Below are 57671 nucleotides of genomic sequence, written 5' to 3' on the forward strand. Positions count from 1 at the left end.
CGGGATATTCAAAATAATGCAGGTGGCTTGTTGTGAAATAAGCTCATGTATAGAAGCTTGAATATTTTCTAAGCAGGGAGTGTTTACGACAGAAAAGACAGTACCATAGCCCATATCGTGCGCTTGTAATCGAATACCGTTAGCGATTAAGGCAGCCCCATGGAGTGACATTTCTAGAGTGATTAGGCCGATCACATTTGATTTTGAGCGGCTTAACATTTGAGCGCTTTTGTTGGGGATATACCCAAGTTGTTTAATTGCTTTATTTACTTTTATACGTGTGTTTTCGGAAACATTTATTGACCCATTTGTGACTCGTGATACGGTTTGAGTCGAAACTCCCGCCAATTTAGCAACATCTTTAAAGGTGACTGTCATTTATCTCTTCTTGTTTTCGTTATTATAATAGGAAGATAACACAAGGCTCTCATTAAAGTTGTGCTGTAATTCAAATAATTGTCGTGATAACAAAAAATGTTGTTTTCGAGAACAATAAGATCGAGCGCACATTTGGTCGGTTATTAGTGTCTTTAGGATCACATTAATCGCAGATATAGCTAGAAAAAAGCCATTAAAAGAACACAATGCACCCATAGTTTGTTTACGAAAACAATTTGGAAGTAATATGGATAAGTTGATTCATTTAAGCAGTAAAAATCACAGCATTATTATTAAAGTAGATTTGATCCCTGAGATCATTCACTGGGGCGGTAAAATAAATGAGATTGATAGCGATTTATTGTTTGCGATAGAACGACCAATTTCACAAGCTCGCCTTGATATCGATGTGCCTCTATCTCTTTGTCCTGAACTAGGTCGTGGGCATTTTAATGCTCCGGGTATTGAAGGGCATCGACATGGCTCTGATTGGGCTCCCGTTTTCCATATTGTTGATCAACAAGCGGATGGCCAATCGGTTAAAATTACCTTGCGTGATGAGGTTGCTCAGCTTGAATTGTTGGTTGAACTGCATATTGATCACGATTCAGATGTCGTGAAAAAGCGTATCACTGTTACCAATAAAGGCGAATCAGAGTATTACTTAGGTAAGCTATCTTCAACGCTGCCATTGCCAAATCATGCCAATGAATTAATGACGTTTCACGGTCGTTGGTGTCAAGAGTTTCAAACTCAGCGACAATCTCTTGAACATGGCGGATTTATGCAGCAGAACCGCCGCGGTCGTACGTCTCATGAAAACTTTCCGGGTCTGCTTGTCGGGGAGAATGGCTTTAGCGAGCAATTGGGGCAAGTATGGGGCTTCCACTTAGGTTGGAGTGGAAACCATGAGTTACGTGCAGATGTGCGTAGTGATGGTCGTCGTTTTGTTCAGGCGGGTGAATTACTGTTTTCAGGTGAGTGTATTTTAGGCACAAATGAAACCTATCAATCGCCTTGGTTGTATGGCTGTTATAGCAGCAATGGATTAAATGGCATCTCTGAGCGTTTCCATCATTATGTTCGTCAGCACATTATTTCATTCCCAACGGATAAACCTCGACCTGTACACTTGAATACATGGGAAGGGATTTATTTTGATCATAAACCAGAATACATCATGCAAATGGCAACAGAAGCCGCTGAGATGGGCGTTGAGCGTTTTATTATAGATGATGGCTGGTTTGTTGGTCGTCATGATGATAAAGCCGCGTTAGGGGATTGGTATTTAGACGAAGAGAAATACCCAGAAGGCCTAGAACCTGTGATTGCTCATGTCAATGATAAAGGTATGGAGTTTGGTCTATGGGTTGAGCCAGAAATGGTCAGCAAAGATTCTAATTTATATCGTAATCACCCTGAATGGATGCTTGGTTTAGAAGGGTATCATCAACCTTCTGGTCGTTGGCAGCATGTGTTGGATTTACAGAACCCTGAGTGTTTCCAATACTTATTTGACCGTTTAAATGACTTATTAACACGCTATAACATCACCTATTTAAAATGGGATATGAACCGTGAATTAGTTCAGCCTGGTCACCATGGTCGCCCTGCTGTTCATGGTCAAACTAAGGCGCTTTATGCGTTAGTCGATCAATTATTATCACAGCACCCAAGCGTTGAAATCGAATCATGCTCTTCAGGTGGTGGTCGTATTGATTTTGAAATATTAAAGCGTACCCACCGTTTTTGGGCATCGGATTGTAATGACGCGTTAGAGCGACAAACGATCCAACGTGGCATGAGTTATTTCTTCCCACCAGAGGTTATGGGGGCACACATTGGCCCAGCGGAATGCCACTCAACCAATCGTCAGCATCACATTAATCTGCGTGGTGTAACAGCATTGAGTGGGCACATGGGCGTAGAGCTTGACCCAGTAAAAGAGTCTACTGAAGAGAAAGCCGCATTTTCTCACTATATTGCACTGCATAAAAAATACCGTCATTTACTGCATTCAGGCCGTAGTTTCCGTATGGATGTTGCTGATAAGAATCAATACGTTTATGGCGTTCAAGGTGAAGATGAAACCATTGTTACGGTATGCCAATTAGCGATGCCTAGCTATGCATTACCATCACCACTTCGAATGACTTGTGTTGATGCAAATGCAAAATATGCAGTCAAATTAGTTGAAATGCCAAAAGCCAGCTTTCAATTAATGAAACAAGCACCAAAATGGTTAGATCAAACATTAACGCTAACGGGTAATAACTTACAAGAAATCGGTTTGATATTACCAATCCTTGATCCTGAATCTGCGCTTATTGTTTCGTTAAAGAAAATATAAGCGAGAACCATACATAATGAGTGGCTGCATTGGCTGTCACTTATTAATACTATGAACTAAGGAAGCAAAAAAATGTCCATCACAGTATTTCTATCATTTCTTCTCTTTACCGGTTTTGTTGGGTTTTATACCTATAACAAAGTAAAAAACACGCAAAATAACTCACAAGACGGATATTTCTTAGGCGGGCGAAGTTTAACTGGTGGGTTAATTGCCAGTTCGCTAATCTTAACTAATTTAAGTGCAACCAGTTTTGTGGGCATGAGTGCTCAAGCATATACGCATAACATGAGTGTTATGGGCTGGGAAGTAGCGTCAGGCGTCACGCTTGTCATTATCGCTTTATTGTTGGTTCCGCGTTATTTAAAGCAAGGGATCACCACCATTCCTGATTTCTTAGAAAGCCGTTATGACATGTCGGTAAAGAAATTTGTTACGTTATTATTCTTGTGCCAGTATGTGATTAATATTCTGCCTACCACCTTATATGCGGGTGCAGTAGTGCTGGGTGAAATCTTTGATGTTCAAGGTTTATTGGGCGTATCTGAATTTACAGCGATTGCGATCATTTCTACAACTATAGGCTTATTAGGCTTCTTCTATGCTATTTATGGTGGTTTAAAAGCAGTAGTAATTGCAGATACCATTAACGGTATTGGTTTGATCATTGGTGGTTTGATGATACCTGTTTTTGGGTTAATGGTATTGGGTGATGGCAGCTTTATGTCAGGCTTGGATACGATTTTAACGGCAGCACCAGAGAAACTTCAATCAGTAGGTAAACCAAGCGATCCGCTACCATTTTCTACGCTATTTACGGGTCTATTATTGGTGAACTTATATTATTGGGGTACAGACCAATCGATCATTCAACGTGCGTTAGGTGCGAAGAACTTAAAAGAAGGGCAAAAAGGCGTAATCATGGCGGGGGCAATCAAAGTTATTTCACCGCTATTTCTGATTATCCCAGGAATTATTGCTTATCATATGTTTGGTGCGGAAGCGGGCAACCCAGATACGATGTACACCCGTTTAGTGAATGAAGTATTACCAAAGCCTTTGGTTGGTTTCTTTGTTGCTGTTATGTTCGGTGCCATTTTAAGTACGTTTAATGGTGTATTAAATAGCTCGACAACGTTATTCGCACTTAATGTATATAAGCCTCTTTTTGGTAAAAATGCAACGGATGAAGAGTTAGTCGGTAAAGGTCGTATTTTTGGTGTGTTTATTGCCATTATTTCAGTATGTATCTCACCGTTTATTATGTTTGCACCAGAAGGGCTATTCCAATACTTACAAATGGTTGCTGGCTTCTTTAGTGTTCCTATTTTTACTATTGTATTTGTTGGTTATATTTCAAAGCGTGTACCAGCCATTGCAGCAAAAGTCGCCTTGGTGGTGTTTGTAAGCTCTTATGCGGCAATGCAACTCATCTTTAAAACACCGATTCATTTCTTACATCAATTGGCGATTTTGTTTGTTGTATGTACGGCATTGATGTTCTTGATTGGTATGTTTATGCCGCGTGATACTGATTATATTATGCCTGTGAATGAAAGTATGGACATCACACCGTGGGAATTTAGATTTGAAGCATCTGCTATTGTGCTTTATATGGTTCTGGGTGCGTACATTATGTTCTCGAACGTGGGCTTTATTTCGGATGATCCTTTCTTTATGCAAGTATATGGCGTATGTGGTTTGGTGATGTTTGTTGGTATCTTTGGCCGCATATTTAAGCAACGTAAGAAAGTGGCATTGCAAGCAGAGTAACTTAATTCTCACACGACGGTATTTCCCCTAAATATCGTACTCCTAAGTTAAAGAGGCCCTAAGCAATTACGGCTTCTTTTTTTGTGTATTGGTTTTAGATATGCCAGCGCTAAGTTATACCAATCGTAGTAAATAACTGATCATCCTAGCTAGTTAAAATGCTCGATAACTGCGTTAAAATTTTTGATTGTAGAATAACTACTTATCGAAAAACTTTGCCTTGTTCTCAAGCATTTTTCCTTCGCTATTATTGCTCATTTACTTACTGTGATTGGTATTACTTGAATTGTAAATATAAACGACGATTGAAAATTAGTGTAAACGTTTACATTATTTGAAAGTGATCACGATATCACTTTAAATTCACTGATAAACTGCCTGAAAATTCAGTAGGAAGAAGAGTTAATCATGAAAGTATTAGTAACAGGTGGAATGGGCTATATCGGTAGCCACACATGTATTCAAATGATTGAAGCAGGCATTGAACCTATCATTTTGGATAACTTGGGAAACAGCAAAGTCGCAGTGCTTGATCGTATCGAAGCGTTAACTCAAGTTCGTCCTGTCTTTTATCAGGGAGACATTCGTGATGAAGCCTTTTTAGATAGTATTTTTGCTGAACACACTATTTCATCTGTGATCCACTTTGCGGGATTAAAAGCCGTCGGTGAGTCTGTTGCTAAACCTCTAGAGTATTACGACAACAACGTTAACGGCTCATTGGTTTTAGCTCGTTCAATGCGAAAAGTGAATGTAAAAAGCATCGTATTTAGCTCATCGGCAACCGTCTATGGCGATCCTGCTATTGTTCCTATTACTGAGAACTCACCAACTGGCGCAACCACAAATCCTTATGGTCGCAGTAAATACATGGTTGAAGAGTGTTTCTCTGATCTGTTTGATGCAGAGAACGATTGGAGCATTACTTTACTTCGTTATTTCAACCCAGTCGGCGCGCATCCATCAGGCACTATGGGGGAAGATCCTCAAGGCATTCCAAATAATTTAATGCCATTTATCGCACAAGTTGCTGTTGGCCGTCGTGAATCACTGTCTGTATTTGGTAATGATTACCCAACACCAGATGGCACAGGCGTTCGTGATTACATTCATGTGATGGATTTAGCGGATGGGCACATTGCCGCATTAAAAGCAGTAGGTGAAAAATCAGGCCTTCATATTTACAACTTAGGCACTGGTAAAGGCTCAAGTGTTTTAGAAATGGTTGAGGCGTTTGCAGAAGCTTCAGGAAAGCCGGTTCCTTATACCTTGTGTCCACGTCGTGCGGGTGACATTGCTGAATGCTGGGCAAGCACAGAAAAAGCAGAGAAAGAATTAGGCTGGAAAGCGACTCGCAATGTAATGGAAATGAGTGCGGATACATGGCGCTGGCAGTCGAATAATCCTGAAGGTTATTAAAAGAGCTAAGGTTTCAGGTTTCAGGCTTCAGGGAGGAGATTTATAAGATAGCCCTTCCTTGAATTAGCTAATCACTTTTAAAGAATTGAGTATAAAAATTATGTCAAATGTTGAGTTTAACCCAGTAGATCATCCGCATCGCCGTTATAACCCATTAACGGGTCAGTGGATTTTAGTGTCACCACATCGTGCGAAACGTCCGTGGAGTGGTCAAGATGAAAAACCATCAACGGCTGAATTACCACAATACGACAAAGGCTGTTTCTTATGCCCAACCAATGACCGTATCTCTGGTGATACCAACCCAAACTATAAAGGCACTTACGTATTCAGTAATGACTTTGCCGCACTAATGACGGATTCACCAGAAGCGCCACAATCGTCTAATCCGCTATTTAAAACACAAGGGGTTCGAGGATTAAGCCGAGTGATTTGCTTCTCGCCAGATCACAGCAAAACTTTGCCTGAATTACCTGTAGGTCAAATTCGTAATGTGATTGATACATGGAATGATCAAATTGAAGAGTTAGGAAAAGAGTACGTTTGGGTACAAGCATTTGAGAATAAAGGCGAGACAATGGGGTGTTCTCAACCGCACCCACACGGTCAAATCTGGGCAAACAGCTTCCTACCCAATGAGATTGAGCGCAAAGAAAAACATCTTAAAGAGTATTACCAAGAACACGGTTCAAACTTGTTGGTTGATTATGTTGAATCAGAACTAAAAGATGGAGAACGTACGGTAGTAGAAACGGAACATTGGATTGCAGTTGTCCCTTATTGGGCTGCATGGCCGTTTGAAACCATGCTACTACCAAAAACACACATTCGTCGCATGAGTGAATTAACGGACGAGCAACGTGATGATTTGGCGTTAGCAATCAAAAAACTAACCAGCCGTTACGACAACTTGTTCCAGTGTTCATTCCCATACTCAATGGGTTGGCATTATGCGCCTTTCTTTGAAGAGGGCACTGATATTGAACATTGGCAATTACACGCACTGTTTTATCCGCCACTGCTTCGTTCTGCATCGGTTCGTAAATTCATGGTGGGTTATGAAATGTTAGCCGAAAGCCAACGAGATTTAACCGCAGAGCAAGCCGCGCAAAAACTGCGTGATGTGAGCGATGTGCATTATAAAGATTAAAAGCAGGGCGCTTTGCTTAAGGACGCTTCGCTAAAGGATTCAGGGGTATTTGTTGTGACTATGGTGGTTTAATGAATGTAAGCCTGAAACCAGCAAGGGAGCTTGCGACCGACCTGAAACCTAAAGATAGAATTCCCTACAAAATTTTGAGAACAAGATTATGACAAACTTAATTAAAAACGTAAAAGACGCATTCAATTCAGTACTTTCTTACGCTCCAACACATATTGTTCAAGCGCCGGGCCGTGTGAACTTAATTGGTGAACACACTGATTACAACGACGGTTTCGTATTGCCTTGTGCGATTAATTACCAAACCGTAGTGGCAGCTGCAAAGCGTGATGACAATATCGTTCGTGTCGTATCGGTAGATTATGGTAATGAAACCGACGAGTTTGATATTACTCAAGAGATCACATTCCAAGAAAATAAAATGTGGTCGAACTACATTCGTGGCGTGGTGAAGTGTTTAATTGGTCGTGGTTTTGAATTCAAAGGGGCAGATATTTCCGTCTCGGGTAACGTTCCTCAAGGTGCAGGTCTTAGCTCATCAGCCGCATTAGAAGTGGTTATCGGACAAACCTTCAAAGAGCTGTATAGCTTAAACATCAGCCAAGCAGAAATCGCACTAAATGGTCAACAAGCAGAGAACGAATTTGTTGGTTGTAACTGCGGCATTATGGATCAAATGGTCTCAGCGGAAGGTAACGAAAACCACGCAATGTTACTTGATTGTCGCTCACTAGAAACCACAGCGGTATCAATGCCAGAAAACATGTCAGTAGTGATTATTAACTCAAACAAAAAACGTGGTTTAGTTGATTCAGAATACAACACTCGCCGCGAGCAATGTGAAGAAGCCGCACGCATCTTTGGTGTAAAAGCACTGCGTGATGTAAGCATTGAAGAGTTCAACGCAAAAGCACATGAATTGGATGAAATGGTCGCAAAACGTGCGCGTCACGTGATTACAGAAAATGATCGTACCGAAGAAGCGGCAAAAGTGTTAGCGTCAGGGGATATGAAACGCATGGCTGTTCTTATGGCTGAATCTCATGCCTCAATGCGTGATGATTTTGAAATCACAGTAAACGAAGTCGATACCTTAGTTGATATCGTTAAAAACGTGATTGGTACAGAAGGCGGCGTTCGTATGACAGGTGGTGGTTTTGGTGGCTGTATCGTGGCTTTGGTTCCGCCAGTATTAGTGGACGAAGTTAAAGCAGCGGTTGAAGAGCTATACGAAACCGCAACAGGCCTAAAAGCATCAATTTATGTGTGCCAAGCAAAAAATGGCGCAGGTTTAGTAGAAGTGCTGTAAGGAATACACATGACAGAACAATCAACATTGTTCGAAACCATGACACAGGAGGCGGCCAGCGATGGTCGCCTTGCTCAGTTATTCGAACTCAAAAATGAAAACGGAATGCGCGCTGTGTTTATGGACATCGGCGCAACCTGGTTAAGTTGCAAAGTGCCAGTAAAAGGTAAACTACGTGAAGTCTTGCTGGGTCAGTCAACAATGGCAGGCTTTAAAAAGCAAGCAAGTTATATGGGTGTTACTGTAGGTCGCTATGCCAATCGAATTGCGAATGGTCAGTTTAAAATTGATGGGACTAAATACCAAGTAGATACCAACCAAGCAGGCAATACTTTACACGGTGGTTCAGAAGGGTTTGATAAGCGTCGTTGGTCAGTCGTAAAAGAAACGACAAACAGCATTGAATTTAGCTTAATTTCACCTGATGGCGACCAAGGGTTTCCGGGGGAGCTAACGGTTTCTGTTACCTACCAACTGACTGATGATAATCAAATCGTGATCAGTTATAACGGACAAACGACTAAATCAACCCCGGTTAATTTGACCAATCATGCTTATTTCAATTTACTTGGTGCAGATACTGAACATCTGAGTTTAGATCATATCTTAAGCGTTAACGCCAATGAGTACGTACCAACGACTGACGTAGGCATTCCAAAAGGCGCATGGAAAAAAGTAAAAGACACTAACTTCGATTTCACCGATCCAAAAGTGATCTCACAAGATTTTATGCTAGACAAAGACCAAGATAACGCCAAAGGTTATGACCACTCATTTGTGCTAGATAAAGCGTGTGCAAAAGGGGAGTGTGCAGCAAGCCTAACCTCTCCTGATAGCTTAGTTACAATGCATGTGGTGACCACAAAACCAGCAATACAGCTGTATACTGGAAACTGGTTAGCAGGCACACCAAATCGTATCGATGGTGAGTATCAAGACTATTCAGGCGTGGCATTAGAAACGCAATTCTTGCCAGATGCGCCAAATCACCCTGAATGGCCTCAGCCAAGCACTATTCTGTCACCGAGTGATACCTATCAGCATGAGACTCGATATCAATTTATTGTCTAGATAGCGTGTGGTTAGTAGCATAATAATAGAATCCCTACTAATTCATTGGTTAGGGATTTTTTGTTTTAGAAATTAATGCGGAGTAGATCATAAATTAATATGACTTCTCAGCTAAATCTACCTATGCTGATTATAGTTAATTAATAAATCAAGAAGATAAGTGGCTAGGTTCTGTATGGCGAATAACATGTCTCTCAAGAAAAAAAGCATGCTTGCATTGGGATGCTACGTTTGTTTCTTAATTACTATTATCGGTAGTGTTACTTATTATGTTGTTCAATCTCCTATTCGCGCAAATCTAGAAAACAATCTTGATTTAAGAACTCAGCTTTTATCACGAGAAATCGATGCTCCCCTGAATCATTCCCTTTCTACATTGCATGCGTTGGTAGGTGTTGCTGTTAGTGGCAATACGCCAGAGAACATTCAAAACATGCTTTCTTCCGTTCTCAAAGAAAGCGATGACATTATTATTAGTGGTGGTATATGGCCAGAGCCAAACACTTTTATCCCATCTAAGACTCTCGCTAGTTTGTTTTTCTCTCGTGATGAAGAGGGCAAAATTGCACTGATCAATGATTACAACATTCCAAGTGAAGCGCCTTATCAAAACGAGTCTTGGTATGTCTCTGTAGCCCATGAAAATAGCACTAATCATATTTCATGGTCTGATGTTTATATTGACCCCTTCACGAAACAAAAAATGATCACCGCTTCTCAACCCTATTTTAATCAAGGGCAGTTCGTTGGGGTGGCAACCATAGACATTTCTTTAAAAGGGCTAATCAGTGTCATTGAAGCGCAAGCAGAAAAGAATAAATTAGGCATCGTCATTAACAATGGCGACACCATGATTGCGGATTATAAGTTTAATGTACAAGAAGACATGTATGTTGTGACGCATCAGATGGAAGCCTTTAACTGGCAGATAAAAGTAATTAATTCTTATCGCACCGTGTCAGATGAAATCTACGCTCAAATTATCAATATAGAATTAGGGATAGTTCCTATTTTATTATTGTGTGTAATTATAGCTTATTACTTTATTAACCGAAGTTTGATTAATCCTATCGTATTGATTTCAAAACAAATTGATGAGAGTGCGTCTAACAGAAAAATAGACATCAATTACGAATACAATGACGAGATAGGGTATTTGATCTCGTCATTTAATAAGAAAACAGAATCTCTTGAAATCGAGAAAGTTAAAGCGGAATCATCCACTAAAGCCAAAAGCTCTTTCTTAGCGAACATGTCCCATGAGATCCGAACACCGCTAAACGGCATCATAGGTATGTCTGATATTTTAGCCGAAACAGATCTAAACCCAGTTCAATCCGAATATTTGAGTACCATAGAAACGTCTTCTCAGGCGTTGCTCTTACTTATCAATGACATTCTTGATTTATCTAAAATAGAATCAGGTAATCTTGTGTTAGTACCACAGCAATCTCATGTAGCAGAAGTTGCTTACGACACATTAACCGTCGTATTAAGTAAAGCCTCTGATAAAGGGCTGGCTTTGCAAATAGAACTGGCCCCAAACCTTCCAGATACGGTAATGCTAGATGAGCACCGCTTACGCCAAGTATTGATGAATCTAATGTCTAATGCCGTTAAGTTTACTCAAAATGGGGCGGTTATTTTATCAATCAATTATGAAGAAGAAACGAAGACTAGAGGTAAATTACTCTTCTCGGTAAAAGATACTGGCATCGGTATTCATAAAGATAAACTCCAGCAGATATTTGAACCATTTACTCAAGAAGATAGCTCAATTACTCGTCAGTTTGGTGGTACCGGGCTAGGGCTTGCAATTTGCCACCAGTTAGTGAAATTACTTGGCGGTGAGATTAAGGTAGATTCACAAAAAGACTTTGGTAGTAAATTTTATTTTATGCTGGATGTTGACGTGCTGGGATCAGCCGCGTCAAAAGTTACTAAATACAACGGAACTCAGTGTTTAATCATTAGCAACAATAAAGCGTATGCGTCTCAATTAAATACGGAATGTAATCAGCTAGGCCTGTCGACGACAATACGTGAGAATAGCGATGAGCTTGAATCTCAAGCATTAAATTATGATGTGATCATATATTGTCAGCACTCATTGGTTCTAACGCATAATGATATCAATAGAATTAATGCCTTATCTCAGAAACCGGGATTGGTTATTTGTCGAAAACACGGAGATGAAAAAGCCGATTTTAATCATACTATTGATGGGCTCGTGATTTACCCTCTGTTAGGTAATCGTTTCTGTAATGCAATAAATCAGGCTCTAAAATCAAATAAGAACAAGCATGAAGCGGTATTACCTCTCGACTCCCCTGATGATGTGCCTATGAGCACTCAAGAGGAAAATGCAGAAACCAAAACCATTCTGATTGTTGAAGATAATTTAGTGAATCAAAAAGTGGCTTCTTTGCTATTAAAAAAAGAAGGGTTTAATGTCGATTTAGCTAATGATGGTCAAGAAGCTGTCAATATGGTGACAGCGAAAACCACAGTATATTCATTGATTTTGATGGATTGTATGATGCCAGTGATGGATGGGTTTGCTGCAACAGAAGCAATAAGAGCATGGGAGCAAGATCAAATGGCTACACGTTTGCCAATCATAGCTTTAACTGCGAGTGTTTTTGTTGAAGATATCGATAAGTGTTATCAATCAGGTATGGATGACTATGTGGCAAAACCGTTTAAGAAAGAGTTGATGCGAGAAAAATTGGAAGCGTACACATAAGCAACTTACTGCGATGAAACACGCTTAAGCAATCAGCGTTAGGCAGTAAGTTTATTGGGAAGGGAGTGAGATTAAGAATCTGGACTCTCTTGCTTTATTACCGATGAACGCTCGATTAAAGAGGCTTGGAAAATCGTACCTTTTGTGACGCTTGAATTACCAGCAACTAATGCTAATGAAAGTTCTGCTGCTTGTTTTGCCATGGTTTGGATAGGGTAATCAATTGTACTGAGCTTTGGATGTAAATATTTAGCAATTAAACCATTATCAAACCCCATTAAAGAGATGTCTTTAGGAACCGCAATCTCTTGTTTCTCAAGCGCAGATAACGCCCCTGCGGCCATATAATCGTTATAACAAACCACCGCCGTGATAGGTAAATTACGAGATAATAGGTCAATCATTGCTTGCTCACCACCTTCATCCGTTGGCTGTGCTTCGGCGTAATACTCTTCATCAAAATTGATCCCATGAGCGTGCAATGCTTGCTGGTAGCCGGCTTTACGGTGATGGCTATCATCAATATCATGTTCAGAATTAATGTAAGCAACTTTCGTATGACCCTGAATTATCAAATGCTCTGTCGCTAAGTTTGCACCGTGTTGGTTATCTAATGAGATACAGCGATCGGCTATTTCAGGGATATGGCGATTAATAATAACCAGCCCTGGGACCTCTTTCGCAAATTGCAGCAGCTCTTTATTGCTTAACCCTTTTGAGTGGATCACCAGAGACTCACAACGGTTATTAATTAAAAGATCGATGGCTTCTTTCTCAGTGGTAGCATCGTGATAGCCGTTGCCAATCAGTAAGTGTTTTTGATGCGCTTGAGCAACGGTATCAACCGCTTTAAGCAGTGATCCAAAAAAGGGATCCGACACATCACCCACCATTACGCCAATCGTATTGGTACTCTTACTGACCAATGCTCGAGCGTTCGCATTTGGGCGATATCCCAGTTTTTGCATCGCCGCATTAACTGATTCGATAGCTACTGTGCTTGCTTTTGGTGATTTATTTACCACTCTAGAAACCGTGGCAACCGATACCCCTGCTTCTTTTGCAACGTCTTTAATGGTTGCCATAATAAGTTCAATCCTGTGATGTGGTCGAGATAAAATAGTTGATCGAGTTAAAATTTTAGTAAATATTTAATTGCTGTTTACTTGTTCTATAGCGTATTGTTGACAATGTAAACGTTAACACTAACTTAGAGCTAAGGATAAAGTAAAATGGAAACAATTGCATACGGTGATTTCGCAAAATTAGATATTCGTGTTGGTAAAATCACAGAAGTTAAACGCCATGAAAATGCAGACAAACTTTACATTGTTCAAATCAATGTAGGAGAGCAGAGCCTTCAAACCGTTACGAGTCTTGTTCCTTATTACACTGAAGATGAGCTTTTGGGTAAGCAAGTAGTTGTGCTGTGTAACTTAGCAAAAGCAAAAATGCGCGGTGAAACCTCAGAATGCATGTTGCTGTGTGCAGAAACAGAAGATGAAAGCGAAAGCGTATTATTGACACCAGAGCGCTTGATGCCAGCTGGAGTTAAAATCGTCTAATTGGTTTAATGACCAAATATATAAGCCAAGTTTATTCCCCCCAATAAGCTTGGTTTTTTATGAATGGAAATTTAATCAATTGAAATACCATATAGAATACAAGATAAAAAGTGGATTAATTGACTATACTTTACTATGTTAGTTAATGGTTACTTAATAATATTAAAAGTTGGTTATATATGGATTTTAAAAATAGTTCTTCAAAGGAAGTGAGATACCCACAAAGTTATAATTTACTCTCTGTCACCAAACCGAGCAGCCACATCACTTACGCTAGCAAAGAGTTTTGTGAAGTGGCAGGTTATACTCAAGAAGAGCTGGTAGGGAAGCCTCATAATATGGTAAGACACCCTGACATGCCTAAAGCAGCATTTGCCAATATGTGGGGATACTTACAAAGTAATAATTCATGGATGGGAATGGTAAAAAATCGTTGTGCTAATGGCGATTATTATTGGGTTGATGCGTTTGTTTCACCAATTTCAGAGAACGGACAAGTCATTGAGTATCAATCTGTTCGAACTTGTCCTAAAAGAGATTATGTTGATAATGCAGAAAAGATATACGCTCAACTGAATGTAGGAAAAACACCTCTTAAACTAAAGTTACCTAGAACCCGTTTGTGGCAACGAGCTACTATTGCTCTTATTATTCCCGCTTTTTTTGCTTTTGGCCTTGAGCAATTTGTTCCGAATGCCGGCGTCCCATCACTATTCCTTTTGGCAATAACCTCTTTTTATATGATGACCCGCCGATTAGAGGCGTTAAGTAAAGATGCTCGTGAGATTTTCAATAACCCATTAATGGAGCTTGTTTATAATAAAAAGGTTGATGATATTTCAGAAATAGCGCTTGCGATGAAAATGTGTCACTCAGAAACTAACGCGGTTTCCGGGCGTATTCAAGACTCAAATGAACAAGTAACTGCGGCAATGGAAGAGTCTTTCCAAAATCTGGATACTATGTCAACTCAGCTTGATTCGCAATCGATGGAAGTAGAGCAAGTTGCCGCTGCCATTAACGAAATGCATTCAACAGCGCATGAAGTAGCAAGAAATGCACAGAATACCGCATCAACAACTGATGAAGCGAAAGTTGCTGCGCAAGAGGGGATGGCAGCAGTAAAATCTACATTACATGCCGTTGATGTACTAGCCAATCAGTTAGATGAAACGTCAGTATCTGTTAGAGAGCTTGAAGTCAACACTAATACCATTGAAAGCGTACTCACCATAATACAAGGTGTGGCAGAGCAGACTAACTTGTTAGCCCTTAATGCTGCAATTGAAGCTGCACGAGCAGGTGAGCAAGGGCGAGGTTTTGCAGTGGTAGCAGACGAAGTTCGTCAACTTGCACAGAAAAGTCACGATTCAACCACAGAGATTCAAACCGTTATTAATTTAATTCGTACAGGAACACATATCGTAGTGGAATCGATGAGAGAAGGAGAAAATCTTTCGGCGGATTGCATTGAGAGTGCAAAAACCTCAGCTGATAAATTAGAACAGCTGTTAACTGAAATTACCGATATATCTGATCAAAACTCTCAAATAGCCACGGCAGTTGAAGAGATGAGCAATGTATCAGAAGACATGAATAATAACGTTCAATCTATTAGCCAATCGACTCAAGAATTATCAGCATCAACGACGTCTTTAGTTCAAGAGAGTCAGGCTGACAATGGAGGCTTGATGGATAATTTACTTTCTCAAAGTAAGTTAGCAGAGCAGTTTAGACATACTGGGTAATAGAACAAAATATAGATTTTTGAATATCAGCACAAAGTATTGTTATTTTTAATCTTATTGGTGCTTTATATTGCACATATCAATATAATTTGAAATGTAGTGCTTTGTTTCACACTTTTCTATCTTTTAGAAAGGTTGTTGTTAACTTGTTGTTATGCCTTGATGTATGGTTGGTTAAGTAAAAAATCAGTCCATAAATCAAAAAGGATTTTATATGCAAGATATCGTTGATTTTCTCAATGGCATAATTTGGAGCCCAGTATTGATTTATCTCTGCTTGGGCTCTGGTTTGTTTTATTCTATACAAACTCGATTTGTGCAAGTTCGCCACTTTAAAGAAATGTGTCGCTTGCTGGTATCAAACAAAGAATCAAGCAAAGGGATTAGCTCATTCCAAGCGTTAGCAGTATCACTGTCTGGTCGTGTCGGTACGGGTAACATTGCTGGGGTTGCGGCAGCCATTGGTTTTGGTGGTCCTGGAGCCATATTTTGGATGTGGTTAGTTGCCTTTTTAGGCGCAGCAACGGCATATGCTGAGTCCACTTTAGCGCAAATCTATAAAGAAGAAGACGAAGGTCAGTTTCGTGGTGGTCCGGCTTATTACATTGAAAAAGCAATGGGTCAAAAATGGTACGCGTGGCTCTTTGCTATTGCGACTATCTTTGCTTGCGGTGTGTTACTTCCGGGTGTGCAATCTAATAGTATTGGAAATGCAGTAGAAACGGCATTTGGTACTGGTGGCATGATTGATACAGGTCTAGGCGTATTTAGTTTTGCGAAGATCTTAACGGGTTCAGTTATTTCTATCATACTTGGTTTTATCATCTTTGGTGGTGTAAAACGAATTGCTCACTTTACTCAAATTGTGGTGCCGTTTATGGCATTGGCATACATCATTCTTGCATTCGTTATAATCCTACTTAACATCTCACAAGTACCAACTATTTTTGCTATGATAATCGGTGATGCGTTCACACCAATGGCAGGCTTTGGTGCTGCAATTGGTTGGGGTGTAAAGCGTGGTGTTTACTCAAACGAAGCGGGTCAAGGTACGGGGCCTCATGCCGCGGCAGCAGCAAGTGTTGATCACCCAGCACAACAAGGTTTAGTTCAATCGTTCTCTATCTACATTGATACGTTACTGGTTTGTTCTGCTACCGCGTTTATGATCCTTATCACAGGTGCTTATAACGTTCACGGCAGTGGTGAAGAGGTATTCTTAGTACAGAACCTTGCAGCAACCGTTGGCGCGAATGGTCCAATGTTTACGCAAATGGCGATTGAAAGTACACTGCCGGGCATTGGTAAAATCTTCATTGCTTTTGCACTGTTCTTCTTTGCTTTTACTACTATTCTTGCTTACTACTACATTGCAGAAACAAACATTGCCTATATCCGTCGAACTCTAAAAATCGATGGCATGATGTTTATTCTTAAAGTGGTTCTAATGTCAGCGGTGTTCTACGGTACCATTAAAACCGCGAACCTTGCATGGGCAATGGGTGATGTTGGTGTTGGCTTAATGGCGTGGTTAAACATTGTCGGTATTTTGATCATCTTCTTTATGTCTAAGCCAGCACTAAAAGCGCTAAAAGATTATGAAGATCAGCAAAAACGCGGTGTCACCAACTACACGTTTGACCCAGTAAAATTGGGCATTAAAGGGGCAACGTATTGGGAAGGCAAGCTAGAGAGAAACAAAAATAAATCAAAAGAGAAGTAATCATCTAGTTTGATAACCAATAAAATAACGCCATCCTTTGTGATGGCGTTTTTTATAGATATAGAGGGTGCAAATTATATAGATCTGAATTACGTGCTATGTTGATATACAAGTATGAGCATAAAAGGAGAATAATATGTATCAAGAAGTCATCAGTTTCTGGTTTAACGAGCTCGAACCACCGCAGTGGTGGCAAAAAGACGAAGCGTTAGATGCAATCATTAAGGCCCGTTTTAGCTCATTGCATCAACAAGCAAAAGCAGGTGAACTTTCTGAATGGCGTACAACGGCATTGGGAAGTCTTGCTGAAATTATCCTGATTGATCAGTTCTCTCGTAATATTTATCGTGATACGCCTGACTCATTTTCAAATGATCCTCTCGGTTTGGCGCTTGCCCAATTTGCGATATCAAAAGGCTTTGATGCTGAGTTATCTCAAACTGAGCGTGGTTTTATGTATCTACCATTTATGCACAGTGAATCTCGGGCGATTCATGTTGAGGCGGTAAAGTTATATGAAAAGCTCGGTAATCCATACAACTTAGAGTTTGAGCATAAACATAAAGAGATAATTGATCGTTTTGGCCGCTACCCACATCGCAATGCTATTTTGGGGCGAGCATCAACCGATGAAGAAATTGAGTTTTTACAACAACCAAACTCTAGCTTTTAAACCAGTACTATAAACGTTAGTTTGTGCAATCTATGTACTGAGTTAATTACAGAAGTATCAATAAATTAAGCGCTAAGTAGACATAAACTGCTTGGCGTTTTTTTGTTGGATTTATAAAGAAAGTATATCGAAATAAGACAGCGTTCTGGTATGCTGTGTGGCATAGAAATACGAACCACTTTCTGGTTGTTGGCTGTATCTACTTGGTTAATTAAGTAGCTATGATTTATACCAGAGAAAAATAGTTATAAGTAGCTAAGGCATACACATTCCTCAATAATTACTATAAGGGAAATCAAAAATTTTCTTTGGAAGAATTGGCAGAAAATACAGGGTGGATTCTTTCAATTGCTAAGACATATCTACCAAAGAAATGGGCTTCTTTATTTGATGAAATTGGAGGATAATTTAAAGTTACAGAACTAATAGCAACTTTAACCAAACTACATTTCGTCAGCATCAAAGTCAGAAGGATGGCGTTCTAGGTTTCTTTTAGTTTACTGTCTTTGGTGGTAAATTTGAGCTTTATTTACACAGTAGCAATAGTATTGTTTAGACGTAAATTGTTGCCGAAAAAATTTAACTCAAGAGGGCAAGGCGTATCTAAAAAGCTCTTTAAATCTACGTTTGAGGTTGCGAAAGTTAAAGGGTTCGAAAAATTGTTTGCTTATGGTCGCGGTGACAATGAAAGAGCGTTGGCCGCTTATGTAAAACAAGGTTCTGAAGTGGTAGGTATCGCTAAAAAGCACGCCAAAGTCGGTGATGTCTACGTTGATGAAGCACTAATTGAAAAATTCTTGTAAACTGTATTGATAATTTAAGAGGATAAAACATGAGATATTTAATATTGTGCCTGTCTTTTGTGATTTTTGGGTGCAGCAATCAAGCAGATCTAAAACCTGATTTACAGCAATCAGTCTCTGAAGCTACCCAAGAACATGAGCCTGTATTCTCTACCGGATATTCAGATCTAAATGGTGATGGTTTAGAGGATGCCGTGGTTTTTCTTAAAGGAATGCAATGGTGTGGCTCTGGTGGTTGCACACTTTTGATTTTCGAAAATCTGGGTGATAGCTATCAATTGATATCCAAATCATCAGTAACGAGTACTCCAATTAGTGTGGCTAATACCGAAACTAATGGGTGGAAAGACTTAATCGTGTGGTCGCGTGGTTCAGGATTTGTTTTAATGAAGTTTAACGGTGAACAATATCCTCATAATCCATCTTTAGAACCAGCAGCTAGTGAGCTACAAATGGCAGAGTCACGTCTGATTTTAGAGTGATAATTAACAAAGTTATAATTAGGCTTTACAATCTTCGGTAATTCCTTTAGCTTAAGGACAATTATTTTTCTAGAGTGTGTAAGTTATGTCTACAGGCATCAAAAAACATCAAGCAGCTTTACTGACTGCTTCTAAGCATCATGCTTACGCACTTATCTCTGTCGTCGTTGTCATTAACTGATACTGACGATTATGTTATTCGTCAGTTAGGCTGGCGGATAACTAAGACCCTTTCTTTATCATCTTCTAGCCAAATTGACACCCTGTTTCATTTTATAAAAGGTATGTCGTTTGAAAAGAAGAGATCTCGCCGCTATCGGCTTTATGACATTTGCACTCTTTCTTGGTGCAGGTAACTTAATCTATCCACCCTTGATGGCACAACAAGCTGGCGATAATTGGCTTATTGCTATTGGTGGTTTTCTATTAACTGCTGTTGGTCTGCCTGCAATCACTTTGGTCGTATTAGGCCGTTTATCTTCTGCAGATAAGCTGACATCAGCCTTACCAAAGTGGATGGACCGTTCATTCTGGTTCTTGGTATTAACCACATTGGGCCCTGCGTTTGTATTGCCTCGTGCTGTTACCGTTGCTTATGAAATGGGCATTAAGCCTTTCTATTCAGGTAATGGGTTAATGGTGTTCTCTGCTTTATTCTGTGCTCTGACGTTATGGTTAGCATTAAAACCGGGTAAATTAGTGGATTACATTGGTAAAATCATGACACCCGCGTTAATTGGCATGCTAACTATATTGGTGGTCGCGGCATTATTAAATCCATTAGGTTCTCCAAGCCAAGCTATTGAGATTTATGAGCAAGCGCCTGCGGTAAATGGGTTAATTCAAGGTTATATGACATTGGATGCCATCGCAGCGGTAGCCTTTGGTTGGGTTATAATTCAAACCATTCGTAGCAAAGGTGTTGAGAGTAAAAAAGCCATTTCTTACTACACGTTACGCATTGCCGTTATTTACTCTGTATTGATGTCATTATGTTATTTAGCAATGGGCTATTTAGGCTCAACATCGTCTGAAATTGCACCAAGTGCCAGTAATGGTGGCGAGATCTTAACGCGTTATGCGGCAGGGGAGTTTGGGGTATTAGGTCAACTTCTATTGGCAGCCATTACCTTAATGGCGTGTTTAACGACTACGATCGGCTTAACTAATGCGAACTCTGAGTACTATAAGAATACTTACGGCATCACCTTTAAAGTGAGTGCTACCGTTATTATGGTATTAACGGCGATCATTTCAAACGTAGGGTTAGAGACTATCATTGAGGTGAGTTTGCCTGCAATTCTGATCTTATGCCCGATTGCGATTGCGCTTATCATTGCGATGATCTTGATGCCAGAGAAAACAAGCACAGAGAAACCTGCGATTTCAATGAGCCACACTACGGTAGTATGTATTGCTGCTTTGTTTGGTACGATTGATGCGCTGCATATTCTGGATAAATTACCAGAGGGCATGAACGCGTTTTGTGAGCAATGGTTACCCTTGTATGCTTCTCATACTTCTTGGTTGCTTCCTGTATTTATTACTATTTTTGTTAATAAAGCCTTCAGTAAAGCAATGACAAAGCGTGTGGCGATAAACAATTAAGTTTTAGACAGAGAGATCCCTCTTGTGTATTGATAGAGAGCAGCCATAATAGCTGCTCTTTTTTTATTTTTAGAATAGGGCTACTTGGTCATGTTGCCGTTAATTTATCATCCAATTTACTCGCAATTAGATCTTCCAAAAGGACATCGCTATCCTATTCAAAAATATCAGCGTTTATACCAAGCGATTCAATCCCATTATTCAAATGCACCTCTCTGTTATTTTGAGCCAACGGCACTTACAGTTGATGCGATTAAACAAGTGCATGATAAAGACTATATTGATGCGTTAGTTTCTGGAACGTTACCTGCCGCTAAAATGCGACGCATTGGTTTTCCGTGGAGTGAGTTGTTAATTCAAAGAACATTAACCTCAACAGCAGGCACCTGTTTAACCGTAGATAAGGCGTTAGAGTATGGATCTGCAGTACATTTAAGTGGCGGTTATCATCATGCTCATTACGATTTTGGTAGTGGTTTTTGTTTGGTGAATGATTTAGCGATGGCAGCTCATCATGCATTACAGCAAGAGGGGATCGATAGAGTATTAATTATTGATAGTGATGTGCATCATGGTGATGGAACTGCGACGTTGTGTGCGGATCGCGATGACATTATTACGCTCTCTTTTCATTGCGATAAAAACTTCCCTGCGCGTAAACCTACCTCTGATTACGATGTGCCATTATCAATAGGAACACAAGATGCTGAGTTTTTAGAGGCGTTTAAGCAAGTGGTTGAACTGGCGGTCAATCATCATCAAGCTGATCTTATTATTTATGATGCAGGTGTCGATATCCATAGTGATGATGAGTTAGGTTACTTAGATGTATCAACAGAAGGTTTATATCAACGAGATCGTTGGATGAGATCGTTTACCAAGCAAAAAGACATCCCTATTGCCTGCGTGGTTGGCGGAGGATATCGAAGTAACCATCAAGATTTGGTTGAACCTCATTTGCAGTTAATTCGAGCCTTTTTGGATTGTATCTAATACCAATCTACATAAGTATTTGATCATTCTTGCTTGTTAAAATCGATTTTTCCTACGCAATTATCTGAGAATGGTATAAAGTTCGATTACTTCGTTTTATGCGAATTAAGTAGTGCCTCACCATTATACATTGCTTCTTTAGTGCTGATATCTAGAGTGCGTTTTCCGGCAAATCTAAGCGGTTCTTTTATTGCTACATCATGAGCAAAAATAACCAATTTAGCGTTTTTAATATCTAATGGGGTAATGCGGTTATTAATGCCATCGGCCCCTTGAGTTTCGACCTTTATTTTAATGCCTAATCGTTGTGCGGCTTTTTCTAAACTCTTGGCAGCAAGGAAGGTATGAGCCACTCCTGATGGGCAGGCTGTCACCGCTAATACATCCGCTTCGCCTTCATTTTTTACGGCAGTTAAGATAAGTTCACGGATCTCTTTATCCTCATCTTCTACGGCATTTTTCTTCAATGAAATAACAATAAGTGCCGTGGTTAATGCACCCAGTAGGGTACCAACCACATAACCAAATTTCCCATCAACAACGGGTAATACAATCCAGCCACCCCATGGCGCATGATTTAATACGTTAAACAAAAATCCAGTTACGTTGCCAACAATACCACCGGCAACAATAGCTGGGATAACACGAGCAGGATCGGCAGCTGCAAATGGAATTGCGCCTTCTGTAATGCCTATCATCCCCATAATGCCAGCCGCTTTGCCTGCTTCACGCTCTTCTCGTTTGAATTTTTTAGGTGATAAGAGGGTCGCTAGCGCCATGCCTAATGGTGGAGTACAAATCGCAATGCCGACACCACCCATTAACCAAGGTTGCGTATTCACTTGAGTTTGAGCAAATAGAGTAGCGACTTTATTGATTGGGCCTCCCATATCAAAGGCTGCCATTGCGCCAAGAATTGCACCTAAAACCATTTTTCCTGAACCTGCCATACTTGCAAGCCACTCATTTAGCAGCGTCATGGTATTAGCGATTGGTGCGCCAATTACCCACATGACAGCCGCACAAGTGATGAAGGTGCCGATAAGCGGATAGATAAAAATAGATCTAAGCGAGGTCATGCTTTCTGGCAGCTTAATTTGCTTTAATGTACGAACGACAAACCCTGCAAAAAAACCAATGATGATTGCCCCTAAAAATCCAGTATTGTATTGCTGAACAGCGATCCAAGATCCAATCATTCCCGGGGCCAATCCCGGTTTATCAGCAATGGAATAAGCGATGTAACCACCAAGCACCACGGTAAATAAGGTTAATCCGGCAATGCCCATTTGCGCAATATCAGCCAAGACCCCTTCTGTGGGTACGGCGCCATGGCCTGAGATCATGACAGATAAAGAGAGTAAAACCCCACCGGCAACAATAAAGGGGATCATGTGTGAGGTGCCAAAGAGTAAGTGTTCTTTAGCACGACCTAAGCCGCGAGAGAGTTCACTTTTTTCAGCTTGTGGTTCAGCTATGGTTGTTGAAGTCAGTGCTTCTTCTGGTTGAATTGAATCAGTAAACAAGGCTAAAGCTTCTTCTTTGCTTTGCGCGGCTTTTAACTTGTCGGTAAAACCATCTTCAATTAATCGAATGGATATTTGTGATAATACTTCGATGTGTTGATTGTCGTCACCATCGGTTGATGCAAGCATAAAAAAGACATCAGATGGAAGCCCATCCTCAGCACCATAATCAATGCCTGTGCGGCTAATACCAATAGCGACGGAGGGCGTAATGACAGCGGTACTTTTGGCGTGAGGGATAGCAATACCGTCTTCAAAACCCGTATTCCCAATCGCTTCTCTCGCCCACACATCGCTTAGAAACTGTTGTTTATTCGACAGTTTTCCAGCATCGTTTAATATATTAACCATCTCTTCAAGAATGCTTTCTTTAGACGTTGATTTTAGGTCTAAACAGATAACATTAATGTCAATAAGAGAGGTGATATTCATAACGATTCCATTTTTTATCGATAATTTGTTGGCCATGTTAGTGGATCTTTGGATTTTAATAACTGGATAAAAAAGGCATTTACTGGATTATTGTACCCTCTGTAGTAAAGTGTGAGTTTGCTCCTTATTAATTGATGCTAAAGCACTTTATGATAAATGAGAGAGAAATAGCCAATGTATTGTTATTTAAATTAGTATCTTGTGAATACATTGAGTTATTTGAATTTTTACCAGTTAAGAGTAAATCATGAAAATTGTGGCAGTAACAGCGTGTCCAACCGGAATTGCACACACTTACATGGCAGCTGATGTGCTTAAAAAGGCGGCTGCGAAATTGGGAGTGTCAATCAAAGTGGAAACTCAAGGCGCAATGGGTGTCGAAGAAGTACTTACACCTGTGGATATTGTGAATGCAGATCTTGTTATCATTGCATCAGATATCGAAATTGAAAATAAGAGTCGTTTTTTAGGCATTAATACTAAGCAATACAGTATTGAATCTATATTGACAGATGTAGACACTATTTTGAGAAAACACCTTTCATAATGATGTCGACAATTATCGACTATCGCATTACCTTCTTTGTGAAAGAGCAAGGCTTGCCACCTCAAGTGGCGAGCCAACTCACTCGGCTTGCTAAAAAGTTTCAGAGCCTTGTATATATCGATAATATTACTCAAAACCTCAGTAGCGACGCCGAAAGTCCATTGGGTTTGCTAAAAATAGGGTTAAGACCGGGAGATTTTTGCCAATTAGTAACGGTAGGAATTGATGCTGAGTGGGCTAACTTTGTTCTGACTGACTTGCTTGCTTCCACCTTTGATTTTGTTGCTTCTGATAAACTGTGTGATTTCTCAGAAACGATTGTTAATACCCGCCCGCAATTAACCCCTAACTGTGAAGTTGATTTCCATTATGTAAAGGCGCAAGCCATCTTATCTAAATTTGAGATTTTAAAAGGTCTGTCGCAGCTCATTTACCCACAAGAGTCTGATGAATTGTTGCTGTCTTTGATAAAGCGAGAAGAACGATCATCAACGGCAATGGCAAAACAAATCGCCTTACCTCATGTTATTTCTCCTTATGTTGAGAAACCGACAATTGCGATCATTCGCAGTGATTACTCGGTGGATTGGGCATCAAAAATGGGAGAGGTAAACTTAATTATTGCCTTAGTTCTGCCTGAAAAACCAAGCAAGCCTATGATTATGGCCGCGACCTATTTAACTCGTAATATGTTATCTGAAGAGTTTAGCCAACGCTTGGTAAATACGAGACAACCAAAAGGGTTACAGGCGTTGATGCTATACGCCATGTGCCAGCTGTTATAAGTAAAAAAGCTGACTTAACAACAGTGCTAAGTCAGCGTATTTCTATCTTTAGATCTAACCGTTAGTTATACGCTCTTGCCACTTTCCCGCTAGATTTTAATGTGTATTGGTGCGCGTAAGCTGGAACAAAAATAGAATGCCCTTTAGGTACGTTAATCGTTTCCCCCGTTGAGTGATTCAGTGTCATGTCACCATCAATCGCAAACAAGATCTCTGCGCTGTGTGTTTCTAATGGTAGGTCATCAGCAGGTGCAAATACTGAGAATTTAAAATCGCTCACAGGGATAGGGTAATTCATCCCTCCATTAATAATGTTAGGTTGCATAATCAAGGAGTCTGCTGGAATGCTTACAAACTCTGTGCAATCCATAAGCTCATCAATATCCATGAATTTTGGGGTTAACCCTGCGCGCAGCACATTGTCTGAGTTCGCCATTATCTCTAGCCCAGTTCCATTAATGTAAGCATGAGGCGTACACGCATTTAAGTACATGGCTTCACCCGGCTGCAGAGTAATGACATTAAGAATTAATGGAGTAAATAAGCCTATGTCATTTGGGTACTGAATTGATAAATCATCAATTAAAGCAAATAGTTCACTCTGTTTATTATTACTGGCGAAGTGACCTAACTCTGCTAATGCTGACTCTTTTGCCTCATCAGTTAATGACAGAATCGCTTTAAAGAAACATTTTAGGCCTTGTGAGTTTGGCTGTTGTTCAAAACGTGTGATGATTTCTTCAAGAGAAGGCAGAGCCATCTGGTTAAATAGGTTGATGATCTCTTGGTATTCTCTAAAACCATTCATCGCTTTGTAAGGTGTTAATGCGTATACCAATTCTGGTTTGTGATTGCTGTCTTTATAATTACGATTAAAGTCATTAAGCGCAACGCCTGATAGTTCTTCTTTATCGTAGCCTGCCATCGCTTGTTGTTTATTAGGATGAACTTGAATTGATAATGCTTTTTCTGCCGCTAATACTTTGAATAAATATGGTAACTCACCAAAGTGGTCTGCCGTTAACGAAGATAAATAGGCGGTTTGATCTTGATTGATCAGCTCAGACAATAAGGTTGGTTGCCCATTAATGGTAACGGTAGAGCAGCCATTTGGGTGAGCGCCCATCCATAATTCAGCTTGTGGCTTATTGCTGGTGTTTTTTATATCAAATAGAGCTTCGATAGAGGTGAAGCTTCCCCATGCATAATCTTGAATTACATTGGTCATAGGGTAAAAGAATTGTTGAGTTGATTTATTCATAATGCACTCGATGTCATCAATGGAAAACTTCTCCAGTGCGTTTCAAATCTTGTTTTACTGAATCAAGAGAGAAAACACTGGAGAAAGGGAAGGTTAGGCTGCCGCTACAGAAAACGATTTAGCTTGGCGAGCTTTTTTAATAGAAACACAAACCAATGCGGTTACGGTTGCGCCCGCTGCCATACAAGCCAGTGCTAATACCGGTTTATTCATTGCACCAAGTAGAGCAACAACAGGACCGCCGTGAGCAACGCTGTTTGTAATGCCAAATGAGAACGCCATTACTGCGGCAACCATAGAACCAAGGATGTTGGCAGGGATAACAGAGATCGGATCTTGTGCTGCAAATGGAATGGCACCTTCAGAAATACCCACTAGGCCCATGGCACCTGAGGCTTTACCTGCTTCAATTTCAGACTCTTCAAAGATGTTGAACTTGCGACCAATAACCGTTGCTAGTGACATACCTAGTGGAGCAACAGGGATTGCACACGCCATCGCACCCATGAATTGAGTTTGACCACTCGCAATCATGCCGACAGAGAATAGGAAGGCAACTTTATTGAATGGACCACCCATATCAAAGCCTGCCATGCCACCAAGAACGATACCAAGTAGAACAACGTTACCTGTGCTCATGTTGGTTAGTAGTACGTTTAGTGAATCCATCAAATCAGCAATCGGTGCACCAATTACAAAAATGAATAATGACGCGATGAATAGTGAACCTGTAATCGGTGCAATAACGATAGGCACAAGAGGCTGAATGAACTTGTGGTAGTTGATGTTGGCAATAAACTTAACAAAGTAACCCACAAGTAAACCCGCAATGATAGCGCCAATAAAACCAGTACCGGCTTCAGCACCATAGAAAGAACCGTTATTTGCAATCCAACCACCAATTAGGCCCGGAGCAAGTGCAGGGCGATCAGCAATTGCGTACGCAATGTAACCTGCAAGAATTGGTATCATTAATGTGAAGGCAACAACACCAACATCTAATACTTTGTTCCATAAACTACCTGGAGGGATAGCCATACCGCTTTCTGTCGGTTGACCACCTAGAGCAAGTGCCAGTGCGATTAATAAACCGCCAGTGACAACAAATGGGATCATGTGTGATACGCCATTCATTAGGTAACGATAAATATCTGAGCGTGTTTGAGAAGCACTGCCTTTGTTATCTGAGCTTGATTTAGTTGTATCAGCAACAAAAGGAGGCTGTGTAAGAGATTGAGTAATTAAGCCTTTTGCATCTTTAATCGGTGCTTTAACGTTAGTCTGGATTAGCTTTTTACCTGCGAAGCGAGTCAGATCTACTTGTTTGTCACACGCGACAATAATTGCTTCCGCCTTTTCGATTTCTTCTGCGGTAGGGCTGTTTTTAACGCCAATAGAGCCGTTAGTTTCTACCTTGATGGTGTAGCCTAATTCTGCCGCGCCTTTTTCTAGTGCTTCAGAGGCTAAGTAGGTGTGAGCAATGCCAGCAGGACAGCCTGTGACACCAATTAAAAAGCCATTGGTTGCTTCACCAGTGTTGGTGTTTTTTGTTTTTTCAAGCAGTAGCGCTAACGCTATTTTTGGTGATGTTGTGGCTAGGAATTTTTCAATAAATCCATCTTCAATTAGTTTACAAGAAAGTTCAGCCAGTACTTCAATGTGATGATCTGCACCGTTTTCAGGGGAGGCAATCATAAAGAACAGTCGAGACGGTAGCCCATCTTCAGCGCCATATTCGATACCTTGCTTGCTGATACCAATCATGACTGCAGGGGAGATAACCGCCGAGCTTTTCGCATGTGGTAGTGCGACGCCTTCTTCAAAGCCTGTATTTCCTAATTCTTCTCTTGCGTAGATATCATTAAGAAATACCTGCTTGTCATTGATTCGACCTTGTTGCAAAAGATGCTCTGTCATTTCAGAAAAAACGTCGTCTTTGGTTTTTGCTGCAAGATCTAAGCAAATTAGCTGTTCGTTGATTAAGTCAGTAATCATAAGTTATTCCCATTTGGGTGGATGTCTTGTGTGGGAATAGTGTGATTCTGATGAGATAGATTGGTAAGTGTGCGAGAAATGCATTTACTGGATTTTTGTATCCTCTAAAGCCAAGTGTGATTCAGCTCTGATTTTTATAAATCCAAAAAGCTATAATGCACAAGTCAAAAAAGTACTTAATAAATAATGACTTACATTGTTATTTTTATGTAGTTATTGATGGGTTATTTATCAATAACGTCCTGATTTTGATGGGGTTGGTAGATAAAAGTGTGGTTAATTTTAGTAAGTGATGAGCATGGGTTTAGTATTTAATACTGTTTTAGAGGCGCTACTGTCAGAAAGAGAAAGCTTTAATCAGATCTGGTTTGCAGGCGATAAAGTGACGCCCCCCTCATGTTGTTACCAAGTTAACTTTCCTCGTTTAGAGTTAGTGATCAGCGGTGAATATTTAAATCAGATTGAAGATCCAGATATTGGGATTACTGAAGTTAAAATCATGGCGGGAGACGCACTCTATATCCCACCAAACTGCTGGAACAAACCCGTTTGGAGTGAAGATTGCTCAGTGCTTAGTTTACTTTTTGGTCGCAGGCAAGTGGGGTTCAGTTTAGTGAGTAAGCGTAAGGGCGAAGAGGGTTTCTATGATGTGCAAAAGTACAGTATTCAAACTCGAACTGGCCATGCGATTGATAATATTTTAGAAGCGCTAAATGCTCTCGCTCGTGAACCGAATAAAAACCAGATTGATGAGTATCTACTTTTGGCATTGTTGAGTTATAGCAAAACAATGTTAGGTGAGCCAAATGATGTGATTTCTCCTAAAAAGCGCAGTGAAGATCTTTATCAAGGGATATGCATTTATATCCAAGAAAACTTCCATCGTAGTATTGATAGAAATAATATCGCTAGTCGTTTTAATATTTCGCCAAACCATTTGTCTCGTATGTTTAGGCAGCAAGGGCATATGACGCTAGCAGATTATATTACTTGGGTGCGTATTGAACGTGCAAAATTCATGTTGAAGAAATATACCTTCCGTTTAACTGAAGTCGCTACGCGTTGTGGTTTTCAAGACGTGAATTATTTTTATCGAGTATTTAAAAATAAGACCAGTTATACCCCGTCAGACTATCGAACCATGGTGAAGTAAAGGGGGAAGGAAGGTATTTTACCTGGGAATAATAAATGCATTTAACAGATTGTGAATAGAAGTTTTAGGTGTATACTCCTCTCTTTTTTATAATAATCAGAATGAAAAAAGTAATCCTATTTATCACTGGAATAATCATTATTTCCAATGCCATTGTTTTTATTGTTAATGAGTTATCTCATAATCATGATGATAGTGTTAGTTTGACGGATTACGAGCAGCAATTAGTATCGCTTACTCAGAATTGTGAGCCATTAGAATGCCGTATTATTGATGATTTTAATCGTCTTGATAAGCATGAATATAGTGAAAATATTAAAGCGATAGCAGAAAGTATTCGTCCTATTCTTGCTTATCCAAACGGCCCTAAAATAGGAATTGCAATTTTAAATATTGTTTTTGAAAATGGCTCATTTAGTTGTGATGATAAGCTGTATTTTTTAGATAAAATATCGACATTAAAATACAAAGACAATGACCTATTTGGAATGATAGATCCTATTCTTAGCTATATAAAAATAGCAAATGAGAGTGGTGATGATTTTAAAATAGCATCAGGTGAATTAAGCTTAGCACTTGCTATTAGTTATTTTAAAGAGTATGAATTTTCTAATAATATTATTGAGGAGATTATATATTCTGATAAATCTAACGATTGGTATAGATTAAAAAATCAGGCAAGATTAAGTTTTGCTGAAAATAAATTAGCGATGAATAAGCCCCAAGATGCATTAAATATGCTTGAGATGGTAAAGCCACACCAAGCTTCTTACACTGAAGAAGATTGGCGTGATTATTATATATATACGCTTGGCTTGAAGGCAGAGGCTTACACTCATCTTGGGCAACTTGAACAAGCGAGCCAATGCTTGTCGGTAGCGAAAGAGGAGTTAGAGAAAGATCAGCTGCGACTTTTGTTAGGGAAGGATACGCTTGTTTCTGTTGCGGAATTTCAATTATCATTTAGAAAAAAAGATTTTTTATATATAGAAGAAAAAAAAGAAGAATTACTTTCTATAGTAGATCAGGATAATCAGGCAAGATACGCAAAAATTGTGTATAACACTTTATTTGATTATTATCATCAAACAAATAATATATCAGAACTTTATGATATTAATCATCGTTATTATGCCTTAATAGATAAAAGGCAAAATAATTATTACCAGTTGTTGATTTCTAATAAATTAAAACAAAGTGAGAATGATCATTTAAGTGATGATCATGAAAAAACGATGTTTTTCTTAAAGATATCATTTAGTGTGTTGATGCTTATATCGATATTACTGTTCTTTACGATTGTAAGAATAAAATACTTAAATATTGAAAATTTCACAGATCCACTGACAAATTGTTTGAATCGTCGAAAGTTCAATATTGACTATGAAAAGTCAGCAAAAATTGAGCATGATTTTTTAATTTTAGATATTGATAACTTTAAAGCGATTAATGACAATTATGGTCATGATTTTGGTGACGAAATATTAGTTAAAGTAGCTAGTGCACTTATCCGAATTTTAGGGCGTGAGTATAAGTGTTATCGTATTGGTGGTGAGGAGTTTGTGGTTATTTTTGATACCAGTAATAAAACTCGTAGTATAGATATTGCTGAAAATATTCGACGAGCAATAGAGGCATTAGTTTGGGATAATGGAATATCCATTACCATTAGTGGTGGGTTAAGCAGATTTTCCCCAGATAAAAATACTTATAAAGCGGCAGACGAATTATTGTATAACGCTAAACGTAGTACTAAGAATCTCATCGTTAATGATCTAGAGCTATCTTAGTTTGTTATGGATTTATTATTACTAAGTATCTAAAAATCCGAACGGGTGTTTTTTACTTCTTCTTCTATATTTTAAATAAGCCACATTAGATGACACATATTTAATGTGGCTTAGTTCTCATTTTCTTCCTTTCGGCCTTATGTTTTATTTCCGTACTTTGCGTTATTTCTTACTTAATAATCTACTTACCATTTAAGTTACTGTTAATTAAGTTTTTTATTTTTCGTTTGGTTCAGTTGTAGTTATTTGTTTTCTTTTTATAACCCTAATTGTTACTACCATCACACTTTGATTCTGTAGGTACAAAAGTCCAGTAAATGCTTTAAATATCAACTTACCAAGAGTCACTTTAATTCATATTATTCTCTCATCAACTTAATGCAGTTTGAATTAAGTAAAAATTCTTATTAAGGGAAACATTATGATCACCACACTAGTAAATACTAATTTAATTAAATTGAACTTAGAAGCGACAACGAAAGATGGCGTAATTTCTGAGTTAGCTGAAATGTTATTAAAAAATAACCGTATCGATAATAAAGAAAACTTTTTAGCGGGTATTTATGAGCGTGAAGCGCAGTGTGTGACTTCTGATATGGGTATTGCTTACCCTCATACAAAAAATGCCGCGGTTATTGAACCAGCTATTGCGATTGGCGTATCAAAAACGGCGATTGAATACGGCGCTGATGATGATCAACCAACGGTATTCTTCATGATTGCCTCACCAGAAAGCGGCGATCATCACATTTATGCACTACAAGCGTTATTTGAAAAATTCGGTGATGACCTAATTGCAGATATGCAAAAAGCGACGACCGAGCAAGACATTTTAGATTTACTGATTAATTAATACCAATCGTAGTAAATAACTGGTCATCCTAGCTGGTTAAAAGACTTGATAACTGCGTTAGAATTTTTGATTGTAGAATAACTACTTATCGAAAAATTCTGCCTTGTTTTCAAGCCTTTTTCCTTCGCTATTTCTGAACACTTACTTACTGTGATTGGCATAACTTTTAGTTTTATTCACTTTAGGATTACTTTTATGTCAACGATGACTGCAACAACTCAACCATCTGGTGATTGGAAACAAACACTATCCAAATTAAAAGGACACTTGCTTTTTGGTACATCTCACATGCTTCCATTCGTGGTTGCGGGTGGGGTACTTTTGGCTCTAGCGGTAATGGCGACAGGTAAAGGTGCCGTTCCTGATACAGGTATCTTAGCGGATATTTCTACTATCGCGATTAAAGGTCTTGTGCTTTTCCCAATCATTTTGGGTGGCTTTATTGGTTACTCTATTGCGGACAAACCTGCACTAGCGCCAGCATTTATTGCATCAGGCATTATGGCTGATTTAGGTGGTGGTTTCCTTGGTTGTATCGTTGCAGGTTTTATTGCTGGTGGTGTGGTTCTTCAACTTAAGAAGCTTCCTATTCCTGCGCATCTAAGTGCTTTAGGGGTTTACTTTATTTACCCGCTAGTTGGTACGCTAGTCTCTGCGGGTATCGTAATGTGGGGCTTAGGTGCGGCTATCTCTTCTTTCATGATTGCGATGAATGAATTCCTAGCGTCAATGGCGGGTTCTTCTAAAGCGGTTCTAGGTGCGATTCTTGGTGGTATGACGGCGTTTGATATGGGTGGCCCAATCAACAAAGTAGCAACATTATTCGCTCAAACACAAGTAAATACACAACCATGGCTAATGGGTGGCGTTGGTATCGCGATTTGTACTCCACCGCTAGGTATGGCTCTTGCAACATTCATGTTTAAGAAGAAATTCTCTAAAGAAGAGCAAGAAGCAGGTAAAGCAGCAGCAATCATGGGTTCAATTGGTATCTCTGAAGGGGCTATCCCATTTGCAGCAAATGACCCAATGCGTGTTCTTCCATCTATCGTAATTGGCGGCATGGTTGGTTGTGTGTTTGGTTTCATGACTGATGTATTACTTCATGCTCCTTGGGGCGGTTTAATTACAGCACCTGTCTCTAGCAACATCCCTATGTATGTTGTAGGTATTGCACTAGGTTCACTAACAACAGCACTTATTGTTGGCTTCTGGAAACCAGTAGTTGTAGAAGATGAAACAGCAGTAGCAACACCAGTACAAGCTCAAGCAGCACCAGTAGCTGGCGAAGGTGAGTATGATGTTCTTGCGGTTACTTGTTGTCCTTCAGGTGTAGCGCACACGTTCATGGCAGCAAAAGCACTAGAGAAAGCAGGCGCAGCAGCAGGCATCAAGATTAAAGTTGAAACACAAGGGTCTAATGGCTTGGTAAATAAACTGACAGCAAAAGATGTTGCGAATGCTAAGTTCATCATCCTTGCTCATGATATTCCAGTAAAAGAATCTGACCGTTTCGCTAACATTCGTCAAGTTGAATGTTCAACAAAAGAAGCAATGAAAAACGCGTTAACACTGATTCAAGGTTAACTGTAAAATACAGAAAAGATTAACCATCTTCTCTGAATAAAATCTCCTAACTCAAAGCCTCTTAATCCCCCAAGAGGCTTTTTTTTTGTTTAGATTATCCTCAGTAGCACATAAATAACCATAATTTTGTGGCGTTAGTTCAAATTTTAAATTATACGAATAACTAATTAATTTAAAGTGAAATATATTCCGTATAAATTTATTTTAACTGTTTGGATTGTATGAAAAAAACATATCTTGCTTGCTTAATCCCTGCCATTTTAGCCAGTGGATTTGCTGTAGCAGCACAACAACCTACCGATAAAGTTTACTTTAGCCAAAAAAACCTAGGCTCAGACATTCAAGGAAGTTTACTTGGTAGCGTTAGTTTGGCACAAAGTTTAACGTTGCCAACAACCAATAAAATTCCAGATGATCGCCATCCTCATTTAGTATCACTGCGTAAAACATTGGTTATTTTTGAACCGTTAGCGAATGAAGTTGATCTGAATGAATCAATTACGCTTATTGCAAAAAATGCGCAAGGTGACATCGTATATCAAAGCGTAATGCAACTGCCTGCTGAGCAACCGAAAATTGCCAGCCAACTTGAGTTTGAGATTGATGCGGTAAAACCAGAGCACTTTGATCATAAAGTAATGGGTAATGGCCCGTTAGCAAGCATTGCTGAAGTACACGGTGAAACGGAATTTAGAAAGTTGCTTGCAGAGCACGATACCATTCATGTAGAAACAGCTGATGGTAGTTGGGCGAAGAATTTTATTCTTCCTGAAGGGGAAGCGTTTGATGATAAACGTATAACTTTTAGTTCATATGCTGGTTATAACTCATTTATTACTTATGCATCAGGCACTGATACATTAAGCTCGGGTAATGAGCTGACATACCATAATGTCGATGGTAAATGGTATGGTAAAGGTGACATGGACATCCAAAAGGTTGCTTATAGCGAGAAAGCGTACACAGTAGCACTTCCTGCTGAAGTTATGCAGCCGGGCTTAAACTTAACCTTCTCGACCAATGAAGGGCAAGAAGGCTTATTAACGGATATTAAACTTGGTGCAAATACTAACTTTATTATCAATGCTGTTGATATCGGTCTATTAACTGAGCCTCGCAATGCGTTTTCATTCGCAAAAGAGCGTGAATTACAGCGTCAATATTTCCAAAATATTCAAGTAAGTAAATTGACGGTAAACCCGTATGAGTCAATTCACTTTCCTGAAATTATGTTACCAGATGGCCGTTTATTGCAAGATTACGATCCAAGTAAAGCAGATGGTTACGGCAGTGATTCACATTATCGTGTCGCTCGTGAGTTAGTGTCTGCGGGCATTAACAGTGCAAACTATGGTGTTCACTCATCTAATGTACGTAGTGCTACCGCTTGGAATATTGATAATCCATATCATGCCGTTCAAGTGACGGTAAATATGTCTGTGGGCAAGTACTCTGGCGGTTTAATTAATCATGGTATGTTAGGTTCATATGTCGGTGTAGCATCCGTTGCTAACTCAACAGGTAACGAATTTAGCCATGAAGTGGGTCATGAATTTGGCGTTGGCGCTCACTACCCAGGCGGTTTTAACGGTGCCGTGCATAATCGTTCAACAGAGCGTAACTCTGCATGGGGATGGGATGTAAATAAGAATTTATTCATTCCGAACTTCACACGTGAAGCGAACAATCAAAGCATGTGTGCTGAAGGTGGGTGTGCAGAACCATTTGCTGGTCACATGTTTGGTAAAGGCACCATGTCTGGTGGTTGGCCATTATATCCTTCGCAAAATGCATACACGCTTTTAGCACCTTATGAATCAAGTGTGTTCCAAGATGCGATGGAATCAAAAGCGAACTTTGATCTAAATTCACCGACTGGCTACAGCAAATGGGATCATGAAACACAAAGCATGGCACCATGGACGTATAGCGTGAATGATGATCTTGGTCGCCTGTTAACGACGATCTCTGATACTGATTCATTGCATGAGTTTGGAGCAGAAGGTACTAAGCTTCAAGAGCTTTATGCAACGTATAACCTAATCCACTTCAATATGGGCAATGGGTACTGGGCAAGAGATATTCATCTGACTAACGATGTTGCCTTTGAAGGTAAGATCGCGGTTGTTGAATCGTGGGCAGGATGGACCGCTTATTTACACCTAAATGGTACAACGATTTCATTACCAACGGGCAGTAAGTTTGCCTACCAATACACCAATGGTGAATGGGTTGAGATTGAAAACGATGTTCTAAATAAGAAGGTCGAACTAACACCATCAAAACAAGGCGTAGCGGTAACAACACTTGTGGGTTACTACGATCCTGAAAATACATTACCAAGCTACATTTACCCTGCACTGCACGGTGCGTATGGTTCTGTGTATGAAGATAACTTCAGCCCTTCTTCTTGTCAGTTAGAAGTGATGACACAAGAAGCGGGAGTGAAAACGTATAATCTACATAACCGTCGTTTAACAACAGATAAGATGAACCGTTTCCACGTTAACGTTGAGACTGCTCTGAAACCATATCAAGCGAATGTCGTGTGTAATGATGAAACATTAGATAGCATTGAACTGGCAGCGCCAAAAGCACCGCTAAAAGTAAGCATTATTACTACTGAAGCAGGTTTTGCGCCTGAGATTATCGGTGCAGATAATGTGGTTCTTGCTCAAGGTGCCGAGTTTGATCCATTAGCAGGTGTAAAAGCGACCGATGACTATGATGGTGATGTGACATCATCGATCACCGTTGATGGTGTTGTTGATACCAATACGGCGGGTCGTTATACCTTAACTTATAAAGCGTATGATAATGCCGGCAGTGAATCAGTTGTCACTCGTCAGATTGATGTACACAGTGAAAAACCAGTATTTACGGGCGTTAATGATCTAACGATTGATGCAGGTACAGAGTTTGATCCAATGTCTGGTGTGTCAGCAAGCGATGCAGAAGATGGTGATATTTCATCTAAAATCCTAGTATCAGGAAGCGTAGACGTTAATACTACTGGTATCTACACACTGACTTACCGCGTTATTGATAGTGCGAGTCAAATAGTGACTGCTACCCGTAATATTACGGTAGTTGCCGAAGTGGAAAACTGTGAAGATGCATGGACAATGAACGGAACGTATGTTGCTGGTGATCTTGTTGCACATAATGGCGCAGTATGGCAAGCGGGTTGGTGGACAAAAGGTGAAGAACCTGGCACAACAGGTGAATGGGGCGTTTGGAAGAAAGTCTCAGACAGCGGTTGTTCAGTTGATAAGCCTGTGACACCAGATCCAGAACCAACACCACCATCAGGTGATCGCCCACTATATCAAGTTGGAACAAGCTATAAAGAAGGCGACATCGTAATGGGTAAAGATGAGCAATTATACCAATGTAAGCCGTGGCCTAATTCTGGTTGGTGTTCAAACCCAAGCTATGAGCCTGCAGTGAGCGTATTCTGGCAAGACGCATGGAATAAATTATAATTTTAATTAAATTATTTAGTTAAAAGATAATCATTGAAAATGCCACTTATCTAAAGGTAAGCGGCATTTTTTAAACTACTGTCTATGATACCAACCTGCCTAAGTATTTGGTCATTCTTGCTTGTTAAAAACGATTATATCTGCGTTATAAATTGTGTAATTAGATCCACTAGTTACTATGCCTTGCTCTAATCTATTTTTCCTACGCAATTATCTGAAAAACTACTTATCCAGAATGGTCTAACTGGTCGGAAATTATTAATTATTAATCATTTTTTTCATTCGTAGACCAAGAAAAACAAAGCTGATACCTTCTATTAGCAGCGATATACCAACAAAAGTGCCTAATAAGGATAGCGACAATTCTGGGTTATCTAACAGGCTAAAGAAGTACCCACCGATAATGACAGAAAGTAATCCACTTAAAATAACCATGCTATTGCCTGGAAGGTTTTTATTAGTAAACCCAAAAATCATGCGTGTTAGACCATTAAAGATCATAACCACAACCATGATAGTAGTAATGGTCATAAGCCCTTCTAGTGGCTTAAGTAGAATAAATAAAGCACCAATAATATAAAGTAAGGCACTTAATACATACCATAATTTTTCTTTCCAGGAGTGAATATGAAAAGTATGGTAAACCTGAACTAACCCTGTGATTAACAATAGTGTACCGATGATCGTCGAAATCGTCACACCAGCTATCACAGGTAGGCTAGTAGCTCCCAATCCTGCAGCTGAAGCGATTACGCCAACAGTAATAAAATATTTCCAACTTTTTGAAATTAAAGCCTGACCTGGTGTTTGATTTTCCATTTTGACCTCTGAGTTAAATGTAAGAGATACTTTGATTGTAGTTCTTTATAGAAGGTTTAACTGGAAAGTAAACAAAGTTCTCGGATTTTGTGAACTTGTGCATGTTTTGGACTTTTAGCATAAGAAAAAACCGCTTTTTAGAGGGGATAGCGTTGTCAGGTATTTTGTACAGTTATAGAACCTATACTAAAAATAATGCTTGTAGAAAAAAGCTAAAAGTCTATGATTATTAATATATTTAATATACTAGGGATTAAGGGTGGCCGCGTGTTAGAGCATCATGTTCGAAACTATATTTCAGATAAATTAAGCACTTTAGGGGTCAATATTGATCCTTATGGGGTTGAACTTACTATCGTATTTGTATCAGTGGTTATCGGCATTGCTATTATTGGTTATCTAGTTACTCATCATATTATTGTTCGCACTATTAGAAATGTACTGCAACGCACAAATGAACCCTTATCTGGTGGGTTTGCTAAATATAACGTACTTGAAAAATTAACACTTCTTGTCCCTGTGATGGTATTGGAACTTTTGATTCCATTAGCACTTGGGCATTACACATTACTATCAGCCATAGCAGATAAAGTGCTCAGTATCTCTATTCTTGTCAGTTTTATAAGGTTGGTTTTTGCCTTACTTGATGCGTTTAATGACGTTGCTACTTTCAAAGGCATTACTCGCCGGATGCCAGTTAAGAGCTTTGTTCAACTGATTAAGTTGTTTACTTTTTTTATTGGCCTTGTAGTATTTATGTCTATCCTTGCCAATGAATCACCGATTATTTTCTTGAGTGGATTAGGAGTTGCTACCGGTTTTGTGATGTTGGTATTTAAAGATACCATTTTAGGTTTTGTGGCCGGAATTCAGCTTTCAGCAAACCGAATGATTACGTTAAATGACTGGATTGAAATGGATTCGTTTAAAGCGAACGGTTCAGTTGAAGAAATTTCATTAACGACGGTAAAAGTACGAAACTTTGATAATACCGTCAGTATGATCCCAGCTTATGCGCTGGTTCAAAACGCCTTTATTAACTGGCAGGGTATGTCAGATTCGGGTGGTAGACGCATCATGCGTTCAGTGAATATTGATGTAAATTCAATTCGTTTTATGACTGATGATGAAATTGAATCGCTTAAAGGTATTCGAATTTTACGTGAGTACTTATTTGAGAAATCAAAAGACATAACTGCATTTAATGAAGAGTTGGATGATATTCCTCATTTAGGTAACATTCGACAAATGACTAATGTCGGCATTTTTCGTGCTTATTTAGCCGCTTACTTACGTACTAATAAAGATATCCATTCCTATATGCTATTCATGGTGCGCCAACTTCAGCCAACCTCAGAAGGGCTACCATTGCAAATTTATGCGTTTACCAATAAGACGGATTGGGTATTTTACGAAGGGGTACAAGCCGACATCTTCGATCATATTTATTCCATTATGCCGTTGTTTGATTTACGCCCTTACCAAGCGTTAAGTGGCCATGATGCTGCAATGATTGCTAATACTAATCGTAGCAAATAACAGATCATCTTAGCTGGTTAAAATACTCGATAACGTCGTTAAAATTATTGATTGTGGAATAACTACTTATCATAAAATTTCGTCTTGTTCTCAAGACTTTTTCCTCCGCTATTGTTGATCGCTTACTTACAGGAAATCATTATCTCATTTGATATTGGAATCACTTAGATTTCAGATACAAAAATCCCCAGTATTTCTGCTAGGGATTTGGATGCGACATCTACGAAGAAAAAGTGGCTTAGAAAGTCTCCCAAAAAAACAGATCATTACAAGGTCTGTGAGAATGGTTCTTTGAAAGGGATGAGGCGGCAACACCTCATCCTACTCGATATGTCTGTTATTTAGTCATTAACACTCTAGTTGCTTATCTTGATCTTAAAGAACATTGCATAAAAGAGCGGGATAACCACTAATGTCAGTATGGTTGCGAACAACAAACCAAACATAATGGTCACCGCCATGCTTTTAAAGAACGGATCGATAAGCAAGGGAGCAACACCAAGTATGGTTGTTAGTGCTCCGAGTAATACTGGTCTTGCACGGCTTAATGACGCATCAATAATCGCATTATAAGGGTGCTTACCATTTGCTACTTCCACATCCGCTTGGTCTACTAGTACTATCGCATTTTTCACCATCATGCCGATAAGACTTAAAAAGCCCAGTATTGCCATAAACTCAAATGGCGTTTGGAATACGATTAACCCAACCGATACACCGATAATGGCTAAAGGTGCCGTTAACCAAATAACCAATGGCTGACGTAATGCGTTGAACATGAAGATCACAGATAAAATCATCGCTGCAAACCCATAAGGTGCTGATATTACCAAGCCTTCATTCGCGTCTTTAGAGGCTTTATATTCCCCATACCAAATTAACTGATATCCAGATGGAAGTTCGATAGCTTCAATTTTCTCTCTTACCTGTTTAAAGGCATCCGCAGTCAGTACGCCCGGTGCTGGGTCAGCTTGTACTAAAATGGTCGGCATTCGATCAATACGGCGCAGAATGGCATCTTCCCAAACTAAGTTTGATGATTCAATAAGCTGGCTTACTGAGATAAAACTGCCGGTTGTTGGGCTAAAGACCTCTGTATTTTCTATCGCACGTTGATGGTTACGCTCTGTTTCTGGTGATCGAGCCACAATCGGAATTAAGTCATTACCTTCACGATAAACACCAACGTTTCGCCCTGATAATGTTTGAGCGATGGCTTTATTTATCTCTTGTGTTGTTAATCCAAATTGTTGTGCTTTTTCTTCTGAAAATTGAGGGCGTAGCACTGGCACTTGTTGACGCCAATCGTCTTGTACTGCAATCAATTGTGGGTCATTAAGCATGATCGCTTTTGCTTGCTCTGCTAATTGACGCAACACATGGCTGTCTGGGCCTTTAAATCCGGCTTCAATTTTCTTACCGCCGCCGCGGCCTAGCATGAATTTCCATACTTTAATCGACGCATTGGTGTATTTTGCATCCAACTCAGTTTGAAGTTCAACCAACAGTGGAGCAATGTTTTGATAGTCATCAATATCAATCAGTAGCTGACCATAACTTGGGTTACGCGCTTCTGGTGAGTAGGTTAGCATGAAGCGTAAACCGCCACCGCCCACAAAACTAGTGATATTAGTGATGCCTTCTTTTTGTTTTACATCTTGCTCTATGGCCGCAATAGTTTGCTCTGTACGCTTAATGTCTGACCCTTGCGGTAAATAAACATCAACCACAAACTGAGCACGTTGAGACTCTGGCATAAAGCCCGGTGGAATATAACGAACACCATAAATAGAAGTAAACAAAACAACCAATAAAAGACCTAGGCTGATACCACGATGTGCTAATACCCACGTTAATAATTGACGGTATTGTTGACTAATACGGCTTGGTGGTGCTTGGTTATCTATTGCTTTCACGGTTAGAAAATCGTGGCATAGCATTGGCGTGATTGTAATCGCAAATACCCAACTTAATAGCATCGAGTATAAAATCACCCAAAATAGAGATCCTGCGTATTCGCCCATGTCTGATGGAGAAAGACCGATAGCGCTGAAAGCACAAATACCTACAACCGTACCGCCCAGAAGAGGCCATTTAGTTGCATTAACCACATCTGAAACGATCTCATCACGGCTGTCATTTGGAGTGGTTTGTAAACGCACTAAAATACCGTCAGTGACCACAATCGCATTATCTACCAGCATACCCAATGCGATGATCAATGCACCCAAAGAGATCCTTTGCATTGCGATGTCTTGGATTAACATGATGCATAATGTACCTGCAACCGTCAGTAGCAAAACAAAGCCAATGATGATGCCTGAGCGTAATCCCATAAACAGTAATAAGACGACAAATACAATCACAACAGCGGCAATGAGGTTATCAATAAAGTTAGTTACCGACGCACGAACCGAATCCGATTGCATAGAAATGACATTCAGCTCTATCCCTAATGGACGTTGACCTTCTAGCTCTGCAATACGCGCTTTTACGGCATCGCCCATATCAACCACGTTACCGCCTGATACGTTTGAAATACCAAAACCTACGGCGCACTCACCATTGTAACGAACTAGCATAGACGTCGGCTCTTGGTAGCCACGAGTAACCGTTGCAATGTCACCTAAACGAAGGACAGTATGGTTATTCCCAAGGCTTACTTGCAGGTTATTTAAGTCATCAATTGAGTTAATCCCTGAGTTTGGGATCACAGGAATACGCATTGCATCCGTTTCAATGCTTCCGGCAACCGTTACGATGTTTTGCTTTTGTAGTACCTGATACACTTTCTCTGCAGACACGCCAAATTGCGCCATGCGCTCGCTCGACATTTCAACGAAAATGGTTTCTTGGCGCTCGCCTAGTGTTGCTGTTTTTGCAACGCCAGGGACAAGAACAAGTTCACGGCGCAAATCATCGACATAATCTTGCAGTTGTTTGTCACTAAAGCCTTCGCCTGTTACGGCAAAGAACAGCGAGTACACATCAGAAAAGTCATCATTAACAATCGATGCGCTTGCTCCTGGTGGTAATTGGCGTTGTGCATCCCCAATTTTACGACGCAGTTTATCCCACACTTGTTGTAAAGCGGCTTGGCTTTGAGCAAATTCAAGTTTGATTTCAACCGTCACTTCAGACATGCCTTGTTTAGAGACAGATTTCACTTCTTTTACTTCTTGAAGTGATTGAACGGCACCTTCAATAATGTCGGTTACTTCGTCAGATACTTCCTGAGCGGTTGCGCCAGAATAAGGAGTATTGATTACTGCTTGGCGAATGACAAATTCAGGATCTTCAAAACGCCCTAGTTTTAAATAGCTTAAGTAACCACCAAATAAGATCAGAGTGATAAGCACCCACACTGAGGTACGTTTAGTAATGGTATAACGTGCAATGTCCATTTCTATTCCCCGTCACTCATTGCTGATTGTTCAGAATAGGGTTTTACGATCATGTCGGTTTTAATGCTAGTGACACCGGCAATGATAATGCGTTCATTCATTTGCAAGCCTTGAGTAATAACCACTCGGTTTGCCAGTAATTCACCGGTATTAACCGTGCGTTGCTGTACTTGATTTTGAGCATCAACCACCCACACAAATTGACCGCCTTTGTTATCTGGTACGATAGCAGTTAAAGGCACGGTAATGAGAGTGTTCTCTTCTGCTGAGTCTTTTGGATACACAGGAGTCACTTTTACTGTCATGCCTGGTAATACATTAAAGCCGCTTAACTCTTTAAACGTTAGTACTACTGGGTAGGTTTGCGTTATTGGGTCTGCTTGGGTGCCATAGGTACTTAATACAAGAGGAAAGCGCACATTAGGAACAGCACTGATTTGAGCAATCGCTTCAGAGCCTTTTAATTCGCCTAACATGACACTGTCTGGAATATTGATAAGTACCTCTAAGTTATCAAGATCATGAATGGTCAATACTGGGCTATTTGCTTGTATTTGCACATGATTATCGATCATCTTACGACCAACAATACCATCAAAAGGAGCGGTCAATTGGGTGTACTCTAATTGACGTTTTGCTTCTTCTAGTCGATTTTTAGCTAGGTTATAGCGAGTGCTTAGTGTGTCTAAATCACTTTTTGCAATGGCTTGGCTTTTTTCATAAATCGCTTTGCCACGGTTGTATTCTGCTTGGCTATTTTTATATTCAACACGTGCTGACTCTAGTGCCGTTTTCGCATCACGAGGATCTAATTGCGCCAGTAATTGTCCTTTGGTTACCTGTTGGCCTTCTTCAACCAGCACGTTAATAACACGTCCATTCATTCTAAAAGCTAAATCAGCACGTTCGGCTGAGCGTACAACACCGTTAAAGCGTAATTGCGCATTTATACTTGGGCTAATCACTTCAATAAGTGCAGGGCGAATCGTGTCGACTTTTGTTGTTTCTAATTGTGCGTCGGTTGAGTCACACCCAGAGATCATTAGTGTGCCAATCGCAAGGCTGACAGCCAGTACGGTTTTCTTCATTAACATAACAGTCGAAATACGTGAGCTCATTGACTCATTCCTCATGAAAAGAGTGGTTGGTTGAACATAAAATAGTCGAGCAAATCATTTTTTAATTACCAAAGTAAACTCGTGAGTTTATTTTATGGTTAAATTTTTTAAAAGTAAACTCTTGAGTGTACATATTTATTTTGAATGGGTAGAATGGTCTAAATTTAGTGATGGAGGGACTATGAAAAAACTGACACGATCACAGCAAAAGCACCTTGATATTATCAATGCGGCAAAAGAAGAATTTATTGAACACGGTTTTCTTGCTGCCAATATGGATAGAATTACCGCCTCGGCTGAAGTGTCTAAACGTACCCTCTATCGTCATTTTGAAAGTAAAGAAGTGTTATTTGAATCGGTATTAACCATTATTAATGACTCAGTAAACGAAAACGTTTCTTATCAATTTGATGAAGAGAAAAGTACCGAAGAGCAATTGAATGATATTGCTTATAAAGAGATAGAAATACTTTATCAAACCTATGGTATTTCCCTTGCTCGCACCATAGTGATGGAGTTTTTACGCCAACCAGAAATGGCAAAAAACTTAATAAAAAATATCTATAGTATTCGCGCAATAACGCAGTGGTTCAATGCGGCAATTGAGGCTGGGCGATTAAAGAATGTCGATTCAAAATTGATGACAGATGTGTATGTGAGTTTGTTTCAAGGGCTGTTCTTTTGGCCGCAGGTCATGAATTTGGACACTGAACCGACAGGTGATGCGGTGAAAAGTAAGGTCGATACGGTAACGTCTATTTTTATTCAATCTTATGGTATTAAGTGAGATTGATTTTTTACCATAAAAATGGCGGTGAAGATAAGGTGTATAACCTTGCTTTCACCGCCATTTTTGTTTCTATAGCTTGTTCAAAAAATACGTATTACTTGTCGTTTTTCTTTGCGTACATTTCTAAACCAACCACCAAACCTATACCTAGAATCACACCAACAACAGCAAAGCCAATAAGCGCAGGTTGCTGTGTTACTTGCTCATAGTCAAATGGAGATAGGTTGTGTTCAATTAAAGGGGTTTTTTCACCTTTTGAGTTCACGCGCCATTCAATCACTTCTTTCCAAGGCCAAATTTTACCTAGCGTACCTACCATTAACCCCGTTAAAAAGATTAAGGTAATATCACGGAATTTTCTTAGTAAGAAAGATAAAACATGAGAAAAGCTTAATAGGCCAATGACACAACCTGAAGCAAATAGTCCCATAGTGACCAAATCAAGAGACTTTACGGCACCAAGAACAGGGCTGTACATACCAATAAGCAGAAGAATAAAGCTGCCTGAAATGCCAGGTAAAATCATGGCACAAATGGCAATCGAACCAGCAAGAATATAAGTAAAGGTTGATGGTGTCATTGTCATTGGGTTTAGTACCGTAATGCTATAAGCAAACGCGGCTCCTGCCAATAACATAACAAAACGATCTAATGACCATTTCTCAATTTGCTTAGCGATATGAATAATGGAGATGATGATCAAGCCAAAGAAGAATGACCACAGAGGAATCGGGTGCGTATGCAGCATCCATGTGATGAATTTTGCGAGTGTTAAAATGCTCGTTAAAATACCACCAAAAAGAGAAATGAGGAAAAAACCATTAATGTGTGCAAATGCCGCTTTAAAGCCTTCACGTTTCCATAACCCTAAAATAGAAGGATTAATACGACGGATGCTTTCTAAAAGCGTGTCATAAATACCAGTAATAAAGGCAATCGTACCACCAGATACTCCAGGAACAACATCAGCTGCGCCCATTGCCATACCTTTAAAGAATGTCGTTAAATAGTTCATTTTAGCTCTATATAAATGAAAAAAAACTTATGCATAATGCACGAAGGTACGTGATTATACATAAGTTTTTGTATAAAAAATGTCGTAAAATTAATTATCCCAATATTACTAACGAGATAATAGCTAGTATGTGATTACTTCATCATACTAACTAGCTCATCAGCCATAGCAATTGCTGCCTTTCTATTCGCTAAATTTAACTTTTGGTATAAATTTCGAATATGGGTTTTTATTGTAGTAGGGGCAACATCAAACTCTGCGGCAATTTGCTCATTACTGAAACCAGAATAAATTAATCCAAGCACTTGCCATTCACGATGAGTAAGAGGGCTTGTTCTGATCAACTCGGGAACCTCTGGATTATTAATCACTTTTTCAATAAAGGTTTCATCAAAATGTGCAGAGCGAGAGCGTTCATTATTAGATAATGCTTTTTGTAATTGCTCAATTCGATGCTTTTCAAGTTCGGTGATATTTCCTTTTTGTAGCAATTTGGCTAAGGGTTTTAAAATGTCTTTACCCGCCATTAAAAAGCTACCAATAATACCTGTTTGATTGGATTGCTTTATCGCAAGATGCATCGCTTCGATTGACTCATTAATTTGCTTATTTTCATAAAGTAAAACGGATTCCATTACGGCATTACGGTTAATATCAGTAATCAATTTATGTTGTTGTGCAATGGTCTGAGACTCTTGCAATGTGATAATCGCGGCATCTACCTCACCTAAGTGGTACTGGGCTCTTGCTATGTTACGCCATTGCAGTTGAGTAAAGTGGTTACAACGGGTCTCTGGCTTTTCTGTGTGAGTTAGCCAGTAACTGATAGCATCGATATTGCCTTTTGCTTGCCAATAGAAAAGCTGAGCAGAAGACGCGTTCGCTTTCCAATCGATATGGTAATCAGCTTGGCTTAATAGCTGTTGGCTCTTCTCAAGATAGCGCTCGGCTTTGTCTAGTTCACCACGAGCTACCGCTAAACGAGCAAGCATTGAGTAACCACGTAGGTGTTTGGTCTCATCAAAGGGTGAAAGAACGTCTAAGCCTTTCCAGGTGCATTGCTCTGCCTCGTCAAAACGGAACCAGAACCAATAAATCTGAGCGCGCGAACGAAGTAAAAACTCATGCAAAGGTAACTGGCCTAAATCTTGGTCTTTAATCAGTTTGAAACCATTATCTTGTAAATCAAAGGCTGCCTGCATAAAGCCTTGAGCCATTAAGATTTCACTCTGTTGTAGAATCGCCCAGAGTGCTTGGTGATAAATACCATAAGTCATGGCCATTTTTTCAGTTTGCTGCATTAAAGCCAGCGCTTGTGCAAGGTTACCAGAAACGTGGTGGTATTCTCCAATCACCGATGTTGCAACAATTCGGCTGCGGTATTTATTGGTCTCAAGCTCTTCAAGTGCTTTTTCAGCAAAGGCGAGAGCGGCTTCAGGGTCATTTTTATTGATGGCTACTTGTGCGCGTAAAGCATCGATTTCGCCTTGCATGTGTCTGTCTAACGTAATGTTGCGTGCAGACATTTCTTTTTGGCCTTCAGAAAGAAGATCGTCCACTTGTAAATAGTTGTGCTGACTTTGTGCTAACCATGCACGAATGATCACAAGTCTGGGTGATGCAAACAAGACTTCTGGATCGAGTTGTTTAATGGTTGATTCAAGTAACACAAGCTCGCCATTATTAAACAAATGCCAGCCATATTGCGTGAGGATATTAGCAATTAATCGGTCATCTTTAGCGATTTTTGCATGACGAAGGGCTTGATAAATGTTCTCTTGTTTTAACCAAGCTTGGGCTGCTTTTTGTTGTAAATCGGTTTCTTCATGAGAAAGATGACTTTGTCGTTGGTGAGTTAAAAACTCGGCAAAGAGGTTATGGAATTTATACCAATCACCATTATCACCATCACTGTTAATAAAAAGCCCAAAGCGATTTAAGTTTTCAATAAGCAATTGAGAGTCATTACGGCTAGTGACTTCTGGCAGCAGTTGGGTGCTGAAACGTTCAAAGACGGCACAACGCATTAAGAATGCTTGAGTTTCTTTATCTAAATGGTCAAACACTTCTTCAGCAAGATAATCCCATAAATGAGTATGATTAAGCTGAGCCATGACCTGCGCTGAGTTACTTAACGGCTGATTGTGTTGAATGCTGTGGAGTGCAATCAATTGCAAGGCAGATGGCCACCCTTCAACGTGTTTACGAACATTGGTAATTGATTCTTGGTCAATATCACTATTAAGACGTTGATTAAAGAAAAGAGAAGTCTCAGATTGATCAAAAGCCAAGCTTTGGTTATCAATCTCAATAAGCAGATCTCGAACTCGTAAATTAGCGGTATTTAGTGGTGGCTGAGAACGGCTAGTAATAACCAAAGTGAGATTATCAGGTAAATGTTTAAGGAAGAACTTTAACCCAAGATGAATCGCTTCATTGGTGATTAAATGATAGTCGTCGAGAACGAAGTAGGCTTCATCTTGAAAAGGAATAAGCTCAGTGAATACTTGAGAGAATAAACTCGATAGCGAAGCAAATTGACGTTTTTCAGTCAACGCTTTGGAATGGGGGAGCTCTAATTGAGTCGCATTGCTGATGGCTTGAATGAAGTATTTGGCAAATTTAAATTCATCATTATCCGCCTCATCTAAACTGTACCAACCTGTTGCTTCTTTGTCGGATAACCATTGTGCTGCCATGGTTGTTTTCCCGTAGCCTGCGGGAGAGCGAAATAAAACGAGTCTATAATGCATCGCATCAGCGAGGATATCGAGAACACGTTGTCTTATGATGGCGTTATGCAAACGTCTTGGGAAATGCAATTTTGATGGTATTAACATAATTATTGTTCTTCTTAAAAATACTGAGAAGATTATCCATAATATTAGAAAAAAATGTATCATCTACGCCCCATTAGTGTGATCTATGTTTGTTTTTAGTTACCATTTGTTCTGTAAATCAATTGGTTCTATTGCGTTGTATGATGTAATTTTTGAAATGTTCTAAATTGTGATCTTGTTATCATTTTGTATTTAATACCGCAAAACTGTGTCAGTTATCACGTCAAACTAGTCTGTCAGCCTACAAAGTTTGAGTTATATCACGCTAAATTATGCTTGTTATTACTACGCCTTTCTTGATTTTAGTCTCCGCCCCCCAAAGAGGAGGATGCGCAATTATCTGAAACAGGCAGGATTACTCACAGTTGATTTATGAACCTTCGTGAGAGACACAAGATGAAAACGAACAACATTAAAGATTTTGATAAAGCAGCATTTCAAGCTTCTGTAAAGCAGCATTTAGTAACAACGTTTGGTGCGGATGAAAAAACAGCATCATCAAAAGTATGGTATTTGGCGATGGGTAAAGCCCTGGCTGAACTAACTACATTTGACCTTGTAGGCACTGAAAATGATGAGAAAATTAAAAACGCACGCAGCGTAAACTATTTATCTCTAGAGTTTTTAATTGGCCGCCTTACAGGCAACAACCTTATTAGTATGGGACTTTACGAAAAAATTACGGTGGCAATGGGTGAGTTAGGGCATAACTTAACGGACTTATTAGAAGAAGAGCGTGATCCAGCATTAGGTAATGGTGGCCTTGGTCGTCTAGCTGCGTGTTTTATGGATTCGTTAGCGGCACAAGAGTTCCCTGCTATTGGCTACGGTCTACACTATGAATACGGCCTGTTCCGTCAGTCTTTTGAAGATGGTCGCCAACAAGAAGCACCTGATGCATGGTGTGGTGTAGAAGGCTACCCTTGGGAAGTAGCTCGTCCTGATTTTGCACAAAACGTTGGTTTTTACGGTAAAGTTGAAACGTACACTGAAAATGGTGAAGAGAAACGTCGTTGGGTTCCTGGCATGTCAGTTGAAGGTATGCCTTGGGATTTACCTATTGTAGGCTACCAAAGTGACACTGTTTACCCGTTACGTTTATGGGAATGCCGTGCAAAAGCGGCTTTCAGCTTAGCAAGTTTCAACAATGGCGATTACTTTGAAGCGCAGCACGCTCTGATTGATGCGGGTAACGTAACGAAAGTCTTGTACCCTAATGATAATCATGAAAAAGGCAAAACACTGCGTCTAATGCAGCAATACTTCCATTGTGCATGTTCTATTGCGGATATTTTGCGTCGTCATGATGCTGCTGGGCATAAAATTGAAGATCTTCCAAAATACGAAGCGATCCAACTAAACGATACACACCCAACGATTGGTATCCCTGAATTAATGCGCATTCTAGTAGATGAGCGTGGCTTAACATGGGATGCGGCTTGGGCTATTTGCTCTAAGACGTTTGCTTACACTAACCATACGTTACTTCCAGAAGCATTAGAAACGTGGAGCGAATCGTTAATTTCTCGTTTACTTCCTAGACATATGGAAATCATTTATCACATTAACTATCTATTCTTAGAAGGCGTAAAACTGAAATGGCCGGGTGATGTAGATAAACTACGTAAGCTATCAATCATCCAAGAAGGTACTCACCGTATGGTGCGTATGGCGAACTTATGTGTTGTCTCTTCTTATGCTGTAAATGGTGTTGCGGCACTGCACTCAGAGCTAGTGAAGCGTGATTTATTCCCTGAGTTTAATGAATACTTCCCAGGAAAACTGACGAACGTAACGAACGGTGTGACTCCTCGTCGTTGGTTGAAGTTCTGTAATCCAGGTCTTTCTAACTTGATTTCAACTAAGATTGGTAATGACTGGCCAGCAGATCTAGATCAGCTACGTGATATTGCAAAATTTGCTGATGACGCGAAATTCCAAAAAGAGTTTATGGCCGTTAAGAAGCAAAACAAACAACGTCTTGCGGATTGGGTTCAAGAGAACATGGGTATTGAATTAAATACTGATGCTATTTTTGATGTTCAAATCAAACGTCTGCATGAATACAAACGTCAGCACTTAGATTTGTTAAATATTCTTTCTTTATACCACCGTATTTTGAATGAACCTGGCTTTGATATGCACCCACGTGTGTTCTTCTTTGCAGCGAAAGCAGCGCCGGGTTACCACTTAGCAAAAGAGATCATCTTTGCTATCAATAAAGTGGCTGAGAAAGTAAATAATGATCCTCGTGTATCTGATTTACTCAAAGTTGTCTTCATTCCTGATTACCGAGTGAGCATGGCTGAAATCATCATTCCAGCAGCTGACGTTTCTGAGCAAATCTCTACCGCAGGTAAAGAAGCATCGGGTACTGGCAACATGAAAATGGCCCTAAACGGTGCATTGACTGTCGGTACAATGGATGGCGCAAACGTTGAGATCCGTGAAGAAGTAGGTGATGAAAACATCTTTATCTTCGGTCTAGATGTTGATGAAGTTGAAGCGCTAAAAGCATCAGGTTACAACCCATACAAATATTACGAAGCCGATTCATTACTGCAAGCGTCATTAGACTTATTGGCAGGTGATGAGTTTACTCCAGGTAAAATGGGTCTGTTATCTGCAACGCGTGACAACCTACTTTATGGTGGTGACCCGTACCTAGTATTGGCAGATTTCGCAGATTATGTTCGTGCTCAAAATGACATCGATGCGGCTTACCGTGATCAAAAACATTGGGCGAAAATGGCGATTTTAAACACAGCACTTGTGGGTAAATTCAGCTCTGACCGTAGTATCCGTGACTATGTGAATAACATCTGGAAACTAAAAGCCGTTAACCGTTAATTTGAAATTAAAAATATAACAATGAGGGCAGTATTATGCTGCCCTTGGAGAAAAAGCGATGAAAGATAATAATACTCTACATCAAATCGCAGAGCAGGCTGGGCTAGCAAATAGTTACGTAAGTGCTTGGGGCGATGAAGAACAAGTCAGTGACGATACCTTGATTCGTTTATTGGCTTCTTTAGGTTATGACACTAAGAATGAAGCGACATTGCAGCGTTCTTCTGAAAAAATGCTGAAGCAAGACGTATTAGCGCCGGTGTCTGTTATTCGTGATAACGAGCCACTTCAAGTTTCTATGCAGCTAGGTAAAAGTGCACGCATTAGTGAATTCAGTTGGAAAGTAACGACTGAAAATGGCGAGATCCTTGAAGGTTACCTGCAATCTCAAATTGTAGCGGATGAGCGTGAAAATGGCGGGGTATTATTATTTTCATTACCGACTCTACCTTGGGGTTACCACACATTAGAAGTAATTCGTAAGCGTCGTAAAGCACCTTATGTGATGACATTGATTGTGACTCCTCAAGCTTGTTTTAAACAGGATGCAATTAATCAAGGTAAGAAACTGTGGGGCCCAAGTGTTCAACTTTATACACTAAGAACCGCTCATAACTGGGGTATTGGTGATTTTGGCGATCTAAAACAGTTGGTTGGTGATATTGCAAATCGCGGTGGTGATTTTGTTGGTTTAAACCCAATTCATTCATTGTTTCCAGCAAACCCTGAAGGCGCAAGTCCATACAGCCCATCTTCTCGTCGTTGGTTAAATATTCTTTATATTGATGTTTGTTCAGTTCCTGAGTTTGCACTGTGTAATAACGCACAAGAATTGGTTGGTAGTGCTGAATTTCAACAACGTTTGAATGAAGCTCGTCAGTCTCATTGGGTAAATTATACCGAAGTGTCAGCACTTAAAATGAGTGTGTTGCCGCTATTATTTGCGGAATTTAAAGCGCGCCATTTAGATAAAAATAGCGCTCGCTCTGATGCGTTCCTTGCATTTGTAGAAGAGGGCGGTGAAAGCCTACTTCATCAAGCAGCATTTGATGCATTGCATAATTCGCTTTATACCAAAGATCAAAGCATTTGGGGTTGGCCTGTATTCCCAAGTGAATTACAGCATTTTGATAATAAGCAAGTACAGCAATTTATTAAAGACAACCGTGATCAAGTTGATTTGTACATGTACTTACAATGGATTGCGTTTGCTCAAATTAATGATGTTCAGCATTTTGCTGAAGATAAAGGCATGGATATTGGTCTGTATCGCGATTTAGCGGTAGGGGTTGCGGATTCTGGTTCTGAAACATGGGCAGATCACGGAAACCTATGTCTAGACGCAAGTATTGGTGCGCCACCTGATATTTTAGGTCCTCTTGGTCAAAATTGGGGCTTACCACCACTTAATCCACATGCATTGAAAGCAACAGGCTATGATGCTTATATTCAACTGCTTCGTGCAAACATGAAGGCTTGTGGTGCATTACGTATTGATCATGTATTGGGTCTGTTGCGTTTATGGTGGATACCAAAGGGTGAAGATGCGACAAAAGGCGCATACATGTATTACCCAGTTGAAGATATGCTGTCGATTCTTGCGCTAGAGAGCCATCGCTATGAGTGTTCAGTGATTGGTGAAGATCTAGGTACCGTGCCTGATGAAATTGTGAATTTACTTGCTGATGCCGGTATTCATTCATATAAAGTCTTCTTCTTTGAAACAGCAGAAGATGGTGGTTTTTATTCGCCTACTCATTATCAAGAACAGTCGATGTCGGCACTATGTACGCATGATATGCCAACCTTGCGTGGTTTTTGGCACTGTGATGATTTAAAAATGGGCGAAGAGATCGGCTTATATCCAGATGCTGAGCAGTTAAAAGCCTTATTTGAAACGCGAGCAGAATCTAAACAAGAGATTTTAAACAGCGTTGATTTCCATGGTTTCCTACCTGAAGGTGTGGGTCGTGATGCGTCATTTGTACCGATGGATCGAAACTTAAGTGATGCGTTGCAGTGTCATTTAGCAGCAGGATCGAGCACGCTTCTCAGTTTACAGCTTGAAGATTGGCTAGAAATGGATAAACCAGTTAACATACCGGGAACTGTTGATGAATATCCAAACTGGCGTCGTAAGTTATCAATCACCTTGGATGAGATCTTTAATCGCCAAGAAGTGAATGAATTAACTAAGCGTTTAACTGACATTCGTGCTCAAGCTAGCCGAAAATAATAGGAGTATTTACGTTGAACTTACTTGTTGAACGTAAAGAAAAGGACATTTACATGCAGCTTGAAAGAGCTGCATTTTCAGATCCGTTTTCTTTTTTAGGTCCACAATATCAATCTACTGACATTGCCTTACGTGTTTGGCTTCCTGGAGCAACCTCGGTTAGTGTGCGTCTTTCTTCAGATCAGAAAAGTTATGCATTAAGCTCTGATCTTGCTCAAGAGGGGATGTTTATTCTTAATGAACCCCTTGATATTACCAGTGAACATTACCGATTAGTCGTTAATTGGAATGGCACTGAGCAAATCATTGATGATCCTTATCAATATCACGACATTTCCCCGACAGATGCTCAGGCTCATGCGCCAAAAGAGATGTATAACCATTTGGGTGCTCATTTAGTTACGCTTGAGCGTGGTAAAAAGAGTGTTCAAGGTGTGCGATATGTTGTGTTTGCACCGAATGCATCTGCTGTCAGTGTTATTGGTGATTTTAACCAGTGGGATGGCCGTCGTCACCCTATGCAGCGCATTGATAATGGACTTTGGGCATTATTTATTCCAGAGCATGTGGCTGGAGTAAAATATAAATTTGAACTTAAAGGGCCTAGTGGGGAAGCACTTCCTCACAAAATGGACCCATTTGGTGCGTTTAACGAGCAATACCCGTCTTTCTCTTCTGTTGTTTACGATCAAGCTGAATATCAGTGGCAAGATACGACATGGCAAACGCGGCCTGTTACTCAAAAGCAAAAAGAAGCCTTATCTTTTTATGAACTTCATGCCGGTTCTTGGAAACGAAATGAACAGGGTGAGTTTTTAACTTACCGTGAATTGGCTGAGCAGTTAATCCCATATATCGTTGATATGGGATATACCCATCTTGAATTAATGCCTGTATCTGAGCACCCATTCTATGGCTCTTGGGGTTATCAACCGATAGGCTTATTTTCACCAACTAGCCGATTTGGTACGCCTGACGATTTCAAATATTTTGTTGATCAGTGTCACCAAGCTGGCCTTGGAGTGGTATTGGATTGGGTTCCTGCACACTTCCCATCTGACTCGCATGGCTTAGCAAATTTTGATGGTACATCATTGTTTAATGATCCAGATCCACGCCGTGGTTGGCACAATGATTGGCAAAGTTTTATTTATAACTATGACCAACAACACGTACGTGAGTTTTTAGTTTCAAATGCTTTGTATTGGTTTGAGCATTTCCACATTGATGGATTGCGTGTTGATGCGGTTGCCTCAATGCTTTATCTTGATTATTCTCGTGAAGATGGTGAGTGGATCCCTAACTGGGATGGCGGAAATCACAATCATGGTGCTATTGCATTATTGAAATGGATGAACGAAGAGGTTTACTCTCATTATCCTAATGCAATGACCATTGCTGAAGAATCAACCGCATTCCCTGGTGTTTCTGCACCAACGTTTGATGGTGGCTTAGGTTTTGGTTTTAAATGGAATATGGGCTGGATGCATGACAGTTTAAGCTATATTCAAGAAGATCCAATCCATCGTTGTTATCATCACGACACCATTACTTTCCCTATGGTTTATGCTTTTAGTGAAAATTACGTTTTATCACTTTCTCATGATGAAGTGGTCTATGGAAAGGGTGCTATTCTAGATAAAATGCCGGGCGATGAATGGCAAAAAACTGCAAATATGCGAGCGTACATGGGCTATATGTATGGCCAACCTGGTAAGAAGTTAAATTTTATGGGCGCTGAGATTGCCCAAAGCGCAGAGTGGGATCATGATAGTCAATTACAATGGTTCTTAACGCAATTTAAACGTCACTCTGGTATGCAAGCGCTAGTGCGTGACCTGAACAAAATGTACAGGTCACAACCAGCACTGTATCAAAATGACTGTAGCCCGTGTGGTTTTGAGTGGCGTTTGCAAGATGAAGCTGAGATGAGTGTGCTAGCGCATGAACGTTTAGGTGATAATGGCGAGCGTATTTTAGTTATTAGTAACTTTACACCAGCGCCAAGAGAAAACTTCCGTCTAGGTATGCCGGTTTCTGGTGAATATGAGTTACTACTTAATAGTGATGCACACTTCTATGGCGGCAGTAACTACGATGTGATTAGTGACGTGAAAACGGAAGCCATCGAGTCTCAGGGATTACCTCAATCTATCTTAATCACCTTACCTCCTCTTTCAACGATATTTTATCGTTTAAAGTAAGGTGTTAATAAATATCAAGATAATAAATAGCCCTGAATATCATTTATTATTCAGGGCTGTTTTTATGTATTTATTTTATTCAGATAATAAATATTCGTCAAAGCCAAGTTGAGTAAGATTCTCAAACGCTTCCCAAACATCATCGGGAATATCCTGTGCTTCTTGGTAACCCAAGGTTGGATAGATTTTTAATCGATGTAACTCACCTAAAATAATACTAGCGACATGATCAAACGTTACGTCGTTAGTTGGGTAATTGATAAAACTAATATTAGGGGAGCTTATACAGAATTCTATATCGTTCCAGTTTTTTAAGAAAGTGGCAAGTAGTCTTCTTTCCATATAAGGCTTCTGAACTAACAGCAGAGATTCAACCTTGATATTTTTTTCTTTTAATAGACTCTGAGTAAAGAAAATATTTTCACCCGTATTAGTCGCTTTTGTTTCCACAAGAATAGCAGTAGAGGGAACCCCCATATCTTTAGCTACATTTGCAAAAGTTTCAGCCTCGCTTAAGTTGAACAAGCCTTCTGTAGCACGTCCTTGCGCCCCTGAGAAAATAACTAAAGGTGCATAGCCATCTAGATACAGTTGGGCTGCATGCTCGGCAACACGTAAATCGTAGCTACATAATACAAAGATAGCATCGCTTTTTTTTATCTCTTGATTTAAAAGATGATAATCCCAAATAAGTTGAAGTTGTTGAAACAAACTGAGTGCCATACCATGATCCCTACTAAGTAACTATAGTTTAAATAATTGCACTGTTAGTCATCACTTTCAATTACTATTTATAGCATGAATAATTATATATGATTGGTGAAAATAATGTTAACCATTTGTGTTGCTTGCTCTGTAAACATTGAACTAAAGCACACTATTGTATGAATTAATATTGAAAATAAATATAAACACCATGTTTATCAAATTTGCATAAAAAATATGTTAAGTTAATCTCAAATAATGATTAAAGGCGCTATTAATTAATAGTGGCTATATTAATGATAATCTCAAGGAGAGAAAATGGCTGGTGTATTAGGAATGATTTTGGCTGGCGGTGAAGGCTCACGCCTACGTCCGTTAACTGAGTCTCGCACGAAACCTGCGGTACCGTTTGGTGGTAGTTACCGATTAATTGACTTTGCATTAAATAACTTTGTAAATGCAGATTTAATGCGAATTTATGTATTAACTCAATTTAAGTCACAGTCTCTATTCCAACATATGAAAAAAGGTTGGAACGTAAACGGAATTACAGATCGCTTTATTGACCCTGTTCCTGCACAAATGCGTACAGGTAAACGTTGGTATGAAGGTACTGCGGATGCGATTTATCAAAACATTAGCTTTATTGAAGCATCAGAGCCGGAGCATGTATGTATTTTTGGTTCTGATCATATCTATAAAATGGATATTCGACAAATGCTCGATTTCCATAAGAAAAAACAAGCAGCACTGACTGTTTCTGCACTTCGTATGCCTGCGAAAGACGCCACTGGCTTTGGTGTTATTGAGGTAGATGAACATGGGAAAATGATTGGTTTTGAAGAGAAACCAGCCAATCCCAAATGTATTCCAGGTCAACCGGGCATTGCTCTTGTCTCTATGGGAAATTACATTTTTGAATCTGAAAGTTTAT

At 39.7% G+C, this 57671-nt stretch carries 38 protein-coding genes and 1 pseudogene (2 of these 39 cut by a window edge); 28 read left to right on the forward strand and 11 right to left on the reverse strand.

Annotated elements, in window-relative coordinates; genetic code table 11:
* Window positions 1-378: the start of a LacI family DNA-binding transcriptional regulator gene (locus tag F8B77_RS07645; protein WP_151654862.1), read on the reverse strand. 693 nt of this gene lie to the left of the window's left edge; 378 of the gene's 1071 nt are visible here — the first part of the coding sequence; its start codon is at window positions 376-378; its stop codon lies off the left edge, out of view.
* A gap of 247 nt (window positions 379-625) precedes the next feature.
* On the opposite strand from F8B77_RS07645, the gene F8B77_RS07650 reads away from it, so the two are divergent.
* The 7 genes from F8B77_RS07650 (at window position 626) to F8B77_RS07680 (ending at window position 12208) form a co-directional block, all read left to right on the forward strand.
* Window positions 626-2728: an alpha-galactosidase gene (locus tag F8B77_RS07650; protein WP_151654863.1), complete on the forward strand. Its 2103-nt coding sequence runs from the start codon at window positions 626-628 to the stop codon at window positions 2726-2728.
* Between the two features lie 72 nt (window positions 2729-2800).
* Window positions 2801-4501, forward strand: coding sequence for a solute:sodium symporter family transporter (locus F8B77_RS07655; RefSeq protein ID WP_151654864.1), 1701 nt, complete (start codon window positions 2801-2803; stop codon window positions 4499-4501).
* 408 nt (window positions 4502-4909) lie between these two features.
* Window positions 4910-5920: a UDP-glucose 4-epimerase GalE gene (galE, locus tag F8B77_RS07660; protein ID WP_151654865.1), complete on the forward strand. Its 1011-nt coding sequence runs from the start codon at window positions 4910-4912 to the stop codon at window positions 5918-5920.
* Window positions 5921-6020: 100 nt separating this feature from the next.
* On the forward strand, window positions 6021-7070 hold the full coding sequence (locus F8B77_RS07665; RefSeq protein WP_151654866.1) for a UDP-glucose--hexose-1-phosphate uridylyltransferase: 1050 nt from the start codon (window positions 6021-6023) through the stop codon (window positions 7068-7070).
* 160 nt (window positions 7071-7230) lie between these two features.
* The gene (gene galK / locus F8B77_RS07670) at window positions 7231-8391 is read left to right on the forward strand and encodes a galactokinase (protein ID WP_151654867.1); all 1161 of its coding nucleotides are present in this window, start codon (window positions 7231-7233) and stop codon (window positions 8389-8391) included.
* Window positions 8392-8400: 9 nt separating this feature from the next.
* Window positions 8401-9462, forward strand: coding sequence for a galactose-1-epimerase (gene galM / locus F8B77_RS07675; protein ID WP_151654868.1), 1062 nt, complete (start codon window positions 8401-8403; stop codon window positions 9460-9462).
* Between the two features lie 187 nt (window positions 9463-9649).
* The gene (locus F8B77_RS07680) at window positions 9650-12208 is read left to right on the forward strand and encodes a sensor histidine kinase (protein WP_244298234.1); all 2559 of its coding nucleotides are present in this window, start codon (window positions 9650-9652) and stop codon (window positions 12206-12208) included.
* Between the two features lie 71 nt (window positions 12209-12279).
* Here F8B77_RS07680 and F8B77_RS07685 read toward each other — a convergent pair whose 3' ends face one another.
* Entirely contained in the window at window positions 12280-13293 is a 1014-nt protein-coding gene (locus F8B77_RS07685) for a substrate-binding domain-containing protein (RefSeq protein WP_151654870.1), read from the reverse strand.
* 147 nt (window positions 13294-13440) lie between these two features.
* Between F8B77_RS07685 and F8B77_RS07690 the strand changes: the two genes are divergently transcribed.
* The 8 genes and pseudogenes from F8B77_RS07690 (at window position 13441) to F8B77_RS07725 (ending at window position 21803) form a co-directional block, all read left to right on the forward strand.
* Window positions 13441-13773, forward strand: coding sequence for a tRNA-binding protein (locus F8B77_RS07690; RefSeq protein WP_151654871.1), 333 nt, complete (start codon window positions 13441-13443; stop codon window positions 13771-13773).
* A gap of 179 nt (window positions 13774-13952) precedes the next feature.
* Complete coding sequence (locus F8B77_RS07695; RefSeq protein ID WP_151654872.1) at window positions 13953-15521, forward strand: methyl-accepting chemotaxis protein; 1569 nt, start codon at window positions 13953-13955, stop codon at window positions 15519-15521.
* A 214-nt stretch (window positions 15522-15735) separates the two neighbouring features.
* Window positions 15736-17244 (forward strand): alanine/glycine:cation symporter family protein, encoded by a 1509-nt coding sequence (locus tag F8B77_RS07700; RefSeq protein WP_151654873.1) that lies wholly within the window; start codon window positions 15736-15738, stop codon window positions 17242-17244.
* Between the two features lie 136 nt (window positions 17245-17380).
* Window positions 17381-17917: a DUF924 family protein gene (locus F8B77_RS07705; RefSeq protein ID WP_151654874.1), complete on the forward strand. Its 537-nt coding sequence runs from the start codon at window positions 17381-17383 to the stop codon at window positions 17915-17917.
* A gap of 581 nt (window positions 17918-18498) precedes the next feature.
* A pseudogene (locus F8B77_RS07710) lies at window positions 18499-18720 on the forward strand (GNAT family N-acetyltransferase); the annotation flags it as partial.
* Between the two features lie 29 nt (window positions 18721-18749).
* Window positions 18750-19202, forward strand: a complete 453-nt coding sequence (locus tag F8B77_RS07715; protein WP_151654875.1) for a hypothetical protein — start codon at window positions 18750-18752, stop codon at window positions 19200-19202.
* A gap of 291 nt (window positions 19203-19493) precedes the next feature.
* Window positions 19494-20810 (forward strand): branched-chain amino acid transport system II carrier protein, encoded by a 1317-nt coding sequence (brnQ, locus tag F8B77_RS07720; RefSeq protein WP_151654876.1) that lies wholly within the window; start codon window positions 19494-19496, stop codon window positions 20808-20810.
* Between the two features lie 90 nt (window positions 20811-20900).
* On the forward strand, window positions 20901-21803 hold the full coding sequence (locus F8B77_RS07725; RefSeq protein WP_151654877.1) for a histone deacetylase family protein: 903 nt from the start codon (window positions 20901-20903) through the stop codon (window positions 21801-21803).
* An 86-nt stretch (window positions 21804-21889) separates the two neighbouring features.
* Here the strand turns inward: F8B77_RS07725 and F8B77_RS07730 are convergent, their stop codons facing one another.
* A complete protein-coding gene (locus F8B77_RS07730) occupies window positions 21890-23761 on the reverse strand; it encodes a fructose-specific PTS transporter subunit EIIC (RefSeq protein ID WP_151654878.1) in 1872 nt (623 codons plus the stop codon).
* Between the two features lie 247 nt (window positions 23762-24008).
* Here F8B77_RS07730 and F8B77_RS07735 point away from each other — a divergent pair, with 247 nt between their 5' ends.
* Window positions 24009-24308 (forward strand): PTS fructose transporter subunit IIB, encoded by a 300-nt coding sequence (locus F8B77_RS07735; RefSeq protein ID WP_122031986.1) that lies wholly within the window; start codon window positions 24009-24011, stop codon window positions 24306-24308.
* Window positions 24308-25093 (forward strand): PTS sugar transporter subunit IIA, encoded by a 786-nt coding sequence (locus F8B77_RS07740; protein WP_151654879.1) that lies wholly within the window; start codon window positions 24308-24310, stop codon window positions 25091-25093. The genes F8B77_RS07735 and F8B77_RS07740 overlap by 1 nt, the downstream gene beginning before the upstream one ends.
* 61 nt (window positions 25094-25154) lie before the next feature.
* On the opposite strand, the gene manA is transcribed toward F8B77_RS07740, so the two are convergent.
* A complete protein-coding gene (gene manA, locus F8B77_RS07745; protein ID WP_151654880.1) occupies window positions 25155-26354 on the reverse strand; it encodes a mannose-6-phosphate isomerase, class I in 1200 nt (399 codons plus the stop codon).
* A gap of 93 nt (window positions 26355-26447) precedes the next feature.
* Entirely contained in the window at window positions 26448-28349 is a 1902-nt protein-coding gene (locus tag F8B77_RS07750) for a PTS fructose transporter subunit IIABC (RefSeq protein WP_151654881.1), read from the reverse strand.
* 298 nt (window positions 28350-28647) lie between these two features.
* Between F8B77_RS07750 and F8B77_RS07755 the strand changes: the two genes are divergently transcribed.
* The 5 genes from F8B77_RS07755 (at window position 28648) to F8B77_RS07775 (ending at window position 37217) form a co-directional block, all read left to right on the forward strand.
* Window positions 28648-29502: a helix-turn-helix transcriptional regulator gene (locus F8B77_RS07755; RefSeq protein ID WP_151654882.1), complete on the forward strand. Its 855-nt coding sequence runs from the start codon at window positions 28648-28650 to the stop codon at window positions 29500-29502.
* A 101-nt stretch (window positions 29503-29603) separates the two neighbouring features.
* Window positions 29604-31292 (forward strand): GGDEF domain-containing protein, encoded by a 1689-nt coding sequence (locus tag F8B77_RS07760; protein WP_151654883.1) that lies wholly within the window; start codon window positions 29604-29606, stop codon window positions 31290-31292.
* A 421-nt stretch (window positions 31293-31713) separates the two neighbouring features.
* Window positions 31714-32145 (forward strand): PTS sugar transporter subunit IIA, encoded by a 432-nt coding sequence (locus tag F8B77_RS07765; protein ID WP_151654884.1) that lies wholly within the window; start codon window positions 31714-31716, stop codon window positions 32143-32145.
* Window positions 32146-32340: 195 nt separating this feature from the next.
* A complete protein-coding gene (locus tag F8B77_RS07770; protein ID WP_151654885.1) occupies window positions 32341-33732 on the forward strand; it encodes a PTS fructose transporter subunit IIBC in 1392 nt (463 codons plus the stop codon).
* Between the two features lie 221 nt (window positions 33733-33953).
* A complete protein-coding gene (locus F8B77_RS07775) occupies window positions 33954-37217 on the forward strand; it encodes a M66 family metalloprotease (protein ID WP_151654886.1) in 3264 nt (1087 codons plus the stop codon).
* 258 nt (window positions 37218-37475) lie between these two features.
* Here the strand turns inward: F8B77_RS07775 and F8B77_RS07780 are convergent, their stop codons facing one another.
* A complete protein-coding gene (locus F8B77_RS07780) occupies window positions 37476-38036 on the reverse strand; it encodes an HdeD family acid-resistance protein (protein ID WP_151654887.1) in 561 nt (186 codons plus the stop codon).
* A 267-nt stretch (window positions 38037-38303) separates the two neighbouring features.
* Between F8B77_RS07780 and F8B77_RS07785 the strand changes: the two genes are divergently transcribed.
* Entirely contained in the window at window positions 38304-39575 is a 1272-nt protein-coding gene (locus F8B77_RS07785) for a mechanosensitive ion channel family protein (protein WP_151654888.1), read from the forward strand.
* A gap of 356 nt (window positions 39576-39931) precedes the next feature.
* Here F8B77_RS07785 and F8B77_RS07790 read toward each other — a convergent pair whose 3' ends face one another.
* Window positions 39932-42979: an efflux RND transporter permease subunit gene (locus F8B77_RS07790; protein WP_151654889.1), complete on the reverse strand. Its 3048-nt coding sequence runs from the start codon at window positions 42977-42979 to the stop codon at window positions 39932-39934.
* A gap of 2 nt (window positions 42980-42981) precedes the next feature.
* Window positions 42982-44097 (reverse strand): efflux RND transporter periplasmic adaptor subunit, encoded by a 1116-nt coding sequence (locus F8B77_RS07795; RefSeq protein WP_151654890.1) that lies wholly within the window; start codon window positions 44095-44097, stop codon window positions 42982-42984.
* Between the two features lie 181 nt (window positions 44098-44278).
* Here F8B77_RS07795 and F8B77_RS07800 point away from each other — a divergent pair, with 181 nt between their 5' ends.
* On the forward strand, window positions 44279-44884 hold the full coding sequence (locus tag F8B77_RS07800; protein WP_130086310.1) for a TetR/AcrR family transcriptional regulator: 606 nt from the start codon (window positions 44279-44281) through the stop codon (window positions 44882-44884).
* A 97-nt stretch (window positions 44885-44981) separates the two neighbouring features.
* On the opposite strand, the gene F8B77_RS07805 is transcribed toward F8B77_RS07800, so the two are convergent.
* A complete protein-coding gene (locus F8B77_RS07805) occupies window positions 44982-45902 on the reverse strand; it encodes a polyprenyl-phosphate transporter (RefSeq protein WP_151654891.1) in 921 nt (306 codons plus the stop codon).
* Window positions 45903-46036: 134 nt separating this feature from the next.
* Complete coding sequence (gene malT / locus F8B77_RS07810; RefSeq protein WP_151654892.1) at window positions 46037-48742, reverse strand: HTH-type transcriptional regulator MalT; 2706 nt, start codon at window positions 48740-48742, stop codon at window positions 46037-46039.
* Window positions 48743-49138: 396 nt separating this feature from the next.
* Here malT and F8B77_RS07815 point away from each other — a divergent pair, with 396 nt between their 5' ends.
* The 3 genes from F8B77_RS07815 to glgB are packed head-to-tail and all read left to right on the forward strand — an operon-like array spanning window position 49139 to window position 56032.
* Window positions 49139-51592: a glycogen/starch/alpha-glucan phosphorylase gene (locus F8B77_RS07815; protein WP_151654893.1), complete on the forward strand. Its 2454-nt coding sequence runs from the start codon at window positions 49139-49141 to the stop codon at window positions 51590-51592.
* Window positions 51593-51650: 58 nt separating this feature from the next.
* A complete protein-coding gene (malQ, locus tag F8B77_RS07820) occupies window positions 51651-53828 on the forward strand; it encodes a 4-alpha-glucanotransferase (RefSeq protein WP_151654894.1) in 2178 nt (725 codons plus the stop codon).
* A 53-nt stretch (window positions 53829-53881) separates the two neighbouring features.
* Window positions 53882-56032 carry a 1,4-alpha-glucan branching protein GlgB gene (gene glgB, locus F8B77_RS07825; RefSeq protein ID WP_151654895.1) on the forward strand — a complete coding sequence of 717 codons (2151 nt, stop codon included), beginning with the start codon at window positions 53882-53884 and terminating at the stop codon, window positions 56030-56032.
* A 75-nt stretch (window positions 56033-56107) separates the two neighbouring features.
* Here the strand turns inward: glgB and F8B77_RS07830 are convergent, their stop codons facing one another.
* Window positions 56108-56755, reverse strand: a complete 648-nt coding sequence (locus F8B77_RS07830; protein WP_151654896.1) for a YdcF family protein — start codon at window positions 56753-56755, stop codon at window positions 56108-56110.
* A gap of 300 nt (window positions 56756-57055) precedes the next feature.
* Here F8B77_RS07830 and glgC point away from each other — a divergent pair, with 300 nt between their 5' ends.
* Window positions 57056-57671: the 5' portion of a glucose-1-phosphate adenylyltransferase gene (gene glgC / locus F8B77_RS07835; protein ID WP_151654897.1), read on the forward strand. Its footprint extends 602 nt past the window's final position; only the first 616 of its 1218 coding nucleotides appear in the window; its start codon is at window positions 57056-57058; the stop codon falls past the right edge of the window.

Source organism: Aliivibrio finisterrensis (assembly GCF_008933155.1).
In the GTDB taxonomy this organism is placed as follows: domain Bacteria; phylum Pseudomonadota; class Gammaproteobacteria; order Enterobacterales; family Vibrionaceae; genus Aliivibrio; species Aliivibrio finisterrensis.

Coding starts and splice junctions, on each gene's coding strand:
- F8B77_RS07690 (WP_151654871.1), top strand. CDS start 13,441: ATGGAAACAATTGCATACGGTGATTTCGCAAAATTAGATATTCGTGTT.
- F8B77_RS07830 (WP_151654896.1), bottom strand. CDS start 56,755: ATGGCACTCAGTTTGTTTCAACAACTTCAACTTATTTGGGATTATCAT.
- manA (WP_151654880.1), bottom strand. CDS start 26,354: ATGAATAAATCAACTCAACAATTCTTTTACCCTATGACCAATGTAATT.
- F8B77_RS07705 (WP_151654874.1), top strand. CDS start 17,381: ATGTATCAAGAAGTCATCAGTTTCTGGTTTAACGAGCTCGAACCACCG.
- glgB (WP_151654895.1), top strand. CDS start 53,882: ATGCAGCTTGAAAGAGCTGCATTTTCAGATCCGTTTTCTTTTTTAGGT.
- F8B77_RS07735 (WP_122031986.1), top strand. CDS start 24,009: ATGAAAATTGTGGCAGTAACAGCGTGTCCAACCGGAATTGCACACACT.
- F8B77_RS07655 (WP_151654864.1), top strand. CDS start 2,801: ATGTCCATCACAGTATTTCTATCATTTCTTCTCTTTACCGGTTTTGTT.
- F8B77_RS07765 (WP_151654884.1), top strand. CDS start 31,714: ATGATCACCACACTAGTAAATACTAATTTAATTAAATTGAACTTAGAA.
- F8B77_RS07700 (WP_151654873.1), top strand. CDS start 15,736: ATGCAAGATATCGTTGATTTTCTCAATGGCATAATTTGGAGCCCAGTA.
- F8B77_RS07680 (WP_244298234.1), top strand. CDS start 9,650: ATGTCTCTCAAGAAAAAAAGCATGCTTGCATTGGGATGCTACGTTTGT.
- F8B77_RS07760 (WP_151654883.1), top strand. CDS start 29,604: ATGAAAAAAGTAATCCTATTTATCACTGGAATAATCATTATTTCCAAT.
- F8B77_RS07750 (WP_151654881.1), bottom strand. CDS start 28,349: ATGATTACTGACTTAATCAACGAACAGCTAATTTGCTTAGATCTTGCA.
- galK (WP_151654867.1), top strand. CDS start 7,231: ATGACAAACTTAATTAAAAACGTAAAAGACGCATTCAATTCAGTACTT.
- F8B77_RS07755 (WP_151654882.1), top strand. CDS start 28,648: ATGGGTTTAGTATTTAATACTGTTTTAGAGGCGCTACTGTCAGAAAGA.
- F8B77_RS07665 (WP_151654866.1), top strand. CDS start 6,021: ATGTCAAATGTTGAGTTTAACCCAGTAGATCATCCGCATCGCCGTTAT.
- F8B77_RS07790 (WP_151654889.1), bottom strand. CDS start 42,979: ATGGACATTGCACGTTATACCATTACTAAACGTACCTCAGTGTGGGTG.
- F8B77_RS07805 (WP_151654891.1), bottom strand. CDS start 45,902: ATGAACTATTTAACGACATTCTTTAAAGGTATGGCAATGGGCGCAGCT.
- F8B77_RS07740 (WP_151654879.1), top strand. CDS start 24,308: ATGATGTCGACAATTATCGACTATCGCATTACCTTCTTTGTGAAAGAG.
- F8B77_RS07650 (WP_151654863.1), top strand. CDS start 626: ATGGATAAGTTGATTCATTTAAGCAGTAAAAATCACAGCATTATTATT.
- malQ (WP_151654894.1), top strand. CDS start 51,651: ATGAAAGATAATAATACTCTACATCAAATCGCAGAGCAGGCTGGGCTA.
- malT (WP_151654892.1), bottom strand. CDS start 48,742: ATGTTAATACCATCAAAATTGCATTTCCCAAGACGTTTGCATAACGCC.
- galM (WP_151654868.1), top strand. CDS start 8,401: ATGACAGAACAATCAACATTGTTCGAAACCATGACACAGGAGGCGGCC.
- F8B77_RS07695 (WP_151654872.1), top strand. CDS start 13,953: ATGGATTTTAAAAATAGTTCTTCAAAGGAAGTGAGATACCCACAAAGT.
- galE (WP_151654865.1), top strand. CDS start 4,910: ATGAAAGTATTAGTAACAGGTGGAATGGGCTATATCGGTAGCCACACA.
- F8B77_RS07795 (WP_151654890.1), bottom strand. CDS start 44,097: ATGAGCTCACGTATTTCGACTGTTATGTTAATGAAGAAAACCGTACTG.
- F8B77_RS07770 (WP_151654885.1), top strand. CDS start 32,341: ATGTCAACGATGACTGCAACAACTCAACCATCTGGTGATTGGAAACAA.
- F8B77_RS07815 (WP_151654893.1), top strand. CDS start 49,139: ATGAAAACGAACAACATTAAAGATTTTGATAAAGCAGCATTTCAAGCT.
- F8B77_RS07800 (WP_130086310.1), top strand. CDS start 44,279: ATGAAAAAACTGACACGATCACAGCAAAAGCACCTTGATATTATCAAT.
- F8B77_RS07685 (WP_151654870.1), bottom strand. CDS start 13,293: ATGGCAACCATTAAAGACGTTGCAAAAGAAGCAGGGGTATCGGTTGCC.
- F8B77_RS07725 (WP_151654877.1), top strand. CDS start 20,901: ATGTTGCCGTTAATTTATCATCCAATTTACTCGCAATTAGATCTTCCA.
- F8B77_RS07780 (WP_151654887.1), bottom strand. CDS start 38,036: ATGGAAAATCAAACACCAGGTCAGGCTTTAATTTCAAAAAGTTGGAAA.
- F8B77_RS07775 (WP_151654886.1), top strand. CDS start 33,954: ATGAAAAAAACATATCTTGCTTGCTTAATCCCTGCCATTTTAGCCAGT.
- F8B77_RS07715 (WP_151654875.1), top strand. CDS start 18,750: ATGAGATATTTAATATTGTGCCTGTCTTTTGTGATTTTTGGGTGCAGC.
- F8B77_RS07730 (WP_151654878.1), bottom strand. CDS start 23,761: ATGAATATCACCTCTCTTATTGACATTAATGTTATCTGTTTAGACCTA.